At 66.1% G+C, this 56,296-nt stretch carries 51 protein-coding genes and 1 pseudogene (1 of these 52 cut by a window edge); 29 read left to right on the top strand and 23 right to left on the bottom strand.

What is annotated here, in order from left to right; translation table 11 throughout:
* The 3 genes from C7411_RS32285 to pdxH form a co-directional block, all read right to left on the bottom strand.
* On the bottom strand, positions 1-389 hold the start of the coding sequence (locus tag C7411_RS32285) for a DUF72 domain-containing protein (RefSeq protein WP_110388208.1). The gene continues 1,078 nt to the left of window position 1, outside the view; only the first 389 of its 1,467 coding nucleotides appear in the window; its start codon is at positions 387-389; its stop codon lies off the left edge, out of view.
* 119 nt (positions 390-508) lie between these two features.
* Positions 509-1,723, bottom strand: coding sequence for an SAM-dependent methyltransferase (locus tag C7411_RS32280; protein ID WP_110388185.1), 1,215 nt, complete (start codon positions 1,721-1,723; stop codon positions 509-511).
* A 185-nt stretch (positions 1,724-1,908) separates the two neighbouring features.
* Positions 1,909-2,550: a pyridoxamine 5'-phosphate oxidase gene (pdxH, locus tag C7411_RS32275; protein WP_110388184.1), complete on the bottom strand. Its 642-nt coding sequence runs from the start codon at positions 2,548-2,550 to the stop codon at positions 1,909-1,911.
* 183 nt (positions 2,551-2,733) lie between these two features.
* On the opposite strand from pdxH, the gene tcdA reads away from it, so the two are divergent.
* Entirely contained in the window at positions 2,734-3,606 is an 873-nt protein-coding gene (tcdA, locus tag C7411_RS32270) for a tRNA cyclic N6-threonylcarbamoyladenosine(37) synthase TcdA (RefSeq protein WP_221207260.1), read from the top strand.
* A gap of 90 nt (positions 3,607-3,696) precedes the next feature.
* Here the strand turns inward: tcdA and C7411_RS32265 are convergent, their stop codons facing one another.
* Positions 3,697-4,431, bottom strand: a complete 735-nt coding sequence (locus tag C7411_RS32265) for a Crp/Fnr family transcriptional regulator (RefSeq protein ID WP_110388183.1) — start codon at positions 4,429-4,431, stop codon at positions 3,697-3,699.
* A 740-nt stretch (positions 4,432-5,171) separates the two neighbouring features.
* Between C7411_RS32265 and C7411_RS32260 the strand changes: the two genes are divergently transcribed.
* On the top strand, positions 5,172-6,710 hold the full coding sequence (locus C7411_RS32260; RefSeq protein WP_110388182.1) for a mannose-1-phosphate guanylyltransferase/mannose-6-phosphate isomerase: 1,539 nt from the start codon (positions 5,172-5,174) through the stop codon (positions 6,708-6,710).
* Positions 6,711-6,773: 63 nt separating this feature from the next.
* Here the strand turns inward: C7411_RS32260 and trxA are convergent, their stop codons facing one another.
* Together trxA and C7411_RS32250 are read right to left on the bottom strand one after the other, a co-directional pair.
* On the bottom strand, positions 6,774-7,622 hold the full coding sequence (gene trxA / locus C7411_RS32255) for a thioredoxin (protein ID WP_110388181.1): 849 nt from the start codon (positions 7,620-7,622) through the stop codon (positions 6,774-6,776).
* Between the two features lie 84 nt (positions 7,623-7,706).
* On the bottom strand, positions 7,707-8,588 hold the full coding sequence (locus C7411_RS32250; RefSeq protein ID WP_110388180.1) for a pirin family protein: 882 nt from the start codon (positions 8,586-8,588) through the stop codon (positions 7,707-7,709).
* Between the two features lie 229 nt (positions 8,589-8,817).
* Between C7411_RS32250 and C7411_RS32245 the strand changes: the two genes are divergently transcribed.
* Positions 8,818-9,714, top strand: coding sequence for an EamA family transporter (locus C7411_RS32245; protein ID WP_110388179.1), 897 nt, complete (start codon positions 8,818-8,820; stop codon positions 9,712-9,714).
* An 84-nt stretch (positions 9,715-9,798) separates the two neighbouring features.
* Here C7411_RS32245 and C7411_RS32240 read toward each other — a convergent pair whose 3' ends face one another.
* Entirely contained in the window at positions 9,799-11,364 is a 1,566-nt protein-coding gene (locus tag C7411_RS32240; RefSeq protein WP_110388178.1) for an N-acetylmuramoyl-L-alanine amidase, read from the bottom strand.
* Positions 11,346-11,933, bottom strand: coding sequence for a tRNA (adenosine(37)-N6)-threonylcarbamoyltransferase complex ATPase subunit type 1 TsaE (gene tsaE / locus C7411_RS32235; RefSeq protein ID WP_110388206.1), 588 nt, complete (start codon positions 11,931-11,933; stop codon positions 11,346-11,348). Before tsaE ends, C7411_RS32240 begins: the two co-directional genes overlap by 19 nt.
* Positions 11,934-12,088: 155 nt before the next feature.
* On the opposite strand from tsaE, the gene queG reads away from it, so the two are divergent.
* The 6 genes from queG to C7411_RS32205 all read left to right on the top strand — a co-directional run bounded on the left by queG (position 12,089) and on the right by C7411_RS32205 (position 18,318).
* The gene (gene queG / locus C7411_RS32230; protein ID WP_110388177.1) at positions 12,089-13,348 is read left to right on the top strand and encodes a tRNA epoxyqueuosine(34) reductase QueG; all 1,260 of its coding nucleotides are present in this window, start codon (positions 12,089-12,091) and stop codon (positions 13,346-13,348) included.
* Positions 13,349-13,512: 164 nt separating this feature from the next.
* Positions 13,513-13,998, top strand: a complete 486-nt coding sequence (locus C7411_RS32225) for a methylated-DNA--[protein]-cysteine S-methyltransferase (protein WP_110388205.1) — start codon at positions 13,513-13,515, stop codon at positions 13,996-13,998.
* A 4-nt stretch (positions 13,999-14,002) separates the two neighbouring features.
* Positions 14,003-14,983, top strand: a complete 981-nt coding sequence (gene xerD / locus C7411_RS32220; protein ID WP_373682731.1) for a site-specific tyrosine recombinase XerD — start codon at positions 14,003-14,005, stop codon at positions 14,981-14,983.
* Positions 14,984-15,038: 55 nt separating this feature from the next.
* Positions 15,039-15,530: a Cys-tRNA(Pro) deacylase gene (ybaK, locus tag C7411_RS32215; protein ID WP_110388176.1), complete on the top strand. Its 492-nt coding sequence runs from the start codon at positions 15,039-15,041 to the stop codon at positions 15,528-15,530.
* A 166-nt stretch (positions 15,531-15,696) separates the two neighbouring features.
* Complete coding sequence (gene plsY, locus C7411_RS32210; RefSeq protein WP_110388175.1) at positions 15,697-16,317, top strand: glycerol-3-phosphate 1-O-acyltransferase PlsY; 621 nt, start codon at positions 15,697-15,699, stop codon at positions 16,315-16,317.
* A 201-nt stretch (positions 16,318-16,518) separates the two neighbouring features.
* Positions 16,519-18,318: a methyl-accepting chemotaxis protein gene (locus C7411_RS32205; protein WP_110388174.1), complete on the top strand. Its 1,800-nt coding sequence runs from the start codon at positions 16,519-16,521 to the stop codon at positions 18,316-18,318.
* A 121-nt stretch (positions 18,319-18,439) separates the two neighbouring features.
* Here the strand turns inward: C7411_RS32205 and C7411_RS32200 are convergent, their stop codons facing one another.
* Positions 18,440-19,558, bottom strand: a complete 1,119-nt coding sequence (locus C7411_RS32200) for an acyltransferase family protein (RefSeq protein WP_110388173.1) — start codon at positions 19,556-19,558, stop codon at positions 18,440-18,442.
* 244 nt (positions 19,559-19,802) lie between these two features.
* On the opposite strand from C7411_RS32200, the gene C7411_RS32195 reads away from it, so the two are divergent.
* Both C7411_RS32195 and C7411_RS32190 read left to right on the top strand, forming a co-directional pair.
* Entirely contained in the window at positions 19,803-20,126 is a 324-nt protein-coding gene (locus C7411_RS32195) for an ArsR/SmtB family transcription factor (protein WP_110388172.1), read from the top strand.
* Positions 20,119-20,607 carry an SRPBCC family protein gene (locus tag C7411_RS32190; protein WP_110388171.1) on the top strand — a complete coding sequence of 163 codons (489 nt, stop codon included), beginning with the start codon at positions 20,119-20,121 and terminating at the stop codon, positions 20,605-20,607. Before C7411_RS32195 ends, C7411_RS32190 begins: the two co-directional genes overlap by 8 nt.
* Before the next feature lie 75 nt (positions 20,608-20,682).
* Here C7411_RS32190 and C7411_RS32185 read toward each other — a convergent pair whose 3' ends face one another.
* Positions 20,683-21,168 carry a YajQ family cyclic di-GMP-binding protein gene (locus tag C7411_RS32185; RefSeq protein ID WP_028209548.1) on the bottom strand — a complete coding sequence of 162 codons (486 nt, stop codon included), beginning with the start codon at positions 21,166-21,168 and terminating at the stop codon, positions 20,683-20,685.
* 296 nt (positions 21,169-21,464) lie between these two features.
* Between C7411_RS32185 and murB the strand changes: the two genes are divergently transcribed.
* Positions 21,465-22,520 (top strand): UDP-N-acetylmuramate dehydrogenase, encoded by a 1,056-nt coding sequence (gene murB / locus C7411_RS32180; RefSeq protein WP_110388170.1) that lies wholly within the window; start codon positions 21,465-21,467, stop codon positions 22,518-22,520.
* A gap of 72 nt (positions 22,521-22,592) precedes the next feature.
* On the opposite strand, the gene C7411_RS32175 is transcribed toward murB, so the two are convergent.
* A complete protein-coding gene (locus tag C7411_RS32175) occupies positions 22,593-23,420 on the bottom strand; it encodes an EAL domain-containing protein (RefSeq protein ID WP_110388169.1) in 828 nt (275 codons plus the stop codon).
* Positions 23,421-23,664: 244 nt separating this feature from the next.
* On the opposite strand from C7411_RS32175, the gene hmgA reads away from it, so the two are divergent.
* Positions 23,665-25,017, top strand: a complete 1,353-nt coding sequence (gene hmgA / locus C7411_RS32170) for a homogentisate 1,2-dioxygenase (protein WP_110388168.1) — start codon at positions 23,665-23,667, stop codon at positions 25,015-25,017.
* Positions 25,014-26,327, top strand: a complete 1,314-nt coding sequence (fahA, locus tag C7411_RS32165; RefSeq protein ID WP_165822935.1) for a fumarylacetoacetase — start codon at positions 25,014-25,016, stop codon at positions 26,325-26,327. The genes hmgA and fahA overlap by 4 nt, the downstream gene beginning before the upstream one ends.
* Positions 26,328-26,411: 84 nt before the next feature.
* Here fahA and C7411_RS32160 read toward each other — a convergent pair whose 3' ends face one another.
* Positions 26,412-27,569: an MFS transporter gene (locus C7411_RS32160; RefSeq protein WP_110388166.1), complete on the bottom strand. Its 1,158-nt coding sequence runs from the start codon at positions 27,567-27,569 to the stop codon at positions 26,412-26,414.
* 127 nt (positions 27,570-27,696) lie between these two features.
* On the bottom strand, positions 27,697-28,881 hold the full coding sequence (locus C7411_RS32155) for an MFS transporter (RefSeq protein WP_110388165.1): 1,185 nt from the start codon (positions 28,879-28,881) through the stop codon (positions 27,697-27,699).
* Between the two features lie 339 nt (positions 28,882-29,220).
* Here C7411_RS32155 and C7411_RS32150 point away from each other — a divergent pair, with 339 nt between their 5' ends.
* Positions 29,221-29,490 (top strand): hypothetical protein, encoded by a 270-nt coding sequence (locus C7411_RS32150; protein WP_110388164.1) that lies wholly within the window; start codon positions 29,221-29,223, stop codon positions 29,488-29,490.
* Positions 29,491-29,555: 65 nt separating this feature from the next.
* Here C7411_RS32150 and C7411_RS32145 read toward each other — a convergent pair whose 3' ends face one another.
* The gene (locus C7411_RS32145; protein ID WP_243413419.1) at positions 29,556-31,373 is read right to left on the bottom strand and encodes a winged helix-turn-helix domain-containing protein; all 1,818 of its coding nucleotides are present in this window, start codon (positions 31,371-31,373) and stop codon (positions 29,556-29,558) included.
* Positions 31,374-31,624: 251 nt separating this feature from the next.
* On the bottom strand, positions 31,625-32,440 hold the full coding sequence (locus C7411_RS32140; RefSeq protein WP_110388203.1) for a crotonase/enoyl-CoA hydratase family protein: 816 nt from the start codon (positions 32,438-32,440) through the stop codon (positions 31,625-31,627).
* A gap of 118 nt (positions 32,441-32,558) precedes the next feature.
* On the opposite strand from C7411_RS32140, the gene C7411_RS32135 reads away from it, so the two are divergent.
* On the top strand, positions 32,559-33,089 hold the full coding sequence (locus C7411_RS32135; RefSeq protein ID WP_110388162.1) for a plasmid fertility inhibition factor family protein: 531 nt from the start codon (positions 32,559-32,561) through the stop codon (positions 33,087-33,089).
* Positions 33,090-33,171: 82 nt separating this feature from the next.
* Here the strand turns inward: C7411_RS32135 and C7411_RS32130 are convergent, their stop codons facing one another.
* On the bottom strand, positions 33,172-34,134 hold the full coding sequence (locus tag C7411_RS32130; RefSeq protein ID WP_110388161.1) for a LysR family transcriptional regulator: 963 nt from the start codon (positions 34,132-34,134) through the stop codon (positions 33,172-33,174).
* A 608-nt stretch (positions 34,135-34,742) separates the two neighbouring features.
* On the opposite strand from C7411_RS32130, the pseudogene C7411_RS32125 reads away from it, so the two are divergent.
* The 3 genes and pseudogenes from C7411_RS32125 to C7411_RS32115 all read left to right on the top strand — a co-directional run.
* Positions 34,743-35,158, top strand: a pseudogene (locus tag C7411_RS32125) (aspartate-alanine antiporter); the annotation flags it as partial.
* A gap of 205 nt (positions 35,159-35,363) precedes the next feature.
* Complete coding sequence (gene aspT, locus C7411_RS32120) at positions 35,364-37,049, top strand: aspartate-alanine antiporter (protein ID WP_110388160.1); 1,686 nt, start codon at positions 35,364-35,366, stop codon at positions 37,047-37,049.
* 70 nt (positions 37,050-37,119) lie between these two features.
* Positions 37,120-38,781: a bifunctional aspartate transaminase/aspartate 4-decarboxylase gene (locus C7411_RS32115; RefSeq protein ID WP_110388159.1), complete on the top strand. Its 1,662-nt coding sequence runs from the start codon at positions 37,120-37,122 to the stop codon at positions 38,779-38,781.
* Between the two features lie 217 nt (positions 38,782-38,998).
* Here the strand turns inward: C7411_RS32115 and C7411_RS32110 are convergent, their stop codons facing one another.
* On the bottom strand, positions 38,999-39,667 hold the full coding sequence (locus tag C7411_RS32110) for a YceI family protein (protein WP_243413418.1): 669 nt from the start codon (positions 39,665-39,667) through the stop codon (positions 38,999-39,001).
* A gap of 378 nt (positions 39,668-40,045) precedes the next feature.
* Here C7411_RS32110 and C7411_RS32105 point away from each other — a divergent pair, with 378 nt between their 5' ends.
* Genes C7411_RS32105 through C7411_RS32095 form a run of 3 tightly spaced genes read left to right on the top strand, consistent with a single transcriptional unit; the run spans position 40,046 to position 42,094 of the window.
* Complete coding sequence (locus tag C7411_RS32105; RefSeq protein WP_110388157.1) at positions 40,046-40,639, top strand: cytochrome b/b6 domain-containing protein; 594 nt, start codon at positions 40,046-40,048, stop codon at positions 40,637-40,639.
* Positions 40,640-40,645: 6 nt separating this feature from the next.
* Positions 40,646-41,431: a molybdopterin-dependent oxidoreductase gene (locus tag C7411_RS32100; protein ID WP_110388156.1), complete on the top strand. Its 786-nt coding sequence runs from the start codon at positions 40,646-40,648 to the stop codon at positions 41,429-41,431.
* Between the two features lie 48 nt (positions 41,432-41,479).
* Positions 41,480-42,094 (top strand): hypothetical protein, encoded by a 615-nt coding sequence (locus C7411_RS32095; RefSeq protein ID WP_110388155.1) that lies wholly within the window; start codon positions 41,480-41,482, stop codon positions 42,092-42,094.
* Positions 42,095-42,196: 102 nt separating this feature from the next.
* Here C7411_RS32095 and C7411_RS37705 read toward each other — a convergent pair whose 3' ends face one another.
* Together C7411_RS37705 and C7411_RS32090 are read right to left on the bottom strand one after the other, a co-directional pair.
* Entirely contained in the window at positions 42,197-42,343 is a 147-nt protein-coding gene (locus C7411_RS37705) for a hypothetical protein (protein WP_165822934.1), read from the bottom strand.
* A 170-nt stretch (positions 42,344-42,513) separates the two neighbouring features.
* A complete protein-coding gene (locus tag C7411_RS32090; protein ID WP_110388154.1) occupies positions 42,514-43,740 on the bottom strand; it encodes an MFS transporter in 1,227 nt (408 codons plus the stop codon).
* A 366-nt stretch (positions 43,741-44,106) separates the two neighbouring features.
* On the opposite strand from C7411_RS32090, the gene xdhA reads away from it, so the two are divergent.
* The 3 genes from xdhA to xdhC are packed head-to-tail and all read left to right on the top strand — an operon-like array spanning position 44,107 to position 48,651.
* The gene (gene xdhA, locus C7411_RS32085) at positions 44,107-45,645 is read left to right on the top strand and encodes a xanthine dehydrogenase small subunit (protein WP_110388153.1); all 1,539 of its coding nucleotides are present in this window, start codon (positions 44,107-44,109) and stop codon (positions 45,643-45,645) included.
* A 40-nt stretch (positions 45,646-45,685) separates the two neighbouring features.
* Positions 45,686-48,052, top strand: coding sequence for a xanthine dehydrogenase molybdopterin binding subunit (gene xdhB / locus C7411_RS32080; RefSeq protein ID WP_110388152.1), 2,367 nt, complete (start codon positions 45,686-45,688; stop codon positions 48,050-48,052).
* The gene (gene xdhC / locus C7411_RS32075) at positions 48,049-48,651 is read left to right on the top strand and encodes a xanthine dehydrogenase accessory protein XdhC (protein WP_181431403.1); all 603 of its coding nucleotides are present in this window, start codon (positions 48,049-48,051) and stop codon (positions 48,649-48,651) included. Before xdhB ends, xdhC begins: the two co-directional genes overlap by 4 nt.
* Positions 48,652-48,741: 90 nt before the next feature.
* Here xdhC and C7411_RS32070 read toward each other — a convergent pair whose 3' ends face one another.
* From C7411_RS32070 to C7411_RS32060, 3 genes are all read right to left on the bottom strand, one after another.
* Positions 48,742-49,752: a LysR family transcriptional regulator gene (locus tag C7411_RS32070; protein ID WP_110388150.1), complete on the bottom strand. Its 1,011-nt coding sequence runs from the start codon at positions 49,750-49,752 to the stop codon at positions 48,742-48,744.
* A 159-nt stretch (positions 49,753-49,911) separates the two neighbouring features.
* Positions 49,912-50,565: a 2-hydroxychromene-2-carboxylate isomerase gene (locus C7411_RS32065; protein ID WP_110388149.1), complete on the bottom strand. Its 654-nt coding sequence runs from the start codon at positions 50,563-50,565 to the stop codon at positions 49,912-49,914.
* A gap of 79 nt (positions 50,566-50,644) precedes the next feature.
* Positions 50,645-52,153, bottom strand: coding sequence for a TAXI family TRAP transporter solute-binding subunit (locus C7411_RS32060; protein WP_110388148.1), 1,509 nt, complete (start codon positions 52,151-52,153; stop codon positions 50,645-50,647).
* A 539-nt stretch (positions 52,154-52,692) separates the two neighbouring features.
* Here C7411_RS32060 and C7411_RS32055 point away from each other — a divergent pair.
* Together C7411_RS32055 and C7411_RS32050 are read left to right on the top strand one after the other, a co-directional pair.
* Positions 52,693-53,043, top strand: a complete 351-nt coding sequence (locus tag C7411_RS32055; protein ID WP_110388147.1) for a BON domain-containing protein — start codon at positions 52,693-52,695, stop codon at positions 53,041-53,043.
* A gap of 338 nt (positions 53,044-53,381) precedes the next feature.
* Positions 53,382-53,642, top strand: coding sequence for a hypothetical protein (locus tag C7411_RS32050; RefSeq protein ID WP_069267822.1), 261 nt, complete (start codon positions 53,382-53,384; stop codon positions 53,640-53,642).
* Between the two features lie 42 nt (positions 53,643-53,684).
* Here C7411_RS32050 and C7411_RS32045 read toward each other — a convergent pair whose 3' ends face one another.
* Positions 53,685-54,473, bottom strand: coding sequence for a sulfite exporter TauE/SafE family protein (locus C7411_RS32045; protein ID WP_110388146.1), 789 nt, complete (start codon positions 54,471-54,473; stop codon positions 53,685-53,687).
* Positions 54,474-54,745: 272 nt separating this feature from the next.
* Here C7411_RS32045 and rarD point away from each other — a divergent pair, with 272 nt between their 5' ends.
* Entirely contained in the window at positions 54,746-55,633 is an 888-nt protein-coding gene (rarD, locus tag C7411_RS32040) for an EamA family transporter RarD (RefSeq protein WP_110388145.1), read from the top strand.
* Between the two features lie 184 nt (positions 55,634-55,817).
* Positions 55,818-56,198 carry a DUF5594 family protein gene (locus tag C7411_RS32035; protein ID WP_110388144.1) on the top strand — a complete coding sequence of 127 codons (381 nt, stop codon included), beginning with the start codon at positions 55,818-55,820 and terminating at the stop codon, positions 56,196-56,198.
* Positions 56,199-56,296 lie beyond the last annotated feature (98 nt).

The following is a 56,296-nucleotide window of genomic DNA, read 5'->3' as shown; positions in this document are numbered from 1 at the left end:
TCGAGCGTGTCTTGCGCCGCCACCGCGGGCAGCACGCCGCGGCCGCGCCGTTTCGGGGCGACGGTGCCGGATGCGGGCTTCTTCGGCGTTTCGGGGCGCGGCGTGCCTTCGTCGCGCGCATCCACATCGGCGGCGTCGTCATGAGTGGCGCGAGCGGGGCGAGCGTGGAGCTGGGCCGCGGATTGAGTGGCGGGCTTCGTCACTGGCGTTGGCACCGGCGCCGCGAAGCCGAACAGGTCAGGCTGCGGCTCGGCGCGGGCTTCGGCTTTCGGCGCGTTGCGGCGCGCAGCCGGGCGTGCGCTCGGCGGGGTGGTGTCGGCGCCGGGGTCGTTGCCCGACCCCGGCCTCATGTCGCCAAACAGGTCGTGGCCGTCGTCGCGTTCGTTCATGCAGTGGCATCGCGCAGTTGTGTTGTGGTGGCGGTCGTGGGGCGAAGCCGCCTGGGCCGGGCGCAACTGCGCGAACAGTCGATACGCCGGCGGCGCGGCGAACCGCGCCGCCGCCTGCGTCAGAGCGGCTTCCCGTACATATACCGGCGCGACCACGGCAGCGTGGTCGCGCTGCGGCCGGCCTTGCGGCACACGATCTGGAAGATCGACACATCGTCGTGCTCGAACGCGTACGCGCAACCTGCCAGATAAACGCGCCAGATGCGGAACTTCTCGTCGTCGACGAGCTGTTTTGCTTCCTCGGCGCGCGCCTCGAAATTCTCCGCCCACAAATCGAGCGTGTGCGCATAGTGACGGCGCAGGCTTTCCACGTCAACCGCTTCGAGGCCGCCGCGCTGCGCCGCTTCGAGCGCGAGGCCGATGTGCGGCAGCTCGCCGTCGGGGAACACGTAGCGGTCGATGAACTCGCCGCCGCCGAGTGCCGTTTCGCCCGAGTCGGCGTCCGACGAAGTGATGCCGTGATTCATGGCGACGCCGTCGTCGGCGAGCAGGTCGTGGACCTTGCGGAAATAGCCCGGCAGATTCTTGCGCCCGACGTGCTCGAACATGCCCACGCTCGTGATGCGGTCGAACTGGCCCTGGACGTCGCGATAGTCCTGCAGGCGGATCTCGATGCGGTCTTCGAGGCCCGCCGCCTTCACGCGGGCGGTGGCGAGATCGAACTGGTTCTGCGAGAGCGTCACGCCCACGCTGCGCGCGCCGAACTTCTGCGCCGCGCGCAGCACGAGCGCGCCCCAGCCGCAGCCGATGTCGAGCAGCGTCTGGCCTTCCTTCACCTGGATCTTCGTGAGGATGTGGTCGATCTTCTTGAGCTGGGCGGTGGCGAGGTCTTCGTCGCCGTTTTCGAAGTAGGCGCACGAATAGACCATGTTCTCGTCGAGCCAGAGCTTGTAGAACGCGTTCGAGACGTCGTAGTGGTACTGGATGGCCCGCTTGTCCGTGGACTTCGAATGCGTGAAATAGCGGCGCACGCGTGCGAGCTTGCCGGCGCTCGTGACGGTGTTGCGCGCGAGCGAATAGCTGATGTTGATGATGTCGGCGAGCTTGCCTTCGATGTCGATCTTGCCCTTCACGTAGGCCTCGCCGAGATTGTCGAGGCTCGGCGTAAGCAGAAGCGGCAGCGCCGAGGCGCTATTGACCTTGAGCGTGACGGCAGGCGCGGCGAAGTGGCCGAAGTCGTATTGCTGCCCGCTCCAGAGCACGAGGCGGGCGGGCAAGTCGGCCTTGCTGCGCACTTCTTCGACCCACTGTGCGAGTTTTTTCTCCCAGAACATGCGTTTCTCTCCGTGTCAGATGAACGATTGAAGCCCGACGACAAAAGCGAATTGCGATGCAGGTTTTTTGGCGACAGCGTTATCGCAACAGCGAACGACTGAGCGACGTGCAACGAAAGCGGTGAGACGAAAACCCGGTGCGCGCGGCGCAAGTACGGTAAGCGTGTTACGCCGCGCGCATGCGCTCAGGGCGCGAGACGCTCGATGCGCCAGGCCGCGCCCGCGTGCTCACGCGTGTAGCGGATGCGGTCGTGCAGGCGCGACGGGCGGCCTTGCCAGAACTCGATGGCCTGCGGCACGAGCCGGTAGCCGCCCCAGTGCGGCGGGCGCGGGGGCGTTTCGCCATACTGCGCAACGATCTCGCGCTCGCGGGCTTCGAGCGTCTCGCGGTTCGCGATCACCGTGCTTTGCTCCGAGGCCCACGCGCCAATGCGCGAGCCGAGCGGGCGCGAGTTGAAGTAGGCGTCGCTTTCCTCGGCGCTCGTGAGTTCGACCTTGCCCTCGATGCGAACCTGACGCTCCAGTTCGATCCAGTGAAAGAGCAACGCCGCATGTGGATTCGCGCTCAGCTCGCGGCCCTTGCGGCTTTCGTAGTTCGTGAAGAACACGAAACCGCGCTCGTCCACGCCCTTGATGAGCAGGATGCGCGCGGCGGGGCGGCCTTGCGGGTCGACCGTGGCGACCGTCATGGCGTTGGGCTCGGGCAGCTTTGCGTCCAGCGCCTGGGCGAACCAGGTCTGGAACTGGCGGATCGGATCGGGATCGACGTCGGCGGCGTCGAGCGAGCCGAGCGAGTAGGTCTTGCGGAGATCGGCGAGGGAGGTCATCTTTTAGGCAGACGCTTCAATGCGGAGAAGTATATCGAACAGGCGAATGTCGAACAGGCGAGGAAGGCGCCCGGCGAGGGGCGCCCGGCCTCGTGCGGCGCGATCAGGCAAAATACGGGTCTTGCGAGGACCGTGACAGCAGCGTGTGAGCGGTCCGAGGTCCGCTTACGATTGCCTACCGTCATGTCCAGTACCCCGATTTCTCCTGCCGCCGGCTCCGTCGATCTTACCGCGAGCCCTGCCGACGATGTTGCCGACCGAGCCCGCCGATTCGGCGGAATCGCGCGGCTTTATGGCGCACCCGCGCTCGACGCGTTCGAGCGCGCCCACGTCGCCGTGATCGGCATTGGCGGCGTGGGCTCGTGGGCCGCGGAGGCGCTCGCGCGCAGCGCGATCGGCAAGCTCACGCTCATCGACCTCGACAACGTGGCCGAGAGCAACACCAACCGCCAGATCCACGCGCTCGACGGCAACTACGGCAAGCCCAAGGTCGAGGCCATGGCCGAGCGCATCAAGCTCATCGACCCGGGCTGCGACGTGCGTCTTGTCGAGGATTTCGTCGAGCCGTCGAACTTTGGTGCGTTGCTGGGCGGCGGCTTCGACTACGTGATCGACGCCATCGACAGCGTGCGCACCAAGACCGCCCTGATCGCCTGGTGCGTGAAGCATCGCGTGCCGCTCATCACGGTGGGCGGCGCGGGCGGCCAGCTCGACCCCACGCGGATTCGCATCGACGACCTCGCGCTCACGATCCAGGACCCGCTGCTCTCCAAGGTGCGCGGCCAGTTGCGCAAGCAGCACGGCTTTGCGCGCGGGCCGAAGGCCAGGTTCAAGGTGAGCGCGGTGTATTCGGACGAGCCGCTCATCTATCCCGAGGCGGCCGTGTGCGATATCGACGCCGAGGCCGAGCACGTCACCACGTCGCCGGGTCATCACGGTCCGGTGGGGCTGAACTGCGCGGGATTTGGTTCGAGCGTGTGCGTGACGGCGAGCTTTGGCTTCGCGGCGGCTTCGTACGTGCTGCGCGCGTTGGCGCATCAAGCCAGCGGGCATTGAGGCCGGGCGCAGAAACGCTGGAAAGCGTGCCTGATAAGGCACGCCTTCGTATCGCGCCGGAAAGCGAACGAACCGCGCGCGCCGGTCGCGTTATTCGACCGCTTCCGCTTCGTGCAGGCGCGGCAGCAGGCGATCGAACTCGCGGCGCACGAGACCGTAGCACTCGCATGCGCGCGCTTCGAGGCGCTTGCGGTCGAGTACGCGGATCTTGCCGCGGCTGTGATGGATCAGACCTTCGTCGTGCAGCTTGCCGGCGGCTTCCGTGACGCCTTCGCGGCGCACGCCGAGCATGTCGGCGATCAGTTGCTGCGTTACGCTCAGATCGTTGGAGTCCACGCGGTCCACTTCGATCAGCAGCCACCGGCACAGCTGCTTGCTCAGCGAGTGGTGACGGTTGCAGGCGGCCGTCTGCGCGATCTGCGTGAGCAGGGCATGCATGTAAAGCAGCGTAATGCGGCGCAGGAGGTCCGAGCGCGCAAACTGCTGCTTGAGCGCCTGCGCGCTGATGCGGTACGCGAAGCCCGAACTTTGCACCTGCACGCGGTTCGGCATCGTTTCGCCACCGGTCAGCACAGGCACGCCGGTCATGCCTTCCCGGCCCACCGCGGCAATTTCGACGGAACTGCCGTCTTCCATTGTCGTGAGCATCGAGATGACGGCAGTCGTCGGAAAGTACACGTGATGAATACGCTGGCCGCAATCGCAGAGCAGCTGCTCAGTGCGCAGCTGAACGAGTTCGAGATGCGGCGCCAATGCCTGCCACTCGTTTGACGGAAGTGCGCCAAGCAGATGATTGCCGTGCAGATCGGATTGAAGGGTCAACATGATCGGTCCTCGCGTAAAGCGGCGTGTGCCGCCTCCTGTTTTTCTGCTTCCGGCTACCGAATTTTTTGTTATCGCCGCTACCCGTACGGCTCTACGTTCGTTGCGCCGGCCCCATAAGCCCCGTTAGCGTTTTGCGATCTCGTTTGTCGGCATCGACGCCTGTGGCGAACTCTACTAAGCAGGGGTTGTGCCAGCCGCCGCGAAAGTGAGGGCGCTTGCGGTTCTGCGCGGCGTGGGCTATTTCCGCAGCGACATAAAGCCGCATTATTGTTTCAGTTCTGTACAACGCCAGCGCGGCGCCGTTTGCGAAGTCGCTAGAGTTTGATGCGGCCAACGCCTTGATTTATATAGCGACTTTCGCTGCTCACCCGGATGCGCGGAAATGAGTCCTTGCTGAAACATCGTTGGGCCATCGCCTTGAACGCGTCGTGCGCCTGCCTTTGACGCGACGCGGTTTTGATTCACTTCTGTTGGGGCGCTGCCGACACCGTCGCAAAAACGTTCGGATGTGAAACATCACCTTGCGCGGCCATCTCCGCGCTTCGTGCGTTGCCGCACATAGCGTCGACTGCGCGATGACCGCGCGAAGACCGCGGCCCCGTTCCGAAGAAAAATTTCCTGGCATGCCGTGCGATCAATGTGGCTGCGCGTACAGATTCGCGCGCTGCGTATTGTTCAAATCTCACCCGTACGCAAACCGGTAACGAGACCCGGTGCACGACTTCGGGGGAGGGACTCGCATGAACAACGATGTGACATCTGCCGGCCTGATAGCCGCGATCAGCGAAGGTGACGCCGAACTCGTCGTTCAGCCCGTTGTGCTGGCGGGCGGTTCCGGCACGCGGCTATGGCCGCTTTCGCGCGAACACTGCCCCAAGCAACTGATCGACCTGCTCGACGGCGAGTCGCTGCTCGAGGCGACTGTCCGGCGCCTCGACGGCGTGTTCCCGCACGCGGCCACCTCACTGCCGGAACCGCACACAGCGGTTCGCAAGGCTGCGCCATTCGTCGTGAGCAGTGAGGACTTGCGCCATCTGACCGCTGACCGTCTTGGCCGCAGCGGCATGGCTGCCCGCTTCGTGCTCGAACCGCTCGCGCGCAACACGGCGCCCGCGCTGACGGCGGTGGCGCTTGCCGCCAGCGGCGACGGCGATCCCGTGCTCGTTGCCATGCCCGCTGACCACCTGATCGCCGATAGCGCCGCGTTTGCTGCCGCGCTCGAAGAAGCCGTGACGCACGCGGCGCGCGGCGCCATCGTCACGCTTGGCGTGCCGCCGCAGCGCGCCGAAACGGGCTACGGCTACATCGGCGCGGGTTTGCCGCTTGGCAGCAGCGGCGCGCGCAGCATCGAGCATTTTGTGGAGAAGCCCGATGCCGGGCGCGCTGCCAGCTATGTTGCTTCGGGGAACTATCTTTGGAACAGCGGGATTTTCGTTGTGCGCGCCTCGGTCTGGCTCGCGGCGATCGCGCAAAGCCGGCCGCTCATCGCGGCGCAGTGCACGGCGGCCTTCGATAATGCCTGCGTCGACGCCGACGGCACCGTCCACTTGAACCGGGACGCGCTCGCCGCCTGTCCGTCCGATTCGATCGACTACGCGGTGATGGAGTCGGTTGGCGTGAATGCGCGGCTCGCGGGCGTGGTTGTGCCGCTTCGTTCGGGCTGGTCCGACGTCGGGGCGTGGGACGCCCTGTGGCAGGTCTCGGAGAAGGACGAGCATGGCAACGTCGCGCGCGGGCGCGTGCTGTTCGAGGATGCGACGGACACCTTCGTGCATTCGGACGGCCGCCTCGTTGCCTGCGTGGGCGTGCAGGGCATGGTGGTGGTCGAGACTGCGGATGCCGTGCTCGTTGTCGCGAAGGACCGCGTTCAGGACGTCAAGGCAGTGGTCACGAGGCTCAAGGCGCAGCACAGTGAGGTGGCGCGGCAGCACCGGCGCGTGGAGCGCCCATGGGGCTGGTACGACTCGGTCGATCAGGGCGAGCGCTTTCAGGTCAAGCGCATCGTGGTCAAGCCGGGCGGCCGGCTTTCGCTGCAGATGCATCACCACCGCGCGGAGCACTGGACCGTGGTGCGCGGCACGGCGCGCGTGACGCGCGGCGACGAGGTGCTCCTGCTTTCCGAAAACGAATCGACCTATATCCCGCTAGGCATGACGCACCGGCTCGAGAATCCGGGCAAGACGGCGCTCGAGATCATCGAGGTGCAGTCGGGCTGTTATCTCGGCGAGGACGATATCGTGCGCTTCGACGACCAGTACGGCCGGGTTCAGCAGGCGTAGCCGGCTGAACGCAAGGCGAGGGCGTTACGCGAGGACGCACGCCGCGTCCTCGCGCGCGCGAGTTCAGTTCAGCGTCGCGCTCAGCTTGCGCCGCCACTCGCTCACGAGCTGCGGCTGATGCGCCGCGAGATCGAACACGGAAAGCATGGTCTTGCGGCCCACGTCGTCGCGGAAGGCGCGGTCGCGCTTCACGATCTCCAGCAGATGCTCGAGCGCGCCCGCGTACTTGTGCCGCGCGATCAGCGCGTTCGCCAGATCGAAGCGCGCTTCGAGGTCGCCGGGGTTGGCGGCGACCTGGGCTTCGAGCGCGTCGGTGGGCGGCAGGTCGGCGGCGGCGTCGAGCGCGTCGAGGCGCGTCTTGAGTGCGTTAAAGCGCGCGTCGATGCCCTGCGTGGTCTTCGGCGAGAGCAGCTCGACTTCCTTTTGCGCGTCCTCGGCGCGGTTGTCGGCGAGCAGCATCTCGATCAGGTCCATGCGCACTTCGTCGTTGCCCGGATCGAACGCGAGCGCGGCCTGCAGCGCTTCATAGGCCTCGTCGCGGCGGCCTTCGGCCAGTGCTTCCTGCGCGGCGCGGCGCGCGGCGTCGACGCCGTCGGGGATCAGGCCGTCGAGGAACTGGCGCAGCTGGCCTTCGGGCAGCACGCCCACGAACTGATCGACCGCCTGGCGGTCCGCGAACGCCACGACGTGCGGGATGCTGCGCACGCCGAAGTGCGCGGCGAGCTCCTGATTCTCGTCGACGTTCACCTTCACGAGCTTCCATTTGCCCGCGTATTCGGCCTCGAGCTTTTCGAGCATCGGCCCCAGGCTCTTGCAAGGGCCGCACCAGGGCGCCCAGAAGTCGACCAGCACCGGCGCGAGCGCCGACGCTTCGATCACGTCTTTTTCAAAAGTGGCGAGAGTGGTGTCCATTGCGTCCTCGTTGGGAAATCCGTTGTTTCGCTAGTTGGGGACGAAACGCCCGGGTTTCAATCATCCGCCGAAAGCGGCGAGCCTTTAGCGCGGCTTCTTTTCCGGCAGCGGGATCCATTCCGTTTCGCCGGGAACATGCCCCATTTCCTGGCGCGTCCAGGCCTCCTTCGCGGCTTCGATCTTCTCGCGCGAGCTTGCCACGAAGTTCCATTCGATGAAGCGCTCGCCTTCGAGCTTTTCCCCGCCGAGCAGCATCACGCGTGCCCCGTTCGCGCTCGAGAGCGTGACGGTTTCGCCCGGCACCAGCACGGCCATCGTGTACTGCTCGAGCGGCGTGCCGTCGACCGCGAGATCGCCCTCCACGAGATAGACGCCGCGCTCTTCGTGCTCCGCGTCGAGCGCGAACGCGCTGCCCGGCGCGAAATCTGCGGCGACGTAGAGCGTGCCGGAAAAGGTCTCGACCGGCGAGGTCGCGCCGAATGCCGTGCCTGCGATCACGCGCATCGTGACGCCGTTGCGCTCGAGTTCGGGCAGCGTGGCGGCGGCGTGATGGAAGAACGACGGCTCGGTGTCTTCGTGATCGAGCGGCAGCGCCACCCACGTCTGGATGCCGTGCATGGTGAGGCCGGTGGCGCGGTCCTCGTCGGGCGTGCGCTCCGAGTGGACGATGCCGCGTCCGGCCGTCATCCAGTTCACGTCGCCGGGCACGATCTTCTGGCTGGAACCGATGCTGTCGCGATGCATGAGCGCGCCGTCGAAGAGATAGGTGACCGTGGCGAGCCCGATATGCGGATGCGGGCGCACGTCCACGCCCGAGCCGGGCGCGAGCGTGGCGGGGCCCATGTGGTCGAAGAAGATGAACGGACCGACGAGGCGTGCGGCGAGCGCGGGCAGCACGCGGCGCACATAGAGATTGCCGATGTCGCGTTGATGAGGCTTGAGAACCGCTTTGATCGATGAGGACATGATGCTTCCTGGATGAGTCGTAAGGCACGGACCTGGGGCCAGCTAGTGGGCGAAACCGGCGCGCAGGCAGGCCGTGCGCGAGGCTGGCGCTCATTCTAACGCCGGCTTTCCCGGCGTGCGGCCACGTAGGGGCCCGGTGCCGGCGGCACGGCGCGGGGCGTCGCGCAATGGCGCGAGGCGGTAAGATCGCCGCTTCGAAGAAGAGGTATGACGTAAAAAGGAGAAGGGGATGTCGCCGAAGGACTTGTTGCTCGCGCTCGTCGTGGTGCTCGCGTGGGGCGTGAATTTCGTCGTGATCAAGGTGGGACTGCACGGCGTGCCGCCGCTCCTGCTCGGCGCGCTGCGCTTCATGCTGGCGGCGTTCCCCGCGGTGCTGTTCGTGAAGCGCCCGCAAATGCCGCTGCGCTGGCTGCTCGCCTACGGCGCGACCATCTCGCTAGGCCAGTTCGCCTTCCTCTTCACGGCAATGTACGTGGGCATGCCCGCGGGCCTCGCTTCGGTCGTGCTGCAGGCGCAGGCGTTCTTCACGCTCGGCTTCGCGGCGGTGTTTCTTCGCGAGCGCTTTCACGCGCAGAACGTCATCGGCTTGCTGATCGCCGCGGGCGGTCTCGCGCTGATCGGCATGCAGTCGATGGGCGGCGGCGCGCAAGGCATGACCCTCGCCGGTTTCGTGCTCACGCTGTGCGCGGCCTGCATGTGGGCGCTCGGCAATATCGTCACGAAGAAGGTGGGCAAGGTGGATCTCGTCGGCCTCGTGGTATGGGCGAGCCTCGTGCCGCCGCTGCCGTTTCTCGTGCTCTCGTACTGGATGGAAGGTCCGCAGCGCATCGTGGCTGCGCTCTCGGGCCTCGGCGTGAGCTCGGTGGGCGCGATCGTCTATCTCGCGTTCGTGGCGACGCTCATCGGCTATAGCCTCTGGAGCCGCCTGCTCTCGAAGTATCCCGCCAGCCAGGTGGCGCCGTTCTCGCTGCTCGTGCCGATCGTCGGGCTCGCCTCGGCGGCGCTGCTGCTCGGCGAGCAGTTGAGCGCGGCCGAGATCGGCGGCGCCGTGCTCGTGATGGGCGGTCTGGCCGTCAACGTGTTCGGGGGCTGGGTCAAGCAGCGCCTCGGGGCCGTGCGCTCGTAACGCCTGCGCGCCGGAGGAAAAACGCCGCGCCAGCCCGAAGGCTTGCGCGGCGCTTGCGAAGCCGCCGGATGCCCCACGCGGCGCTCAGGTCATGCGGCTCTTCGCGAGCGGCGGATTGGCCGCGAAATAGCGCTTGATGCCCTTGAGAATCGCGTTCGCCATCTTGTCGCGATAGGCGTCGTCGTTGAGCTTGCTTTCTTCTTCTGGATTGCTGATGAAGGCCGTCTCCACGAGGATCGACGGAATGTCGGGCGCCTTGAGCACGGCAAAGCCCGCCTGCTCGACCGAGCCCTTGTGCAGCTTGTTGATTTCGCCCACCTCGTTGAGCACGAAGCCGCCGTAACGCAGCGAGTCGCGGATCTGCGCCGTCGTCGACATGTCGAAGAGCGCGCGGTTCACGGCGGCGTCGGCCGTCTGCACGCTGATGCCGCCGATCTGGTCCGACGCGTTCTCCTTGTTCGCCATCCAGCGCGCCGCGGCGCTCGAAGCACCGTGCTCGGAAAGCGCGAATACCGACGAGCCGCGCGCCTCGGGCGTGGTGAACGCGTCGGCGTGAATCGAGACGAACAGGTCCGCGCCCACGCGGCGCGCCTTCTGCACGCGCACGTTCAGCGGCACGAAGAAGTCGGCGTCGCGCGTCATCATCGCGCGCATGTTGGGCTGGGCGTCGATCTTCGCGCGCAGCTTCTTCGCGATGTCGAGCGCGACGTGCTTCTCGTAGGTGCCCGCGCTGCCGATCGCGCCCGGGTCTTCGCCGCCGTGGCCCGGATCGATCGCGACGGTCAACAGGCGCGTGGTGCCGCCCCGGGTGGACTTCGGCGCGGTGAAGCCGTAGTTGTCGCCGCCCGCGCTGTCGTCGTCATTGTTGTTGTTGCGCTGGGCGAGGACGGGCGGCTTCGGCGCGGCGGGCTTGCCCGGACGCGGCGCGAGCACCGCCGGAGGCGCGGGCGGCGTGGCGGGCGGCGCGCCCGGCAAGCCGCCCGCGTCGTTCTGCGCGTAGCGCTCGAAAAATGCGTCGCTGTTGTCGTGCGCGGGCGGGGTGTTCGGGCCCGTGAGCGTGGACGGCGTGGACGGCGGCGGCGCGCTGTCGTTCATCGCCTGGTGGGCGTCGAGCTGCTGCTGCTTGCGCTCGGTTTGCGCGAGCAGGTCCATGAGCGGGTCGGGCGCGACCGCCGGATAAAGGTCGAACACGAGCCGGTACCTGTACGAGCCGATCGGGGCAAGCGTGAACACCTGGGGCTTCACGCCGCCCTTGAGGTCGAACACCATGCGCACCACGTGCGGCTGATACTGGCCCACGCGCACGGCCTGGATCTGCGGATCGTTCGGCGTGATCTTGGAGACGAGGTTCCTGAGCGCGTCGTCGAGATCGAGCCCGGTGAGATCGACGACGAGACGATCGGGGCCCTGCAGCAGTTGCTGCGTGTTCTGCAGCGGCTGGTCCGATTCGATGGTGACGCGGGTGTAGTCTCGCGCGGGCCACACGCGCACGCCGACAACCGACGTGGCCCACGCGAGGCGCGGCACGGCAAGACCGAGCACGAGCGTGGAGGCGCCCGCCTTCAGAATCTGCCGGCGACGCCAGTTGTGCGTGGCGGTGGCGGCCGATTCGATCGAGCGGAACGGTTTGATTAACATCTTTCTAGACATGCCTTTCCTGATGCGCTGTATGCGTAGGCGGTGAGCACGCGGCCTGCGCCGCTTGCATCCGGCTCCAGCGAGAACACGAGATCGGGTACGCCAAGCAGGCCGCCCGCGCGTTGCGGCCATTCGACGAGGCATACCGCACCTTGCGCGAAGTATTCGCGAAAGCCCGAGTCGGCCCATTCGGCCGGATCGCTGAAACGGTACAGATCGAAGTGGTAAAGCTGGAGTTCCCCATTCGGCTTACCCGGCGTTGCGACCGTGTACGGTTCGACGAGCGTGTAGGTGGGGCTGCGCACGCGGCCCGTGTGGCCGAGCGCGCGCAACGTGGCGCGCACGAGCGAGGTCTTGCCCGCGCCGAGGTCGCCGTGCAGCTGCACGTGCAGGCCGTGAAAGGGCGGTGCGCCGTGGTCTTCCGCCTGACTCGCGCGCAGCGAATCGAGCGCGTGCGCAAAGCGTGCGCCGAAGGCGTCGGTGGCGTCGGCATCGGCGAGATCGAAACGGCGCTCGAGGAGAACGTCGGCGGAGGGATCAAGCGAAAGCGGCGCGTGGTCGTGACCGGGCGTGTCGGGCATTCTCGTAAAATGTCGTGATGAACCCCACGCATTCCCCTCCCAATTCCGCGCAGCATGCGCGCGCGTCTTCGGAGGCGCTCGACCCGACGTCCGCTCAGGCGCGTGTTCAGGCACAGGCGCCGCGAGATTCGTCTGCGCCTGCTGCCGGGCAGGCCATGCCGCTCGATGAGGCGGCGCTCGCCGCGCTCGCGGCGCGCATCCGGACGTGGGGGCGCGAGCTGGGGTTCGGTGCGATCGGTATCAGTGACACCGACCTTTCCCATGCCGAGGCGGGCCTCGCCGCGTGGCTCGAAGCAGGCTGCCACGGCGAGATGGATTATATGGCCAAACATGGGATGAAACGCGCGCGGCCAGCCGAGCTTGTGGCCGGCACGCGACGCGTGATCACCGCACGCATGGCCTATTTGCCCATCGATACGCTCGCGCCGAATGCAGTGGGAAAGACGCGCGAAAGTGTTTCGCAAGGCGGGCCTGATCGCAGCGGGAGCGCCGGCACCGAAGCCGGCACGAACGGTGCCCGCGAGCGCATTCACGCCGACTGGCGTCTGCGCGAGCACGCGCGTCTCGCCGACCCGCATGCCGCCGTCGTGTCGATCTACGCGCGCGGGCGCGACTATCACAAGGTGTTGCGCGCGCGTCTGCAGCAACTTGCCGAGCGTATCGAGGCCGAGATCGGCCAGTTCGGCTTTCGCGTGTTCACCGACTCCGCGCCGGTGCTCGAAGTCGAGCTTGCGCAGAAGGCGGGCGTGGGCTGGCGCGGCAAGCACACGCTGCTCCTGCAGCGCGACGCGGGCTCGCTCTTCTTTCTCGGCGAAATCTACGTGGACGTGCCGCTGCCCACCGACGCCGACGCGCACGAACGCGGTGCAGCCGGCGCCGCGCCCGAAACGCCGGGCGCGCATTGCGGCAGTTGCACGCGCTGCATCGACGCGTGCCCGACGGGCGCGATCACCGGGCCGTATCGCGTGGATGCGCGCCGCTGCATCTCCTATCTCACGATCGAGTTGAAGGGCAGTATTCCCCTGGAACTGCGCGAGCTGATCGGCAATCATGTGTATGGCTGCGATGACTGCCAGCTCGTGTGCCCATGGAACAAGTTCGCGAAGGCCGCGCCCGTGGCGGATTTCGACGTGCGTCACGGGCTCGATCGCGCGAGTCTCGTCGACCTGTTCGGCTGGAGCGCGGCGCAGTTCGACGAGCGCATGCAGGGCAGCGCGATACGGCGCATCGGCTATGAAAGCTGGTCGCGCAATATCGCGGTGGCGATGGGCAATGCGCTGCGCGCACCGCGTGAAGGCGCGGATAACGGGCGCGCCGCCGCGCGCGCCGCGATCGTGAAGGCGCTGCGCGAGCGCGAGCACGACGCGTCGGCCGTCGTGCGCGAGCACGTGCTTTGGGCCCTCGAAGCGGCGTGATGCGGATGAAGACGGCGCAGGCGGACATGGACCTGAAACCGAACGACGGCGCGCTGGCAATCGCGCGCACAACGCGGCAACATGGCGTGCAACGCTCGCGCACGGCTTTGCATGGGATCGCAGTCAGCGCTGAAGCGCTAACTCCGAATCGACAGGAGACGACGATGTTCAACGCAGTGATCGACGCGCCATTCGGCAAGGTAGGCATCCGCACGCTCGGACAAGCGCTGCGCGAGATCGTCTATCTGCCGGGACAGACGGCGAGTGTCGAGCCCGATTGCGAACTCGCCGCGCGCGCGGCCGGGCAGATCGGCCGGTATTTCGGGAACGCCGACGCCGGTTTCGACCTGCCGCTCGCACCGCTTGGCACCGGATTCCAGCGGCGCGTGTGGGACGGCATCTGCGCAATCGAAGCGGGCGAAGTCCTCACCTACGGCGAACTCGCGCAGCGCATTGGCGGGCTCAGCCCGCGCGCCGTGGGCCAGGCATGCGGCGACAATCCCTTTCCGCTCGTGATCCCGTGTCATCGCGTGGTGTCGGCGAGCGGCCTGGGCGGCTTCGCGCATCACGGCGGCGAAGGCTTCTTTCGCGACGTGAAGCGCTGGCTGCTCGCCCACGAATGCACGTCGAACCGGTTTGAGCTGCGATAACAGAATGACGATGACGACGAATCCGCCGCCGCTTGCCGCAAGCGATGCCGCCGACGAAGCGCAGCAGGCGCTCGACCCCGCCGCGGCCGAAGCGCTGGCATCGAGCCTGAGCGCCATCGACACGTTCTGCGACGCCATGTGGCTCGAGCACGGCCTCTCGCGCAACACGCTCGACGCCTACCGGCGCGATTTGCGCCTGTTCGCGCAGTGGCTCGCGCGCGAGCGCTCCAATTCGCTCGACACGACCCACGAAGACGATTTGCTCGCCTACAGCGCACGCCGCAAGGACGATAAATCCACTTCCGCGAACCGGCGCCTTTCGGTGTTTCGGCGCTACTACGGCTGGGCGCTGCGCGAGCAGCGCGTGCATTCGGACCCGACCGTGCGCATCCGCTCGGCGAAGCAGGCGCCGCGCTTTCCGTCCACCTTGAGCGAGGCGCAGGTCGAGGCGCTGCTGGGCGCCCCCGACGTCGAGACGCCGCTCGGCCTGCGCGATCGCACGATGCTGGAACTGATGTACGCAAGCGGCCTGCGCGTGACCGAACTCGTCACGCTCAAGACCGTCGAGGTGGGCCTGAACGAAGGCGTCGTGCGCGTGCTCGGCAAGGGCTCGAAGGAGCGGCTCATTCCGTTCGGCGAGGAGGCGCACGCGTGGATCGGGCGCTACCTGCGCGAGGCGCGGCCGGTGCTGCTCGGCGCGCGCACGGCCGACGCGCTCTTCGTGACCGCGCGCGCCGAAGGCATGACGCGCCAGCAGTTCTGGCACATCATCAAGCGCCACGCGGCGGCGGCGGGCGTCCATGCGCCGCTCTCGCCGCACACGATGCGCCACGCGTTCGCCACGCACCTGCTCAATCACGGCGCGGACCTGCGGGTCGTGCAGCTTCTGCTCGGCCACAGCGACATCTCCACGACGCAGATCTATACGCACGTCGCGCGCGAGCGGCTGCGTCTGCTGCACGAGAAGCATCATCCGCGCGGCTGACCCTGGCATACGCGTTTGACGCAGCCGTTGCAGGCCGTGCGATTACAATGCGCCGATGAGCAAAACGAAACATGTGTCCGAAACGCCCGCCACGCAGATGCTGCGCCGCGCGGGCGTCGCATTCGGCGAGCATCCCTACGAGTATGTCGAGCATGGCGGCACGGAAGAATCCGCGCGCCAGCTCGGCGTGGACGAGCATCGCGTCGTCAAGACGCTCGTGATGGAGGACGAGCACGCCAAGCCGCTCATCGTCCTCATGCATGGCGACCGCAAGGTGTCGACGAAGAATCTCGCGCGGCAAATCGGCGCGAAGCGCATCGAGCCTTGCAAGCCCGAAGTCGCGAACCGCCATTCGGGTTATCTGGTGGGCGGCACGTCGCCCTTCGGCACGAAGAAAGCCATGCCCGTGTATGTCGAGTCGACCATACTCGAACTCGACGAGATCTGGCTCAACGGCGGCCGTCGCGGCTATCTCGTGAGCCTTGCGCCCGCGGCGCTGACGACGCTTCTCAACGCCAAACCGGTGCAGTGCGCAAGCGTCGACTAGCGCGCGCATGGGCGCCGCCCGCTGCCGTTGGTTCCCTGATTAACCCTGGTGCGCGGGCAGGGCGCGCCCGCGCTTCGGTAGAATGAGCGCCGTCGCGCGTTGCCGGGCGGCGATGACCATCGCCACCGCCCGGCGCGCATCGTTCCACTTCATCCGGGTTTCGTGCATGTACAACCTGTTCGTCGCCGTTCTTGCCTATCTGATCGGCTCGGTTTCGTTCGCCGTGATCGTGAGCGCCTTCATGGGCCTCGACGATCCGCGCTCCTACGGCTCCGGCAATCCCGGCGCGACCAACGTGCTGCGCAGCGGCAACAGGAAGGCCGCGATCCTCACGCTGATCGGCGATGCGTTCAAGGGCTGGCTGGCCGTCTGGCTCGTCGTGCAGTTCGGCCCGCGTTACGGTCTGGGCGATGCCGCCGTCGCGCTCGCGGCGATCGCCGTGTTCCTCGGCCACCTGTATCCGGTGTTCTTCCGCTTCAAGGGCGGCAAGGGCGTCGCCACCGCGGCCGGCGTCCTGCTCGCCGTGAATCCGGTTCTCGGTATCGCCACGCTCGCCACCTGGCTCATCGTCGCGTTCTTCACGCGCTACTCGTCGCTCGCGGCGCTGGCGGCCGCCGTGTTCGCGCCGCTCTACTATGTGTTCATGTTCGGCCCGCGCATCGTCGCGCTCGCCATCCTCGCCATGAGCGTGCTGCTGTTCTGGCGGCATCGCGGGAACATCGCGAAGCTCATCGCGGGCAAGGAAAGCCGCATCGGCGAGAAGAAGGCGGTGGGCGCCGGCAAGTAGGCCGGCACGGCAGGCCAGGTGATTGCCATCTATTTGTCTGATAATTTCGCCTATCGTCCGTTATTTTCCCGCAGGTAAGCGATCCAGGTGCATCTTCTACGGATGCGCCCTCAAGAACATCGTGTGGCTTGCCGTAAACCCTGATAGTTCCAGATCGGGCTTTTGCGGCTTCCCTCCTCTTATCCCACACGGCATTCCCCCATGTTTTCCACCATCCGCGCGCGCATCGTCGCGCTATGTGTCGTCATTGTCGTGAGCGCGCTTGCCGCGAATACGGCGCTCGATTATTTCGTCGCCGACTCGCACAGCAAGGATTCGATCGACAGCACGCTCACGGCGCTCGAAGCGAGCCACGCCCAGGGCATTGCCGAGTGGGTCGCGACGCACGTGCGGATGATCGACTCGCTCCAGGACGCCGTGCTCGCGCCCGATCCCGTGCCGGCGCTCAAGCAGATTGCGGCAGCGGGCGGCTTCACGAACGTCTACGTGGGCTATGCCGACCGCACGGCGAAGTTCTCCGACCCGACCGGCATTCCGCCCGACTACGATCCGACCGGGCGCCCGTGGTACAGGCAGGCCGTCGCGGCGGGCAAGGCGGTCGTCACGCCGCCCTATGTGGACGTGGGCACGGGCAAGCTCGTGGTGGCGTTCGCGGTGCCGGTCATTCGCGACGGCGCCGTGAAGGGCGTCATCTCCGGCGACGTCGCGATGGACAACGTGATCGCCAACGTCCGCTCGATTCAACCTACGCCGGCGAGCTTCGGCATGCTCGTCGACGCGAGCGGCGCGATCGTCGCGCACCCCGACTCGCAGCTCACGCTCAAGCCCGTGGCGGAGCTCGCGCCCGAACTCGCCGGCGATCGCCTGAATGCGCTGTTCTCGGCGAGCGAGCCATTGAAGGTGGACGTGAAGGGCGACATCAAGCTCATGCGTGCGCAAACGATTCCGGGCACCGACTGGCGCCTGGTCGTCGCTTTCGACCGCGCCGATGCGACGGCGGCCATGCGCTCGCTGCTCACGGCGTCGCTCATCGCGCTCGTGGTGATCGCCGTGGCGGCGGCGGCGATCGCGGCTGCGACGACGGCTGTGTCGTTCCAGCGCCTTTCGCGCGTGCGCGACGCGATGGACGCGATCAGCGCCGGCGAGGGCGATCTGACGAAGCGCCTGCCCGCCACGGGCAACGATGAAGTCGCGCAGATCGCGCGCTCGTTCAACGCGTTCATGGACAAGGTGCGCGACGTCATGCGCCACATCCGCGATGCGAGCGAGTCGGTGCGTACCGCGAGCGACGAGATCGCGGCGGGCAACGTCGACCTGTCGGGGCGCACGGAGTCTGCTGCAGCGAGCCTGGAGGAGACCGCGGCCTCGATGGAGGAGATCACGGCGACGGTCGCGCAGTCGGCGAACGCGGCGCAGCAGGCCGACGTGACGGCGGCCACCGCTTCCCAGGCGGCCTCGCGCGGCGGCTCGGTGATCGGCGACGTCGTGCACACGATGGGCGACATCGAGAAGGCGTCCGTGAAGATCGCGGACATCATCGGCGTGATCGACGGCATCGCGTTCCAGACCAACATTCTCGCGTTGAACGCCGCCGTGGAAGCGGCGCGCGCGGGGGAGCAGGGCCGCGGCTTCGCGGTGGTGGCGGGCGAGGTGCGCAGCCTGGCCCAGCGCAGCGCGCAGGCGGCGCGCGAAATCAAGGCGCTGATCGAGTCGACCGTTTCCAGCGTGACTTCGGGCTCGCAGCTCGTACGCCGCGCTGGCTCGACGATGGACGAGATCGTGGCGAACGTCTCGAACGTGACGACCATCATCTCCGAGGTCACCCACGCCGCCGGTGAGCAGACGCGCGGCATCCAGGAAGTGAACCGCGCGGTCAGCCAGCTCGACGAGATGGTTCAGCAGAACGCGGCGCTCGTCGAGCAGTCGACGGCTGCCGCGGCGGCGCTGCGCGGCCAGGCAGCCAGTCTCGCGGATGCGGTGGGCCAGTTCAGGCTCGATTGAGGCGGGGAAGGCAAGGCAGACAGCGGCGATCAAGCGCGTGTTCCCGACTGCAGGAAAGCGCGCGGGCGTTGCGAGCCCGTTGTCACTGACCGCGCCTGCGCGCAGAGGCGCGGCGCGGGCCCTATCGGGGAACAGACGCGTCTGCAGCCGTGGCGCTTGCGCCATGCGTGGCGAACCAGTTTCGCGTGCTCGACGCCAGTGCCCGGCGCACGGGTGTGTCGTAGTACCGGTCCGCGAGCCACGTGAGCAGCAGGAGTGCGGGTGGCAAGACGAGGCCCGGATGGCGCAGGAGGCCGGTCATCGGCGCGAGGTCCTGCACAATGAACCCCAGCGGCACGTGCAAAACGTAAATGCCGTACGACACGGCACCTGAAAAGGCAAAGAACGGCAAGAGTCGCGGACCGGGCTCCACTTGCGACGCCACCCACACTGTCGCCGGAACAACGGCAAGCGCGACAGGCAACTCGAACAACCATTGCGCCGATTGCACCGACTTCGGCCACGGTACGGCGAATAGTCCGATTGCCAGCACCACCACGGCAATCGAAGCCGCATTGTGTTGCCTGCGTCCGGGGCGTTGGAAGCGGTAGAGCAGCAGTCCGGCAGTAAAAGCGTAGCCGACGCGCGCAAAGCCCACGTAGCAAGTTTCCCAGTAAGGCCCTTTGTCGACACCCACCGTGAGCGCCGCGACCGCAAGCGCTATAGCGCTTGCGCACATGACGGCGATGAGCGCCTTCGTCGTCAGAAAGCGAAAGAACAAACCATAGGCGATGCTTGCAAGCAACTCGAAGAATAGAGACCAGGCTGGAAAGTCCAGCGGATAGATAAATGGCTTTACCCCTGACCACGGGTAGTACGCGCGCACTGCTGCGTGCGTCGGCATCATCAATGCGTTTGCTGGAAGAGCAGAGACGATAAGCGGAGCATCGGATGCAGGAAGCCGGATCGAGAGAGCGACGACGCCAAGCAGGAGACCGGCGAAATAGAGCGGATACAGGCGGATCAGACGAAGCAGGACATATTGGCGCCAGTTCATGGCCCCAGATGCAAGTTTGTTGTCGTAGGCGCTCGCAATGACAAAGCCGCTCATCGCGAAGAACAGATCCACGGCGAGGTAAGCATGTGCGAGGGGGCGCAGATGGAAAAAAGAATGGAAATGAACGACGAGGACAAGAAGGGCGGCAGCGCCACGAAGCCCATCGAGCGTAGCGTACCTGGAACGGGCATCGACGTGGCGCATTGTGGCCTCGGTGTTCTTGATTCTTGAGCTAAGGAACGGCAAGCATTCTCGACGGGGAGGTTATTCGCCTTGCGGATGCGCGTTTGTGCGTCAGTAAACAAAGCGCGAGCATTGGGCAAATGGCGGATCTCGTGCGGATCGGGCGCAGCGGACACCTTCCCTCCGTCCGTTGAGCGCATTTTGACAGCGATATCTCCCTTTTTTGGCGCCTTGACATGCAACCGGGTGGTTGCATAATCAATGCATGAACGACGACACCGTATTTCGCGCGCTGGCGGACGCGAGCCGCCGTCAGCTGCTCGACCGCCTGCATGCGAAAAACGGCCAGACGCTGACCGATCTATGCGAGGGGCTGGCCATCTCGCGCCAGGCGGTCGCGAAGCATCTCGCGGTGCTGGAAGAGGCAAATCTCGTCGCGACGCAGCGGCATGGGCGCGAAAAGCGGCACTTCATCAATCCGGTGCCGATCGGCGAGATTGCCGCGCGCTGGATCGGCAAGTTCGAGCACGAGCGCGTGGGCGCGCTCGTCGACCTGAAGCGATCACTCGAAGGAGACAGCGATGAGTAGCGACAAGCACACGCAAGGCAGTGCCGCCGGCGCTTCGACGTTCGTCTACGTCACGTTCATCCGCACCACGCCGCAGGCGTTGTGGACGGCGCTCACGAGCCGCGGGTTCACCGAGCGCTACTGGTTCGGCATGCATCACGAATGCGACTGGCAAACGGGCTCGTCCTGGTCGCTGCGCTTTGCCGACGGACGGATCGCCGACTCGGGCGCGGTGGTCGAATCCGATCCCCCGCGCCGGCTCGTGCTGCGCTGGCGCAACATGTTCCTGGCCGAGCTCCATGCCGAGGGCGATTCGCTCTGCACGATCGACATCGAGCCCGTCGAGCACGCGGTCAAGCTCACGATCACGCACAGCGTGGCGCGGCCAGGATCGATCTTTATCGAGAAGGTGTCGGGCGGCTGGCCGCGCATCCTCTCGAATCTCAAGACACTGCTGGAAACCGGCGAAGTGCTCATGCCGCTCGTGGCGACGGCGGACTGAGCGCGAGAGAAGCGGGGACGGGCGAAACGAAACGGGGCGGCCCGAGCCGCCCCGCGATGCGCTGGACTTGCCGCCTTAATCGCGGAAGTTGTTGAAGTCGAGCGGCGTATCGGTCACGTCCTTGCGCAGCATGGCGATCACGCTTTGCAGGTCGTCGCGCTTGGCGCCCGTCACGCGCACGGCGTCGCCCTGGATGCTCGCCTGGACCTTGATCTTGCTGTCCTTCACGAGCCGCACGATCTTCTTCGCGAGGTCGCCCGACACCCCCTTCTTCACGGTGATGACCTGCTTGACCTTGTCGCCGCCGATCTTCTCGATCTTGCCGTAGTCGAGGAAGCGCACGTCCACATTGCGCTTGGCCATTTTCGACACGAGCACGTCCTTCACCTGGCCGAGCTTGAAGTCGTCGTCGGCGAACGCGGTCAGCTCGCGCTCCTTTTGCTCGACGCGCGAATCCGAGCCCTTGAAGTCGAAGCGGGTGGAGATCTCCTTGTTGGATTGCTCCACGGCGTTCTTTACTTCGATCATGTTGGCTTCGCTGACGACGTCAAACGATGGCATTGCTTTCTCCAAAAAGTACGGGTGCGCAAATGGCGGTGCAAAAGCTGCGCAAACCAGGTGCCCGCGGGCCGCAGCCGTATTCCGCAGGCCGCTGACGCATTTTGAGGCAGCGGTTCGCGCACTCGCTATAATCACGGACCGACGCCATTCTACCGGCGCCGTTGCGTTTGCCCAAGGCGGCTTGCCGCCGCCCGGAGGCGAGTGGGCGGTGCGCAGTTTCCCGCGGGTGCCCGCCGGCGGCTATTTCTGCCTTCGCGGCCATTTTTCGTCTGCTGTCTGTGTCCAGTTCTTCCTCGATGCCCGTCGTCCAAACGCCCGTCACTACGTCCCCAGTGTGGTTCGCCGCCGGCTTTGCGCTGCGCGCGCACAACACATTCGGCTTCGACGTGCGTGCGCGCTATGCGTGCCGGGTCGAAAGCGAGGCCGATCTCGCCGCCGCCGTGCGCGACCCGCGCGCCCAGGGCTTGCGCACGCTCGTGCTGGGCGGCGGCAGCAACGTGGTGCTCACGCGCGACTTCGACGGTCTCGTGCTGCTCATGGCGCTGGCCGGCAGGCGCGTTGCCCGTGAAGACGGCCACGCCTGGTACGTGGAAGCGGCCGCGGGCGAGAACTGGCACGATTTCGTGTCCTGGACGCTCGAAGCGGGTATGCCGGGCCTCGAGAATCTGGCGCTTATCCCGGGCACGGTGGGCGCGGCGCCCATTCAGAACATCGGCGCTTACGGGCTCGAGATGGCCGAGCGCTGCGTGTCGGTGCGGGCCATCGAGATGGCGACGGGCAAAGCCGTCGAGTTCGACGCCCCCGCCTGCCGCTTCGGCTATCGCGACAGCTTCTTCAAGCGCGAAGGGCGCGATCGCTTCGTCATTACCTCGGTTACGTTCCGCCTGCCGAAGGTCTGGCAGCCCAATGCGGGCTATGCCGATCTCGCGCGCGAACTGGCGCAGCACAACGCCGGCGAGGTGCCGCATGCGCGTGCCGTGTTCGACGCCGTGGTCGCGGTGCGGCGCGCGAAGCTGCCTGACCCGCTCGAACTCGGCAATGCGGGCAGTTTTTTCAAGAATCCCGTGATCGAAGCGCGGCAGTTCGATATGCTCATCGCGCGCGAGCCGCAGATCGTTTCGTACCAGCAGGCCGACGGGCGCGTGAAGCTCGCGGCGGGCTGGATGATCGACCGGTGCGGCTGGAAGGGCCGTGCGCTGCGCGCAGCGGCGGTGCATGAGCGTCAGGCGCTCGTGCTCGTCAATCGCGGCGGTGCGACCGGCGCGGACATTCTCGAACTCGCAATGGCGATCCAGTGCGACGTGCTCGCGCGCTTCGGCGTGGAGCTGGAGCAGGAACCTGTCAGCCTCTAAGGCCAGGAACGAGGCCTCTCAGGCGCGGACCCCGGGGCGCCGCGCCTGAACGATTAGCCCCCGCGCATCCCCTCAAACCACCTTGTCCTGGGCCGCGAACACCGGCCCCTGCACGAAGCGCACGTCGTATTGCTGCAACTGCTCGAACTGCGCCGCATCGGTCACGCGGTTGAAAATAAGCGGTATGCGCAGGCGCGCCGCATAGCTCACGAGCGGCTTCACCATCGAATCGCGCAGCGCGGACGCCGCGTCCATCTTCACGAAGTCGGGCCGAGGCGCATCCGCTACCGAAAGAATCTGCCCGGCATTGGGCAGATTGCCCGCCACCTTGAACCCGTAGCGCTGATAGCTCTTCGTGAGATAGCCGAGGAACGTGCGGTGCGCGACCGCCGCCGCCGGCAGTTCGATCACGATGCGCCCGGGGTTCAGCCCGAACGACACCAGCACGTTCGAGAAATGCCGTCCGTGGTCGTACTTCACGCTCTTCAGGAGCCGCTCGTGCACGCGCAGGAAGAGCAGCCCGTGCTGCTGGCCACCCAGAAAATTGATGGCGTGCAGCGCGCGCACCATGCGGTCGACCGCGACGAGGTCGGGGTCGTCGAGGGTGTCGCTGAATGCGTCGCAGGGCGCGAACTGGCCGTTCTGTTCGCGCAGCGTGACCGCCTGAAAGCCGAGCTCGTCGCCAAAGCGCGAGGCCATCGCGAGATCGGCGGTGAGCGATTGCGCCCCGCTGTGCACGCTGATGTCGTAAATCGGCTCGTAGGCGCTCAATAGCTCCACGCCGCGCCGCCGTGCCACGGCCTCCTTGGCGTGCGTTCCCGTGCCCATCGCCAGATGCTCGCCGAGAAATGGATGGTCGGCGGCGCGGGCAACGAGCTCGGGAATGGTGGGAGCAATCATGATGATCTGGCAGGAAGCGGGTCAAAAGCGCGAGCCCCGCACGGGGTCGCATGACCCGATGGTAGCAGCCCGCAGCCGCCGCGGATGGACTGTTTGGTCATAACGTTATCGACCGTTCGCCCCCGTTCTGGAGACTGCCAGCGATTCGTCAGGGTATACGCTTAATTTCACTAAACGTAATTCGTTTTACCATCCGTAAATCACATGGCGTCATGTCATGACCCGAGAACGTGGAGAGACAGCGATGAACGCACCCTTACGGCATCCAGCCGAAGTCCAGCACGGCTATATGAGCGGTTTCGCCAACGAATTCGCGACCGAGGCGCTGGCGGGCGCGCTGCCCGCAGGCCAGAACTCGCCGCAGCGCTGCGCCTATGGCCTGTACGCCGAGCAGCTCTCGGGCACCGCGTTCACCGCGCCGCGCTCGCACAACCGTCGCACATGGCTCTACCGGATCCGTCCGGGCGCCGTGCATCAGCCGTTTGCGCCGGTCACGTCGCGCCTCTCGGTGAACGGTGCGCCGCGCCTCGTCGCCGATTTCAACGAGGTGCCGCCCACGCCGCCCAACCAGCTGCGCTGGGACGCGCTACCCGTGCCCACGGCGCCCACCGATTTCATCGACGGCTGGGTGACGATGGCGGGCAACGGCTCGGCGGCCTCGATGAGCGGCTGCGCGATCCACCTGTACGCGGCAAACCGGCCGATGGTGGACCGCTTTTTCTACAACACCGACGGCGAACTGCTGATCGTCCCGCAGCAAGGGCGTCTTGCCATTCGCACGGAGATGGGCCGGCTCGACGTCGAGCCCTTCGAGATCGTTGTGATTCCGCGCGGCGTGCGCTTTACGGTGGATTTGCCCGATGGCGAAGCACGCGGCTATATCTGCGAGAACTTCGGCGCGCTCCTGCGTCTGCCGGATCTCGGCGTAATCGGCTCGAATGGACTCGCGAATCCGCGCGACTTCCTCACGCCGGTCGCCGCATATGAGGACCGCGAAGGCGAGTTCGAACTCGTCACGAAACTGGGCGGCCAGCTCTGGCGCGCCGACATCGGCCACTCGCCGCTCGACGTGGTGGCGTGGCACGGCAACTATGCACCCTGCAAGTACGATCTGCGCCGCTTCAATACCATCGGCTCGATCAGCTACGACCATCCCGACCCTTCGATCTTCCTCGTGCTGCACGCGCCCACGGACACGCCGGGCGTCGACTCGATCGACTTCGTGATCTTCCCGCCGCGCTGGCTCGCGGCCGAGAACACGTTCCGTCCGCCCTGGTATCACCGCAACGTGGCGAGCGAGTTCATGGGCCTCGTGCACGGCGTGTACGACGCCAAGGCCGAAGGCTTCGTGCCGGGCGGCGCGAGCCTGCACAACTGCATGTCGGGCCACGGCCCGGATGCCGAGACCTTCGAAAAAGCCTCGAATGCCGACACGACCCGACCGCACAAGGTCGGCGACACGATGGCCTTCATGTTCGAGACCCGCACGCTGATCCGCCCGACGCGCTACGCGCTCGAGGCGAGCCAGCTGCAGGCGCACTACTACGAGTGCTGGCAAGGCCTCAAGAAACACTTCAATCCGGAGCAGCAGTCATGAACAGCACCATGACGGACGAACTCAAGGCGACGCTCGACGCGAGCCGCAAGAGCTGGGTCGAGCGCGCGAACGACGCGCAGTGCGATTTCCCGATCCAGAACCTGCCGTTCGGCGTGTTCAGCGATACCCATAACGCAACGGCGCGCGTGGGCGTGGCGATCGGCGACCTCGTGGCCGACCTTGCGGTGCTGCACGAAGCGGGCCTGCTGCGTCTGCCCGCGAATGCGCAGCAGGACGTCTTTGCGCGTGCCGCGCTGAACGACTTCATCGCGCTTGGCCGCGAGACGTGGCGCAGCGTGCGCGTGCAGCTTGCGTCGCTGCTTGCGCGCGAAACGGCCACGCTGCGCGACGACGCGGCGTTGCGCCGGCGCGCCTTCGTGAAGCTCGCCGACGCGAAGCTGCATCTGCCCGTGCAGATTCCGGGCTACACCGACTTCTACTCGTCGAAGGAACACGCGACGAACGTCGGCTCGATGTTTCGCGATCCGAAGAATGCGCTTCTGCCGAACTGGTCCGAGATGCCGATCGGCTATAACGGCCGCGCGTCGTCGGTGGTGGTGAGCGGCACGCCGGTGCGCCGCCCGAGGGGCCAGCTGAAGCTGCCCGATCAGGAGCGTCCGGTGTTCGGGGCGTGCCGCAAGCTCGATATCGAGCTGGAAACGGGCTTCATCGTCGGGCGCGGCAATGCGCTCGGCGAACCGATCGCGTGCGAGGACGCCGAGGACCACATCTTCGGCATGGTGCTGCTCAACGACTGGAGCGCGCGAGACATCCAGCAATGGGAGTACGTGCCGCTCGGGCCGTTCAATTCCAAAGGATTCGCCACGACGATCTCGCCGTGGGTCGTCACGCTCGACGCGCTGGAGCCGTTCCGTGTCGCGCAGCCGGCGCAGGAGCCGCAGCCGCTCGAATACCTGCGTCACGAAGGCAACCATGCGTTCGATATTTCGCTCGAAGTGCGGATGCGTCCCGAGGGCGCTCAAGAGGCGACGACCATTGCGCGCACGAATTTCCGCCACATGTACTGGTCGATGGCGCAGCAGCTCGCGCATCACACCGTGGCAGGGTGCAACACGCGCGTGGGCGACCTGATGGGTTCGGGCACGATCTCGGGCCCGAAGCCGGACTCGTTCGGCAGCCTGCTCGAACTGACATGGAACGCAAAGCATCCGCTCGAACTGAAGAGCGGCGGCACGCGCGGCTTTATCGAAGACGGCGACGAACTCACGCTCGCGGGCTGGTGCCAGGGCGACGGCTATCGCGTGGGCTTCGGCGCCTGCGCCGGCAAGATCCTGCCGGCGCTGAAGTAACGGCGCATGAGTCTCAAAGCCTGAAAAGCACAACGGCCGATGCGCTTTGAAGGCGCATCGGCCGTTATTTCGTTCGTGCTCGCGTTATGCGCGCGCGTGCGCCAAACCTCGCGAGCGCTCCCAGCGCAGCGCGCCGAGAAACACCAGTGCGCCCGCGAACAACACCCACAGCATGGCGTCGCGGCCCGCGTGCTCCATCAGCGCGCCCGTGACGATCGGGCCGCCGAAGCTCGCCGCGCTCCACGCCGCGCTCACGAGCGCGCTCGCGGAAACGAGCGCGACGCCTTCGAAACGCTCGCCGCACGCCACGATGGCGAGCGTATAAATGGAGCCCGCCGCCGCGCCCAACACGAAGAGGAGCGGCCAGCGCAGCCAGGGCGTCTCGACGACGAAGGGCAACAGCGGCAGCAGCACCGCGACGATCACGCCCATGAGCGCATGCACGCGCTCGCGGCCGAGCCGGTCGGCGAGCCAGCCGATGGGGAATTGCATGGTTGTGTCGCCGAGCAGCACGACCGAGGCGAACAGCACGGCCACCTCGGCGTCGATGCCGTGACCCATCGCGAAGAGCGGCAACAGCGAGAGCGCGAGCGTATCGAACAGCGCGAAAAAGCCGGTGGCGACGATGAGCGCGGGCATTTTCGGCATCACGTGGCGCCAGCTTCCGTGCGGCTCGTGCATGTCGGTTTGCTGCGGATTCGAGCGGATCGCCGCGAGCATCGGCAGCGCGATGAGAAAGAGTGCGCCGCAGATCGCGAAGCGCCACGCCGTATAGCCCGCGATCTGGCTCACGAGCACCGGGCCCGACATCTGGAACAGCGTGAACGTGGTCGCATAGATGCCCACCACGCGGCCGCGGTTCGAGTCGTCGGCGAGTTCGTTGACCCAGGCCTCGCCGAGCGTGAAGAGCAGCATGAGCGCCGCGCCGCAGAGCATGCGCAGGAGCGCCCAGAGCCAAAGATTGCCGCTGGCCTGCATCAGCGCGGTCGCGACAGCGACGCTCAGCACCGAGCCGACGATCACCTGGCGCGAGCCGAAGCGTGTAGAGATCCATGCCGTGAACGGCACGACGGCGAGACCCCCCAGCGCCTGGGCGGCCGTGAGCAGGCCGACGATGGCGGTGCCGTAACCGGCGTCGGTGAGGGCGAGGGCGGTGAGCGGAAGCGTCGCGCCGGAGCCGAGGCCAACCACGGCCACACTGAGGATCAGCGCGAGAAAGTCGCGGGTGAGGACGGTTTTCATCGGGCGTGATGCTACTACGTGCGCACGAAAATCGCGGCGCAGGCGCGCGTCAGGTCGGGCACGCACGCCTCAACGCGATGCAACGCAACGCACGATGCGGCTGTCCATGCCCGCATCGAGAAAAACATCACGCGCAGGAAGTCGGCCCGGAAACCGCCACGCGGCGGCGCGCGCGCCGATCGATGTGCGCCGAAACCAGCGTGAGCGCGAGCGCAGCGAAAGCGGTGGCCACGCCCACCCACGGTAGCGCCGTGAGCGGAGCGCCCGCGCTGATCGCCACGCCCCCGATCCACGCACCGCCCGCATTGCCGAGATTGAACGCGCCCTGGTTGAGCGTGGAGGCGAGGTTGGGCGCATCGCTCGCGCGGTCGACGATCAGGATCTGCAACGGTGGCACGATCGCGAACGCGAGAATGCCCCACACGAAGATCGTCGCCATGGCGGCGATCTGGTTGTGCATGGTCAGCGAGAACGCGGCGAGCACCACGGCGATCATGGCGAGGAACGTGAGCAGCGAGCGCATGAGCTTCCAGTCGGCGAGCTTGCCGCCGAGCGTGCTGCCGACCGTGAGCCCGAGGCCGAACAGCAGCAGCACGAAGGTGACCTCATGCGGCGAGAAACCGGTCACGTCTTCGAGAATCGGCGTGATGTAGGTGAACACCGCGAAGAGGCTGGCCGAGGCCAGCACGCTCATGCCGAGCACCATGAGCACCTGCGGGTTCTTCAGCACACCGAACTCATGCACGAGGCTCGCCTTCTGCATGTCGATCTTCGCGGGCAGGCACACCTGCAGTGCCGCTGCCGCGAGAATGCCGATGGCCGTCACGGCCCAGAACGTCGTGCGCCAGCCGGCGATCTGGCCAAGCGCCGTGCCGAGCGGCACGCCCAGCACGTTGGCGAGCGTCAGGCCCGTGAACATCAGCGCGATGGCCTGGGCACGACGGTTCGGCGCGACGAGGCCGGCCGCGACCACCGAGCCGATGCCGAAGAACGCGCCGTGGCAGAACGCGGTGACGATGCGCGCGGCCATCAGGATCGAGTAGTTCGGGGCGAGCGCACACAACAGGTTGCCGACGATGAAGATGCCGATCAGGCGCATGAGGGCCTGCTTGCGCGGCACATTGGCAATGGCGATGGCGACGATGGGCGCGCCGATCGTCACGCCGAGCGCATAGGCGGACACGAGCATGCCCGCCGCCGGGATCGAGACCGAGAGGTCGCGCGCGACGTCGGGCAGCAGGCCCATGATGACGAATTCGGTGGTACCGATACCAAAAGCGGCAACGGCAAGGGCGAGAAGAGGCAAGGGCATGGCGTGGGGTCGGCGCAGGACGGCGGCGCGCGTTTAGCGCGAAGCCGCGTTATTTAAGTCAACGCGGAATTGTACTGAAAGCCGGCACAACGCATACGGCACGCATTTTCAATGCTGTTGGGAAAACAACAGCTTTTCCCGCCGCACGCCGTTCACCGTTCCTTCCTATTTCTTGACGATTTCTACAGGTTGCGTGCATGGCGCAACGCGCCCGCGGGCAGCACGATACCCACACGATCCAACGAGCGAAACACCCCGCCCGCCGGCAGGCGCCGCCCTCGCGTCGTCCGTCCCGCGCATGACGGAACCGAACATGCGCAACCCTCCTGGAGCGATGACATGAACACGATGACCACAGTACGCATCGCGGTGGCCGCAGCGGCCGCCTTATTCGCAGGCAGCGCGCTGGCGCAATCGCAGAGCGACGACCAGACACAACAGGCCAGCACGCCGCCGGCTGCGCAGGACGTGGGCGGCTCGCCGATGTCGACAAGCGCTTCGGGCGCGCCGATGGCGCTCACGCACGCTCAGGTCTATCAGGACCTGGTGCGCTCCGAGCAATCGGGCCAGCAGAAGGCGCTGAACCAGGGGCTCTATCACGGGAACTGAGTCGACACGCAGACCCGGGTATCGGGACGGCGACCCGACGCACTCTCACGATCTGCGCCAGGCGCTCAGCGTGTCGGGCCGCCGCCAATATGTTTTTCGATGAGCCGCATGCGCCCCGTCGGGCGCCAGGGCGCGAACCATGGATTCGTGCGCAACTCGCATAGCCGCGAACTGTGCTCGGCCAGCGCCGTTTCGAGCCAGCGGAACATGTCGTCGGGCTGCGCGAGACGCGCGTAGGCCTCGGCGATGAGCAGCGGCGAGGTATACCGGGCCCGCCGCCGCGCGAGCAGATCCTCCAGATACCAGCGCAGCACTGCGTCATAGCCGCCCGTTTCCCAGCGGGCGCGGATGATCGCCGCGCGCGCTTGCTGGTTGCAGCGTTCGAGCGCCTCCACGGTGGCGTCCACGGCCTGCGCGTACAGTTTTTTCACTTCGAACGCGGTAGCGAGCAACTGATAGACGAGCGGCGGATGGTCCATGTGCCCCGGCGCGAGATATTCGCTCACGACTTCCGCATGCCTGCCCGACATCACCATGCCGAACGCGCGCGAGCCCTGGAACGCCAGCGGATCGATGCGCTCGGCGCGCTCCATCGCGGCGTCGCCTTCCGCGCGGCGCCCCGCCGCCACGAGCATGCGCGCATAGAGCCGATGCGCCTCCGGGTAACCCGGATTGCGCCGCAGCGCATCCTTGAAGCCAGCTTCGGCGCGGTCCCAGTCCCAGTCGTAGAAGTAGTGCACGGCCGCGAGCGCGTGATGTGCCTCGGGCAGGTCCGGGTCGAGTTCGAGCGCGCTTTCGGCAAGCGAGCGCGCGACTGGCCAGCCATCGTCCGGCGCGACGAAGCCGTGCACGACCGTCGATCCGTAGTAGTTCGAAAGGCCCGTATAACCGAGCGCATAGCTCGGGTCGTGCTCGAGCGCGGCCTCGAAATAGGTCCGGCTGCGCACGAAGTCTTCGCCGTCGACGCCGTGATGCGCGCAAAAGCCCGCTTCGAAATGCACGCGGCGATACCAGAAGAAACGCCCGCGCACATACGCGTCGTGCGCGGCGGGATCGACAGGCAGGCGCCGCTCGAGACGCGTGCGCTGCTGCCCGGAAAGCGTGGACGCCAGGTTCTCGGCGAGCGCCGCGACCGCTTCCTTGAGGATGTCGAGCGCACCTTGCGTGGTGCTTTCGTGCGCGCGGCTCCAGATCTGCGCTTCGTCGGCGCAGCGGATCAGACGCGCGAGGATGCGGGTTTGTTGCCCCGCGCGCGTGAGCGAGCCTTCCAGCACGTAGTCGAGCTTCAACTCGCGCGCGATCTCGCCGATGCTTTTTTGCGTCGTGCGGTATCGCGCTGCCGTGGTGCGCGCGATCGTGAGCAGACGCTCCGGGTTGAGCGCGCCGAGCGTGACCGAGATCTCGTCGGCGAGCGCGCTGCACAGGCTGTCCTGGCTCGCGTCGTCCGTGTGGTTGGTGAACGGCAGCACCAGCATGCGTACGGCGGGCGGCGCGCACTCGCTCTCGCGCGGCGCATGCGCATCGCGCGTTGCGCCCGGCGCACCATCGAGCCCGGACGACTCGGGCAGGATGCCGTCGAACCGGTAGCCCTTGCCCTTCACCGTGATGAGGTGACGCGGATTGGCGGGGTCGTCGGCGAGCGCGATGCGGATCTTGCGGATCGCGGTGTTCAGGCCGTTGTCCGTGTCGCGAAAGGGGCTGCCGGCCCACAGCCGGTCGACGATGTCCGCGCGCGAGATCAGCTCGCCGCGGCGCGAGGCAAGCAGGATCAGGAGATCCATGGGCAACCGCTCCAGCTTGACCTCCGTACCTCCACGGCGCAACTGGTACCGCTCGACGTCGAGTTCGAAGTCCGCGAAGCGGATGATCCGATCCGTCGGCATGAGATCTCTCCCGTGATGCGGCATCAGGGAAGGGGGCGCCGGGGCGGTTCGTCTGAAGATTGCCGTTAGACGCAGGCGTACGCAGCGTCATGACACATGGCGGCGGCGGGGGGCAGCGGCGCGGATCAGTTTCAATGTAGCGGGTCGCGCGCGCGCCTTCAAGCGTCAAGCGCTGCACACGGCGGCCAGCGACACGCCAGGCGACTGTCGCGAGGTTCGGGAAATTCGCGAGGTTCGCGTGCGACGCCCGTTCAGCTCGACGGTTCGCGTGGATCGAGCGGTTCGCCATGACGGCCCGCGCCGGCCGCGAAGCGCGCCGCGAGCGCGAGCCCTTCGTCGAGCACCGCGCGGTAGCCGAGCGCGCCTTCGCGGCGCAACGCCTCGGCGGTGTCGGGCAGCATGCTGTGTTCGAGCGCCGAGCGGCGGTCCGCGAGCAACGCGGCCTGCGGTAGCGCCGCGAGTTGCGCCGCAAGCTGCCCGGCAGCCTCGCGCGCGCCGCCTTTCGCTACGACGCGATTGGCGAGGCCGAACGCGAGGGCTTCCTGCGCATCGACGGCGCGCCCCGTGAGGATCAGATCGAGCGCGCGCGACAGGCCGATCAGCCGCGGCAGGCGCACTGTGCCGCCGTCGATGAGCGGCACGCCCACGCGGCGGCAGAACACGCCGAGCACCGCGTCTTCTTCGACCACGCGCAGGTCGCACAGCAATGCGAGTTCGAGCCCGCCCGCAACGGCATAGCCCGAAATCGCTGCGATCACGGGCTTGCTGAGCGACATGCGCGTGGGGCCGAGGGGGCCTGGGCCGCTGCCGTCCGCGTGGATTTCATTGCGGCGTTCGGGGTCGGCGAGCGCGGTGAGGTCCGCACCTGCGCAGAACGTGCCGCCTGCGCCGTACAGCACGCCCGCGAGCCATGCGGGATTTGCTTCGAAGCGCGCAAAGGCGGCAGCGAGTGCATTCGCCACGGGCCTGTCGATGGCGTTGCGCTGCGCCGGGCGGTCGAGCACGAGAATTGCTACACGTGCCTGAGTTTCGATACGGACGTGCTCGCCGAAGGTTTCGATCGTCATCTGTGGCTCCTCGATGCACCCCGCATTCGTCATAAAAATTTCATGGTCCATCCGTAGCTTAGGCCGGTTTCATTTCCTGAACTGCGCTTTCCACACCGCACGCATGCAATCGACGTCCATGTCCAGCATCACTTCCGTTTCGGATTCCTCGCCGTATCCCGCTTGTGGACCGTTGTGGACCGTCCCGTTGCCCGACCACGATGCGTATGACCATGTGCGCTTCAAGCGCGTCTTCACGACCGACGGCACGCGCCACGTCGTCGTGATCGTCGATCTGCACGAGCTGCTGCTCTGCGCCAACCGCGACGACACCGACTACGTGCTCAAGCCCGTCGACGACTGGCATAGCGGCAAGATTCGCGGCATTCGCGAGTTTCTCGATCCGGACAACGAGCGCGTGCCGCAGATGCCCTACGTGACGATCAGCAAACGCCGCGTGCCGGGGTTGGCCGGATGGCTCGGACTCGCGCACGAGGGCGTGGTGGCGTTTCGCAATGGCCAGCATCGCGCGCGCTACCTCGCATGGGCGGGGGCATTGTGGTTACCCGTGGAAGTGCACGAGCGCGAAGCGGGATTGCTGCGTGAGATGTGCGGCGCGGGCGAGGGAGGCCTGCTGGTTCCGCTCGACGGCAGCTCGCCGCGGCTCTGACGCGAGGCCGCACGCGAGCGGCATGTTCGCTAACCGCATGTTCGCAAGCGGCATGGTCTCACTGCGCACGCCCGATGTGGTCTCACGCCACGCTTAGCGGCCGGCTGGGTGCGCCAGTCGAACTCGCCAGCATTGGCGCTGCATGACGCGCAAGCTCGAAATGCTCGACCGTGTAGTCGACGAAGCGGCGCGTCTTCGCGGGCAGATACTGGCGGCTCGGATAGACGATCGACATGCGCGCGTCGGGATCGTCGATGTCGTAGTCGGGCAGGAGCCGGCGCAAGGTGCCCGCGGTGAAGTCGTCGGCCACGAGCGGCGCGGGCACGATCGCCACGCCCATGCCGGCCAGCGCGGCGAGCCGCACCATCAGCATGTTGTTCACGGCGTAGCCGGGCTGCAGCGTGACCTGCTGCGCGCGCTCGCCGGGCTTCGCGAACTGCCACGTCGCGCTGCGCTCCTCGGGAGGCAGCGCGACCGCCGCGCACTGCGCGAGCTGCGCAGGCGTATGCGGCTCGCCGTGCTCCGCGAGCCAGGCGGGAGCCGCGCAGGGGACGAACGTCGTGGTGCCGAGCGCGCGCTCCACACACTCGCCGTTGCGTGCGGGCGTGGCGCCGACGATGCCCACGTCGAAGCCGTCTTCCACGAGATCCACGGGCCGCTCGGCGAGCGTGAGGCGCACGTTCACGCGCGGATACCGGCGCCGGTATCCGTCGATGAGCGGCGTAAGCGCAGCAAGCGAGAGCGCGCCCGCGGCCACCACGCGCAGCGTGCCGCTCGGCTCGCTTTCGGTTTGCGCCAGCGAGCGCTCCAGATGGTCGAGCTCCTCCAGCACGCAACGACAGCCTTCGAGGTAGCGCTGCCCTGCCTCGGTAAGCGCGAGATTGCGCGTGGTGCGATTGATGAGGCGTGTATTCAGGTGCGCCTCGAGCATCGCGACGGAGCGCGTGACGAGCGCGTTGGAGACGTCGAGCTGCTGCGCGGCGCGACGAAAGCTCCCGGTTTCCGCAACCCCGACGAAGACGCGCATGGCGTGTATCTGGTTCATGTGTAGCCTCGTATGCTCGATGCATGGACCGTTTGAGGGAGACTGCAACTGCTGGCGAAGTTGAGAAACGAAACGGCGTGCCGCGTTGTTATGGTTAATGCGCCTCGAATGGATGGCTGCAATGAACGACTGCAATGAACGACTGCGGGAATCTGACAAAATAATATTGACAGTCGGTGAAAATTACAATATCTATCTCAACGCGCTGCAGTATTTCCAGCCTGTAAAAGATTCAATACGCAATCGGCATCTATCGAGCGGGGAATGCATTGTGCGTTTTTGTCACTGGCTAATCTTTGTGCATTGCGGATAACCTGCTTGCGGGTCTCGCGCAAGCTGCGGGTTCCCTGTCGCGTCGGTCGTTATAATGTCTGATTCATGTCTGATTCACCTTTGCCTGCAGTGAACTGTGTGGCGTTACGGTCTGTGAATTCGCGGTAATTCACAAGCCGGTAATTGACGCGAATTGACTTTTCTGCTGCGCGAAAGAATCGGCGCGCATGTGGGGGATAACCCTCTGCATTCGCTTTGCATGTTATTTAATGTCTGTTCAGTCTCATTTTGAGCATGTTTTCGGGCTAACTAAAACGTAAATCGGCACACCAGACATGATCGTCGAATTGCTGAAGTCGCAACCCGGGATTGCCCTGATCGTGAGCCTCGCGCTCGTGCTCGGGCAAACCGGCGCGCGCATCTCGCCGGACCCCAAGAACATTGCTTTCGCATTCTTCATCTTCGCGCTCGCCTTCACGGGCGGTCCGCAGTTTTTTGCGAACGTCGGGCGCGGCTGGCGCTGCGGACTACTCTCGATCGTCGAGATCGTCTCGGTCATGGCGCTCGTCATGATCGCGGCCGTCGTGATGAAGCTCGATGCGGGCACCGCGGCGGTGAGCGATCTCTTTGGCCTCATCACCATCGTGCTCTTCGCGAGCTAGATTGCCCCGCCGATCCAGCGCGCGAATCTGCGCGAAGAGCCGCGCGCCTGTATCGCGAGCTCGGCTGCGACGGCGCGCTCGACGAAGGGCACTCCACTTCCGTGATCGGCTACACGATCGCCTACGCGCTGTCGAACATCCTCCTGCCACTCATGGGCTCCGTGGTAGTGGGGCCCGCAGCGAAGTTTGGCTGACGAATTCTGGCCGGTGTTTTCGGCTCGATCTGACCGGCCGGCGTTCGATTGCCGGTCATCCCCAGCAGCAACGGGGGCTTCTTTCCAAAGCGAGGGTACGATGCAATGGTTGCATGACATCTTTCACAAATCACCGGAAATCGCGTTATTTCTCTCTCTGGCCGTTGGCTACTGGATCGGCCAGATCAACTTCGGCAAGTTCCAGCTAGGCGGCGTGGGCGGCTCGCTGCTCGCGGCCGTCGTCGTGAGCCAGGTGGGCGTGACCGTCGACAACGGCGTGAAGGCGGTGATGTTCGCCGTCTTCATCTACGCCGTGGGCTACGACTCCGGTCCGGGCTTCTTCAACTCGCTCAACCGCAAGACGCTGCGCGAAATCGCCATGGCGGTGTTCATGGCGTTGGCGGGTCTCGCCACCGTGCTGGTTTGCGCGAAGCTCTTTCACCTCAACAAGGGCCTTGCCGCGGGTCTGGCGGCGGGCGGCATGACGCAGTCGGCCATCATCGGCACGGCTGGTGACGCGATTGCGCGCCTCGGTCTGCCGCCCGACCAGGTGAAGGCCATGCAGGCCGACGTCGCGATCGGCTATGCCGTCACGTACGTGTTCGGCTCGCTCGGCGCGATCATCGTTTGCGTGAACATCCTGCCGAAGTTCATGGGCCGCAGCCTCAAGGACGCCTCCGCGGACGCCGAGCGCGAGATGTCGGGCGGCAACGCCGCCGCGGGGCCGGGCCAGATCACGGCGCTGCCCGAGTTGTTCGGGCGCGTGTTCCGCGTCGGGAACGCCGCGGGCAAGACCGTCAAGCAGATCGAGCTGGCCGAGGGCGACTTCGTGGCGGTCGAGAAGATTCGCCGCGCCGGCAAGATGCTCGACGCCGCCCCCGACTTCGTGCTGAGCCGCGACGACGTCGTGCTGGTGGTGGGCCGCCGCGAGCAGATGGTCGAAGTGGGCGCGCTGATCGGGCCGGAAGTGCCGGACTCGGGCGGTATGAGCCTCGTGATGCAAACGCGCCAGCTCGTCTTCACGAAGAAGGGCATGAACCACACGACGATTGCCGAAGTGCGCAAGAACGTGGACCGCGATCTGCGTCATGGCGTGTACATCGAGAAGATCGAGCGTGTGGGCCAGCCCGTGCCGCTCCTGCCCGAAACGAAGCTCGAGCACGGCGACGTGGTGACGATCTACGGCACCGCGACGGATACGAAACGCGCCGTGCAGGCCGCCGGCTATGAACTCGCGTACAGCAACAAGACCGACTTCATCTACATGGGCGTGGGCCTCGTGCTCGGCTTGCTGGTGGGCCTGATCGTGGTGAACGTCGCCGGCATTCCGCTCACGCTCGGCTCCGGCGGCGGCTGCCTGCTCGCGGGTCTCGTGTTCGGATGGATGCGCGGCAAGCATCCCATGTACGGCGTGATGCCGCCTGCGGCGTCGCAACTGCTCAAGGACTTCGGTCTCGCTGCATTCGTCGCGGTGGTGGGGCTGAACTCGGGCCTGCAGGCCGTCGTGACGATCAAGCAGAGCGGCCTCACCATCTTCCTGCTCGGCGTCGTGGTGACGATCGTGCCGCTGATTCTCACGATGCTGTTTGGCCGCTACGTGCTCAGGTACAACAACGCCGCCATTCTGGCGGGCGCGCTGTCCGGCGCGCGCAGTGCGAACCCGGCTTTCGGCGGCGTTCTCGACAAGGCGGAAAGCGCGGTGCCCACTGTGCCGTTCGCCATTACCTACGCGATCGCGAACGTGTTGCTCACGCTGCTCGGGCCGCTCGTGGTCGGTCTTGCATGACATGCACCCAACGTGTGCTGCGCGAGGAAAAAAGCCCGCGGCATGCGCAACGTCTTCCAATGGAGAACACATGGCAACGAAATCGAAGGGCAACGGCGCGAAAGAAAAGTCAGGTCTCGAGGCATTGAGCCCGTTCGAACTGAAGGACGAACTCATCAAGGCGGCCGGCGGCGGCGCGAGCGCGCGCCCGGCCAATCTCGCGATGCTCAACGCGGGCCGCGGCAACCCCAACTTCCTCGCCACGATTCCGCGCCACGGCTTCTGGCAGCTCGGCCTCTTCGCCATGCGCGAGTCGGAGCGCTCGTTTGCCTACATGCCCGAGGGCGTGGGCGGCTTCCCGCAGCGCGACGGCATCGTCGAGCGCTTCGATCTCTTCGTGCGCGAGAACAAGGGGCAGCCCGGCATCAGGTTCCTCGCGGGCGCGGTGTCGTACGTGCGCGACCAGCTGGGACTTTCGGCGGGCGACTTCCTCTATGAGATGTGCGAAGGCATTCTCGCCTGCAACTACCCGGTGCCGGACCGCATGCTCAAGCTTTCGGAGATCATCGTCGGGCAGTACCTGCGCCGCGAGATGATCGGCAAGCATCCGTTCGTCGGCGAGTTCGACGTGTTCGCGGTGGAGGGCGGCACGGCGGCCATGACGTACATCTTCAACACGTTGCGCGAGAACTTCCTGATCAAGGCGGGCGACACCATCGCGCTCGGCATGCCGATCTTCACGCCGTACATCGAGATTCCGGAACTCAACGACTACCGGCTCAACGTGGTGCATCTGAACGCCACGGTGGAAAACAACTGGCAGTACTCGAAGAAGGAACTCGACAAGCTGCGCGACCCGAAGGTCAAGGCGTTCTTCCTCGTGAACCCGAGCAACCCGCCTTCAGTGAAGATCGACGACGCGAGCCTCGAATACGTCGCCGAGATCGTGAAGGAGCGTCCGGATCTCATCATCCTGACCGACGACGTGTACGGCACCTTCGCCGACAACTTCGTCTCGCTCTTCGCGCTCGCGCCGAAGAACACGATTCTCGTGTACTCATATTCGAAGTACTTCGGCGCGACGGGCTGGCGTCTGGGTGCAATCGCCACGCATCGCGACAACGTGCTCGACCGCGCGCTCGCGAAGCTGCCGAAGGACGAGAAGAAGGAACTGCACAAGCGCTACGAGTCGATCACCACCGAGCCGGACAAGCTCAAGTTCATCGACCGGCTGGTGGCCGACAGCCGCACTGTCGCGCTGAACCACACGGCCGGTCTTTCGACGCCGCAGCAGGTGCAGATGGTGCTGTTCTCGCTGTTCTCGCTCATGGATACGCCCGACGCGTACAAGAGCGCGCTCAAGCGTCTCATTCGCCACCGCAAGCGCGCGCTCTTCGAGGAAATGGGCGTGCCCTACGGCGAGGGCGATCCGAACCAGGTCGACTACTACACGATCCTCGACATGGAATACATGGGCGAGAAGCGCTTCGGGCGCGAGTTCGTCGACTGGCTGCTCAAGCAGGTCAAGCCCAACGAACTGCTGTTCCGCCTCGCGGAGGAAGCGCGCGTCGTGCTGCTGCCGGGCAAGGGCTTCGGCACGCCGCATCCGTCGGGCCGCGTGTCGCTCGCGAACCTCAACGAGTCGGACTATCGCAAGATCGGCCGCGCGGTGCGCAAGCTCACCGAGGAATATGTGCAGCGTTATAACGAGGCCACGGGCAAGAACCTCGATCCGGCTGCGGTGAACAAGTAAGCGCGGGCGGCGCGCAGCCGCCTCGAATCGCAATACGTTTGAAGTCCGGGCCGCATCCGGCGTGGTTTGCCGGGTGCGGTTTTTTTTATGATTCCTGGCAGACTCCGGGGCAGGTCCTTGTTCGACCGGTAAGCCACCTTCGGCTTGCTCGACAGCAGCCGCCCAATTTCCGGCAGACGATGCGCGTATGCCCGCGCGTGAGACGGCAAACGCCGATTCACGGATCGGCACGCAGCCTGACGAATTCGGCACGGATCCTCATGTGCACGTCGTCCCCGACAGCGGAGGACCATTTCGTCAGCCCGAACGCTGCCCGGCTGAAATGGCCGTCGGCGGTGAAGGCCAGCGTCTGCCGGGCGCCCGGCGGATCGTGCGGGTCTGTGTCGAAGGTGACATCGAGCGTGACGGGGCGTGTCGTCGTGCGGATCGTCAGATCGCCTGTCAAAAGGCCATTGAGCGGACCAAGCCGGACAAGGCGGGTGCTGACGAAGCGAATGGCCGGATAATGCGCCACGTCCAGCATGCCGCCGCCTTCGGCGATTCCGGCGACAAACGGCGCGTTCGCTTCGAGGCTCGCCGCGTCGATCGTTACCGTGACGCGGCCCGAAGCCAGGCCCTCGAGTCCATCGAGCTCGGCGCCTATACGGCTGAAGCGCATCGTGAGATTCGAGTGCCAGACGTTCGCGACGTCGAATGTCACACCCGAACGGGCGGGATCGAGTCGATATTGTGCCAGCGGTGCGGGCGTATCGACCGGATCGGCCGGATCGCCACTGGCCACGGCAGCTGCGCAGGCAGTGCAGGCAAACATCGCGATTGCGGCCGCGTGGGGTTTGAGACGAACCAAGGTCACGCCGCGCCGACGGATGGGGTTGCGATCCAGCACGCTTTTACCTCCACTTATCGGGATGTCCGCGAGACTCGCCGCAGACGTCGACAGCGATCCCGGACGCGTGACGTACTGAAGACACCGGGAAAACGTCCCGCATGCGCCCTTTATTCCGCTGCGCCTGAAAGCAGGATTCGCTCGGGCGATTTGGGCATTCGTGCCGGGCGACTCGAGCGCCTGTTGCCGTTTGCCCCAACGGGATTTGACTGGAGTCTTCGGAAATCGATGCGTTCCGTTGGAAAACTGAAAGAAAAATATTTTCAGCAGCCGTGGAATAGGGACGTACATGCGAGGTTTACCCAGCAACAAGGAGCCGGCCACGGAACGATCGGGCCAGATCCGAGCGCAAACGGACAACTTCCACGAAGCCTGCACATGAGCCGAACGAACATTCAGCCTCTCTGGGTTCGCACGACACACTGGATCAACGCCTTGGCGGTCGTGTTGATGGTGACAAGCGGCTGGCAGATCTACGATGCCTCGCCTGTCTTTGCCGGCCTGAAATTTCCGGCGAGCATGACCCTGGGCGGCTGGCTTGGCGGCGCATTGCAGTGGCATTTCGCGTTCATGTGGCTGCTGGTCGCGAATTATCTCGTCTACGTGGTCCTCAATATCGTTTCAAGGCGCCTGTGGAGAAGGCTTCTCCCGATCCGTCCGGGTTCGCTATGCCGGGATCTCGCCGCCGCGCTGCGCGGCAAGCTGGCACACGAAGATCCGGCGCGCTACAACGCCGTTCAAAAACTGGCGTATGTCGTTGTTATCGTCGACATCGCAGTCGTGATCCTTTCGGGCCTGGCGGTCTGGAAACCGGTTCAGTTTCCCCTGTTGCGAACGCTCATGGGCGGATACGACAACGCACGGGTCGTCCACTTCTTCGCCATGAGCGTTCTCGTCGCGTTTTTCGTCGTGCACGTCGTCATGGTCGCGCTTGTGCCGCGCTCGCTGCTCCTGATGATTCGCGGACGGTAATCGAACATGCATCCTCGCAAAAAGCCACTCAATGCGTTTCTCGTTTCAAACGCGGATTCGATCATCAAGGACGCGCGCAGCGAGTTGAAGAGTCCCGCTCGCAGACTGCTCGGCAGACAGATCCTCACGCTCGGCGGCATTGCGATGCTCTCGGGTTGCGACCTCTCGAACGACAAGTCGGTGAACACCATGCTGCGCAAGATGTCGTTCTTCAATGACCGCGTGCAGGCGCTGCTGTTCGATCCGCACAGGATGGCGCCGACGTATCCGGAGTCGATGATCACGCGGCCTTTCCCTTTCAACGCGTTCTATGACATCGACGACGTACCGGAAGTCGATCCCGCGAGCTATCGGCTGCAGGTAGGAGGGCGCGCGAACGGCAAACGCACATGGACCCTCGACGAACTCCGCGCGCTGCCGCAGGAAAGCCAGATCACGCGCCATATCTGCATCGAGGGCTGGAGCGCCATTGGGCACTGGGGCGGCGTGCGTTTCTCCGATTTTCTCCGCCGTGCGGGCGCCGACACGACAGCGAAGTACGTCGCGCTCCATTGCGCCGATAACTACTGGACCAGCATCGATATGCCAACAGCGTTGCACGCGCAAACGTTGCTTACGCTGACCTATGACGGGGACGTGCTGCCGCCGAAATACGGCTTTCCGATGAAGCTGCGCATGCCGACCAAGCTCGGCTACAAGAATCCGAAGCATATCGTCGCCATCACGGTGACGAACGAGTATCCCGGCGGTTACTGGGAGAACCAGGGCTATAACTGGTTCGGCGGTTCCTGAAGTGCAATCGACTTTTTCCTCAATGCCTGTCCGTTACATGGAGCATTCATGACCATTCGACTCAAAGCTGGAGCGGCCCTTGCCGCAATGGCGCTTGCCGGCAGTGCGCTCGCGCAGACGCCTGACGCGAAGCCCGTGCGTATCCGCGGCAATATCGTTTCTCTCGATGGCGATGTTCTCAAGGTCCATCGACGCAGCGGCGATACGGTCGCGATCGACCTCGCGGCCAACGTTCCCATCTCGTCCGTCAAGTCGATGCCGCTATCCGACATCAAGCCGGGTACGTTCGTCGGCACGGCCGCGACGACCGGTACGGACGGCAAGCTGACGGCGACCGAAGTCGTGGTCTTCCCGGAGGCCGCGCGCGGTACGGGGGAGGGGCACTACGCGTGGGACCTCGGCCCCAACAGCACGATGACCAATGCGAATGTCGATACCGTCGTGCAGGGCACGGACGGCCGCAATCTGAAGCTGTCGTACAAGGGCGGCAGCAATGAGGTCACGGTGCCGCCGAATGTGCCGGTCGTCACCTTCGTGCCGGCTGCGCGCCCCGATCTGGCGCCAGGCAGGCAGGTCTTCGTGGTCGCGAAATCCGCGTCACAGGGTACGTATGCCGCGCAGCGCGTGGTGGTCGAAAAGAACGGTGTCGTTCCGCCGATGTAAGAGAACGCGTTCGGGTCGCGCAGAAGTTGCTGGGCAATCACAATTCACGCGCCGGACCAGAACGCAAAACCACTTCCCAGTCCGGCGCGCCTTGCGCGCCGCTCAATAGCCACCGCCTGAGGAATTGGTCGAACTGCTCGACGCGCCGTTGCCGCCTTGATTCATGTCGCCGCTCGCGGCAACGGATCCGGAAGCCGCGGCCATGCCGAGGCAAACGAAACACGCAAGCACCATCCTGAATCGCTTCATGATGATTTCCTCCTGGGGAAGCTCGCAGGAAGTCCCGCGCAGGGCTGTCCGGCGAGGCATTAGCCGCGCTATGACCGACGACGCCGACCTGCGGGTGCATTGCGGACGCGTCGCGCGGCTCATCGCGAACGCAGGCATCGACATAGTGACTAACGCGGCGCGCCTGCCGCTTATTCCCCGCGCGCGTTTTGCGCGCTATGTGCGCCATGCGCGCGCACGCTCTTGCGATGGAGCGATACCGAAAGCGCCACGGCGCAAGCCGCCGCGATGGCGGCGAAGAGAAACACCGACCGATAGCCGAACAGATTCGCCACATAGCCGGCGAGCGGGCCGGTAATGCCCAGCGAGAGATCGAGGAACACCGAGTAGGCCGAGAGCGCCGCGCCGCGGCTGGCGGGCGGCACGAGCCCGACCGCCTCGACGCCGAGCGCCGGGAACACGAGCGCGAAGCCAAAACCGGTGAGCGCCGCGCCCGCGAGCGCGACTTGCGGCGTGGGCGCGAGCCACAGCAGCAAGAGGCCCGCGCATTCGCACGAGAACGAGACGATGGCGACGCGAAAGCCGCCGAAGCGCTTGATGGTGTTGGCGAACAACAGGCGCGCGCCGATGAACATCAGACCGAATACCGTGAGCGTGAAAGCGGCGTTGGGCCAATGGCGCGCGGCGTAGAACAGCGTGATGAAGGTCGCGATGGAGCCGAAGCCCGCCGAGCCGAGCGCGAGGCCGATGCCATGCGGCAGCACGCGCGTGAACACGCTGCGGTACGACATGCGCTCGCCGTGCACGATCGGCACGGGCGCGATGGGGCGCGCGAGCCAGAAGCCGAGCGCGGCCAACGCGATGACCGAAATGCCAAGTATCCAGTAGCCGAGGGCGTGCGCCATCACCACGCCCAGCGGTGCGCCGATCGCGAGCGCGCCGTAGGTGGCGATGCCGTTCCAGGAGATTACCTTCGCGTTGTGCGCGGTGCCCACGCGGCCGATGCCCCAGAGGATCGCACCGGTGCCGCACAGGCTTTCGCCGCAGCCGAGCAACAGGCGGCTCACCACCAGCAGCGCGAGCGAGAGGCCCGGCCAGTGATCGACGAGCGTGCCGAGCAGCAGCAGCAGCCCGCTTGCGCCGCAGATCGTCAGGCCGATCGTCACGGTTTTCTTGGGGCCGAGCGTATCCGCCGAGCGGCCCGCGAGCGCGCGCGAGCACAGCGTGGCGATGTACTGCACGCTGATCGCGGCGCCCGCCACCACGGTGCTGAAACCGAGGTCGTTGTGCACATAGCCGGGCAGCACGGCGAGCGGAATGCCGATCGTCAGGTAGCAGAGGAAGGTGAAAAAGACGACCGGAATGATCTGCAGGGTCGTCGACGCGGCTTTGCGCGGGGGCGCCAAATCAGCGGACATGGGGGAAATGCGGATGGAAAACGGCGGGAAAGGCGTGATTCTCCCATGGAACCGGTTTTTATGCAGAAATTGAAAAGCTGTTCCGGCTGGCGGAACACGCATTTTTCTGCGCAGATATCGGCGTTCGAACGGGTAAACGGTCAGCCGAATATGTCCGATATTCGCAAATCAGCCTTGAAACCGTGCAATCGAGACACCTCGACATAAGCGCATCCGCACTGGAGCGCGCCGATTTATCGATCCGGCGATATATTCCCCATGCTCCTGCCGCTATGGGTTGCCAATATTGGCAGTGATAGTTTTCGAATCGTCCACTCGAGCGGCATACGCCTTTTGCGAGCCGCAGCCAACGACGAGCCAGAAACCATGAGCCAGCCGATCCGCTTTTACCACCGCAACGCGATTCGCGAAGTCAGCGACACGGGCGTCACCCGCACCGTTCTGCAGTACCTGCGCGAAGACGCGCGCTGCACCGGCACCAAGGAAGGCTGCGCCGAAGGCGACTGCGGCGCCTGTACGGTCGTGGTGGGCGAGCGCAACGAGGCGGGCGGCGTGAGCTTCAAGGCCGTCAACGCCTGCATCCAGTTCCTGCCGACGCTCGACGGCCGTGCACTGTTCACTGTCGAAGACCTGCGCCAGCCCGACGGCTCGCTGCACCCCGTGCAGCAGGCCATGGTCGACTGCCACGGCTCGCAGTGCGGTTTCTGCACGCCGGGCTTCGTGATGTCGATGTGGGCGCTCTACGAGAAGCATGGTCACGAGCACGCGGGCCAGTCCAATCACGCTTGTGGCGCCAGGGGCGCGTGCAGCGTGCCTTCGCGCGACGAGATCGCCAACGCGCTCACGGGCAACCTGTGCCGCTGCACGGGCTACCGGCCGATCCTCGACGCCGCCGAGCAGATGTTCCAGTCCGGCGCGCCGAAGCAGCCAATCGACGTGAAGGCGCTCGCGCAGACGCTCGCCACGCTTGAGCGCGAGGACACCTTCCACTACGAGAGCGGCGGCCAGCAGTACGACGCGCCGCGCACCGTCGAAGCGCTCGCCGCGATCAAGGCCGCGCGCCCCGACACGCGTATTCTCGCGGGCAGCACCGACATCGGCCTGTGGGTCACGAAGCAGATGCGCGAACTCGGCGACATCGTCTACGTGGGGCAGGTCGACGCGATGCGCCGCATCGACGTGAGCGACGCATGGATCGAGATCGGCGCGGGCGTGAGTGTCGAGCGTGGTTACGCGGAACTCGCCAGGCACTATCCGGAACTCGAAGAGATGTGGCAGCGCTTCGCCTCGCTGCCCATCCGCAACGCGGGGACGATCGGCGGCAACGTCGCAAACGGTTCGCCCATCGGCGACTCGATGCCGGGGCTCATCGCGCTGGGCGCGCGCGTGGTGCTGCGCGGCGGCGACGTCGAGCGCGACATGCCGCTCGAAGACCTCTACCTCGCTTATCAGAAGAAGGACATGGCCGGGCACGAGTTCGTGCTCGCGCTCAAGGTGCCCACGCGCACCGGCGTGCGCGCGAACCTGCGCTTTCGCACCTACAAGATCTCGAAGCGCTTCGACTCGGACATCTCGGCCGTGTGCGCCGCCTTCGCCTATATCGCTGATGGCGACGTGATCCGCGAGCCGCGCATTGCCTTTGGCGGCATGGCGGCCACACCGAAGCGCGCGACCCACGCGGAAGGCGTGCTCGCCGGCGCGCAATGGCACGAAGCCACGGCGCAGGCCGCGATGATCGCGCTCGGCAACGACTACGCGCCGCTGTCCGACATGCGCGCGACGAGCGACTACCGCCTCGAGGCCGCGAAGAACACGCTGTACCGCTTCTGGCTCGAAACGCGTCCGCACAATCCGCTTGCGCCGCAAGCGCTCAATGTGCGCAACGTCGCGGCAGAAACGGCTTGAGACATTCAGGAACCGGAAAAGACATACGGAGAACGAAACAATGAACCAGCAAGCCGAACCGTTCCTGGACGAACTCAAGGCTCGCGAGCCCTTCGCGCAGGTGCACGTCTCGCGCCCGCACGAGTCCGCGCATCTGCACGTGAGCGGCCGCGCCACCTATACCGACGACATTCCGGTCGTGGCCGGCACGCTGCAAGCCGCGCTCGGGCTGTCGCAGAAGCCGCACGCCCGCATCGTTTCGATGAACCTCGCAAAAGTGCGCGCGACGCCCGGTGTCGTGGCCGTGCTCACGGCCGAGGACATTCCCGGCGTGAACGACTGCGGCCCGATCGTCCATGACGATCCGGTGCTTGCCGACGGCGTCGTGCAGTACGTGGGCCAGCCCATGTTCATCGTCGTGGCGACGTCGCACGACACGGCGCGCCTTGCCGCCCGCCGCGCCGAGGTGCAGTACGAAGAATTGCCCGCCGTGCTCACGGCGCAGCAGGCGCGCGCCGCGCAGCAGTCGGTGCTGCCGCCGATGAAGCTTGCGCGCGGCGAGGCGTCCACGCGAGCCGCGCGCGCCGCGCATCGCCATGAAGGCGAGATGCTGCTGGGCGGCCAGGAACAGTTCTACCTCGAAGGCCAGATTGCCTATGCGGTGCCGAAGGACGACGACGGCATGCACGTGTGGTGCTCCACGCAGCACCCGAGCGAAATGCAGCACCTCGTCGCGCACGTGCTGGGCGTCGCCTCGCACAACGTGCTCGTGGAGTGCCGCCGCATGGGCGGCGGCTTCGGCGGCAAGGAATCGCAGTCGGGCCTCTTTGCCTGCTGCGCAGCGCTCGCCGCGTGGAAGCTGCTGTGCCCCGTGAAGCTGCGCCCCGACCGCGACGACGACATGATGGTCACGGGCAAGCGGCACGATTTCCACTACACGTACGAAGTGGGCTACGACGACCAGGGCACGATCGAAGGCGTGTCGGTCGACATGACCTCGCGCTGCGGCTTTTCCGCGGACCTTTCCGGCCCGGTGATGACGCGCGCCGTTTGCCACTTCGACAACGCCTACTGGCTGCCCGACGTGTCGATCGCCGGCTTCTGCGGCAAGACCAACACGCAGTCGAACACGGCGTTTCGCGGCTTCGGCGGCCCGCAGGGCGCGTTCGCGATCGAATACATCATGGACGACGTGGCGCGCACGCTCGGCCTCGATTCGCTCGACGTGCGCCGCCGCAATCTCTACGGCAAGACGCAGAACAACGAGACGCCCTATGGCCAGATCGTGGAAGACAACGTCATTCACGAGCTGATCGACGAGCTGGTGCAAACGAGCGGTTATCGCGCGCGGCGCGCCGCGATTCGCGAATTCAACGCGAACAACGCCGTGCTCAGGAAGGGCATCGCGCTTACGCCGGTCAAGTTCGGCATTGCGTTCAACGTCACGCATTTCAACCAGGCGGGCGCGCTCGTCCACATCTACACCGACGGCTCGGTGCTCGTGAACCACGGCGGCACCGAAATGGGCCAGGGCCTGAACACGAAGGTTGCGCAGGTGGTCGCGCACGAACTGGGCATCGAGTTCGGCCGCGTGCGCGTGAGCGCCACGGACACGAGCAAGGTCGCGAACACGTCCGCCACCGCGGCCTCGACCGGCACCGACCTGAACGGCAAGGCGGCGCAGGACGCCGCACGCCAGCTGCGCGAGCGTCTCGCCGCGCTCGCAGCGGCGACGTACGGCAAGGGCGAAGTCAGCGCCGCCGACGTGCGCTTTGCCAACGACTCCGTGATCGTGGGCGAGACGATCGTGCCGTTCGAAACGGTGGTTTCGAAGGCCTATCTCGCGCGCGTCCAGCTCTGGTCCGACGGTTTCTACACCACGCCCAAGCTGTACTGGGATCAGGCGACGCTGCGCGGGCGGCCGTTCTACTATTACTCATATGGCGCGGCGGTCTCGGAAGTCGTGATCGACACGCTTACGGGCGAAATGCGCGTGCTGCGCGCCGATGCGCTGCACGACGTGGGCGCATCGCTGAACCCGGCGCTCGACGTGGGGCAGGTGGAAGGCGGCTTCATTCAGGGCATGGGCTGGCTCACCACGGAAGAGCTGTGGTGGAAGCCGGACGGCACGCTCATGACGCATGCGCCGTCCACCTACAAGATTCCGACCGTGAACGACACGCCCGCCGAATTCAACGTGCGGCTCTTCGAGAACCGCAACGCGGAGGACAGCATCCATCGCTCGAAGGCCGTGGGCGAGCCGCCGCTGTTGCTGCCGTTCTCGGTGTTCTTCGCGATTCGCGACGCCGTGGCGAGCGTGGCCGACTACCGTTTCAATCCGCCGATGAATGCGCCCGCTACCGCCGAGGAAATCCTCAAGGGCGTGCGCGCGGTGCGGGCGATGGCGCGCGCGGGGGCTGCGAAATGAATCGACGTCCTGACCATTACATGCGTGTCGACGCGCATCTGGACAATGCGGGGCGCGTGATCGTCGGCCGCCGCAGCACGCCGGTGCCGCACTACGGGCCGATGCATATCGTCCTGTTCGGCGCGGGCCACGTGGGGCACGCGCTCGTCACGCTGCTCGGCATGCTGCCGTGCGTCGTGCAGTGGGTGGACGAGCGCGACGAGCTGTTCCCCGACGAGGTGCCGGCCAACGTGCAGATCGAGGCGACGGACACGCCGGCGGCCATCGTCGATGAAGCGCCGGCGGACGCGTACTTCCTCGTGATGACGCACAATCACGCGCTCGACTTCGAGCTGACCGAGCGCATCATGCGGCGGCGCGATTTCGCGTGGTTCGGCCTCATCGGCTCGAAAACGAAGCGCGTGAAGTTCGAGCGGCGGCTCATGGAGCGCGGCGTGGAGGCCGGGCGCATGGACGAGATGACGTGCCCGATCGGCGTGGCCGGGATCGTCGACAAGGCGCCTTCGTCGATTGCGGTCGCGGTCGCCGCGCAACTCATGCAGATGCGGGTGGCACAGCGCCCGGCGGTAGTGAAAACGGCCGCGCTCGAGCGCGCCTGATTGCATGGGCTGCACTAGGCGAAACGGGCGCCTCGGTGATGAGGGCGCCCGTTTGCGTTGGCTCAGGCAGCTTTGTTCAGGCTGCTTCGTTCACGCAGCTTCGAGCGGCGGCGTGGGCGCCGCTTCGCCGCTCGCGCTCGCGGCCTTCCTCGCCCCGGCGCGCTTCGTGCCGCGCCCGGCGGTCAACGATCCCGACACCGCTTCGATCAACCCGCGCATCCATCCCACATCGCTGGGTCTGTCCGGCTGCGGATGCCACATCTGATAGCAGTGAATGCGCGGAAACGCGAACGGCGTCTCGACGACGGCAAGGGGCATGAGCTTCGCGTAGTGCTGCGCGAAGCGCCGTGTCGTCGTGAAGATCAGGTCCGACTGCAGCAGGACCTGCGGCACGAGCCCGAAGTAGGGCAGCGTCGCGACGATGCGGCGCCCGGCCTTCGCCTTCGCAAACCCCAGATCGATCGCACTGGCATGCGAGCCCGTGTAGGGCGTGGGCGCAAGGTGGGGCGCGGCGAGATACGCCTCGCGCGTGAGTTCGCGGCGCGCGAGCGGATGATCCGCGCGCATCATGCAGACGACCGTGTCGGAGAACAGGTCGCTGCGCGCGAAACGCGCCTCTGGCTTCGGCCAGTTGCCGATCACGATGTCGAGCTCGCCGGCGTCCAGCGCGCCGTGATGGTCGAGCGTGGGCGAGAGCGAGAGGATTTCCAGCCGCGCCGCCGGCGCTGCTTCGCGAAAGCGCGCGATCAGCGTCGGCATGAAAAAGTCGTTGAGGTAGTCGGGGGCGGCGAGGCGAAACGTGCGCTTCGAGCGCTCGGGGTCGAAGTCGCCGTGCGGCGTGGCCACGAACTCCACGTCGCGCAGCACGCGCTGCGCGTGCTGCAACAGCGACTCGCCATACTCGGTCGGCACCATGCCGGCCTTGCCGCGCACGAGGATCGGATCGCCCAGGATCTCGCGCAGCCGGCGCAGCGCCGTGCTGATGGCGGGCTGGGTCTGGTTCAGGCGCAGCGCGGCCTGCGTGACGCTGCGCTCGACCAGCAGCGTGCGCAATACGCGCACCAGCCAGATGTCGAGGGTGAGGGCGTGATCGTCGTCCATGGGGTGTGGCGGGCAAGGGCGCGTGCGCGACGACGCACAGCGTTGCGCGCACGCATTCAGCCATAACCATATGCCTGCTCGCGCGCCGCCGCCATAGGGCGCACGGCATGACCGGCATCAGAAGACTGCGCGCCGGATGGTTCTGCGGCGCGCTGCCCGTCACCCGGCAACCGGCTTCGCGAGCCCGGAAGGCAGCGCGCTGATGCGCTTGACCTCGCGCGAGTCGAGCCAGTTCGGGCTGCGCGCGCAGTAGAGCACCATCGGCAAGGCGTCCTCGCCCCAGAAGAGCTGCTGGTTCATCCAGAACGTCGGCACGCCGAACACGCCCATGGCGATCGCGTCGTTGGTGTTGCGGCGCAACTGCGCGCGCACGACTTCTTCCTCGACCAGCGACTCGCCGTGGGGAATGCCCACGCGCTCGCAAAGCTGCTCGAAGCCCTCGTCGCTCGACGGATCGCGCCCCTCGCGCCAGATGAAGCGGAAGATCTCACGCACGCACGCGAAGTCGCCGCCCGCCGCGATGGCGAGCAGCATCGGCCTGATCGAGTCGAACGGGTGAGCGGGCGGCATCTTGAACGGAATGCCGAGTTGCTCGGCGCGAAAGAGCGCGTGCCGGTACGTGAAGACGCGCTTGGCCGGTATCGCGGCGCTCTGCGGCTGGCCCCAATGGCGATATAGCTCGGACAGCAGCACGGGCGTCGGCACGAAGTCGAAGCCGGGCCACTTGTCGTGCTGTTCCAGCAACAGATACGAAAACGGCGACACGAAATCGTAGAACCAGGCTGGCTTGCTGGCGTCGATGCCGTCGATCATGCTGTTCCTCCGCTCCAGGGCGATATCCGGGCCATTGCCTGCATGGCCCATTGTTCGGTTCAAGATGCGTGCAGCTGCGCTAATGCGTGCGCTCGCCTGTTTCATTGCTGCCGCTTTCGTTTGCATGGCTCGCCTCTGTACCTGCCGTACCCGCTGTGCCTGCGTCGTTGCTCCCGCCTTGCGGCGCCTTAGCATTGCCGGCGCTTGCTTCTGCCTGCTCCCCTTCGGCACCAACGTCTGCGTCCGGCGCTTCGCGCGTCCCGCTAAGCCGTGCGCGCACGAAGCCGATATGCTCGCGCAGCACGTAGAACTGTTCCGCATAAGCTAGCGGCATTTTCATGCCGTTTACCGATTCCTCGATCTTGTCGAGCTGGCGGATCAGCGCGCGGCGCTCGGTGGGCGAGTTGTCGGCCATCGCGGCGCGCTCGAGTGCGATGAGCGAGCCGTACCAGCGGTAGATGCGTGATTTTACCCGCCAGGCGTAAAGCGAAGGCACGATCCGCAGGCCCGGAATCAGCACGACGATGATCGGCACGAGCAGCACCACGAGCCGGTCGGCGAGGCTCGCCACCCAGAAGGGCAGCACGCGGTAGAGGAAGCTCTTGCCCGACTTGTAGTAGCGCGCGGCGTCGGCGCTGATCGGGAAGTCCTGGGCGCGCGGCGCCGGGAATTCGCCGGCGCGCTGCAGCAGCGTGGAGCGGCCGTGCACTTCCTTGGCCGCTTCGATCAGGAGGTCGGAGAGCGCGGGATGCAGCGAGTCGCGCGCGACTAGCTCGGCCGTGGGCGCAATGAAATGCAGGGGCGCTGCCGGCAGGTTGCGCCCGAAGTCGAACGCGCCCATCGGGATCGTGATGGCCGTGAGGTAAGGAAAGCGGCGCGCGTAGGCGTCGGCCTGGACGAAGTCGAAGAAGCGTATGCCCGGCATGCGCGAGAGGCGGCCCATGACGGGCGGCTGCGCGGAGTCGCCCGCGAGAATGGCGACGTCGATCTTGCCTGCCACGAGTTCGCGCGCGGCGTCCTCGCCGGAAAGCGGCAGGAGCTTCGTCGCGCCGCCGGGCTCGATACCGTTCGCCTTGAGCAGCGTGAGCGCAAGTTCGCGCGTGCCGCTGCCCTCGGCGCCGATGGCGATGCGCTGGCCTTCGAACTGCGAGAGGCGGCTCGCGACGGGGCCGTGATAGAACACGACGAGCGGCACGTACGCCACGCTGCCGAGCGAGACGAGGCCGCCCGGCACCTTGCTCGCGAGGCCGTCCTGCACGAAAGCGACGTCGACGTTCGACTTCGGGTCGGCGAGACGCTGCAGGTTCTGCGCCGAGCCCTCCGATTCGAGCACGTTCAGCGTGATGTTGTTGCGCGCGAGGATGGCCTTGTACTTTTCCGCGGCGTTCCAGAAGGTGCTGCCCCTGGGGCCCGCGCTCATGGTGAGCGTGCTGGGCGGCGCGGGCTGGATGAGGCGCACCGCGAGCCAGATGGCCGCCGCGCTCACGAGCAGGATGGGACCGAACGTGACGGCCAGGTCGCGCCACGAGATCGCCACGAAGCGCGCGACGAGACGGGGAGGAGGTTTGCGGCCGGTGCGGGACTTCATCGGGGTGGGGCGGGCCTCGGATAGTTCGGATCGTTCGGGGAGTGCGGGGCGGGTCCGCGCCGGGCCCGCCCTGGCGCCGGGTTGGACCAGGCGCCAGGGCGGGCTCTGTGGGGCCGATGGTACATGAGAATCGGCGTTGCGGCGGCATGCCCGCGGCCTCGCGGACACCTTGAGCGCATGCCGTATGCGTCTACGCTAAACTCTTTGCGCTTGCGCCACAGCCAGGCTAAATTGTGATTCGCCTGCTGCGCTTTGCAAGGCGCATCACAACAGCAAACAGGCACAGACCTGTCCGGGCGGACCTGACAAGCAACGTAATTCGAAGCTACGTAATTCGACGTCCTTTCATCCTTGCCTCTCGCATCGCGTCCAGACGCTGGCCGTGTACGCGCGCATTGCGCGCCGTGCGCGGCCATCGGTAGTGGTAACAAAGCCGTCAGGCCGTAGCCGACGGGCGGCCTTCGAGCCGTCCGCCAGCAAGGCAGGCGGTCCTATTCCAGACAACAACCCGCAACAACGCGAAGACACAAGGAGAAAACATGAAATCGGTCGCTATTCTGAAGACGCTGGGCGCGGCACTGTGCCTGTCGGTGGCTTGCAGCGCGTCGTACGCGCAGGACAACTCGGCGAGCGCACCCGCGGCTGCGATGGCTGCTCCGGCGACGTCGGCCAAGAAGGCCGACCGCAAGCTGGGCTACACGGTGCGCAAGGCGCTTTCGAAGGCCCAGGGCGTCGACGTTTCGAACATCACCGTGCGCTCGCATGGAGGCGCAGTGACGCTGACCGGCACGGTGCCTGACGAGGGTCAGATCGATAAGGCTGGCGAAGTTGCGAAGGGCGTATCTGGCGTGACGTCGGTGACGAACAAGCTGACGGTCATGCAGCAATAAGTGCCGCAATAAGCGCTGCGATGCGTCCCGCAAACGGGACGCCTGCGGCCACGCATCACCAGAAAGCCCGGCTTTCCCAGGCCGGGCTTTTCTTATGCGCCTACGCCTGGCAGACGTACGGTTAATGTACATTGGACGCGGGTTGCCGCTCGATGCCGTCAGCTTGTGCGCGTAGTGCACCAACCCGCCCAGCCGGCATGCGATTTCGTCATGTTGCACTGCGGCCGCCAAAGTGTAGCTTGACACACAGTCTTCCCGCAGTTGGGGGTATACCGTGGATATCGCGCGTCTTTCCCGAGGTCGAGCGCGGCCTCATCGCTGGAAAGCAGGAAATCGCCATGACCATTCATACGTACACCGACTTGCCGCTCGTCGACCGGGCGGCCTTCGAGCTGGCCTGTGCGCGGCACGGCTTTGCGCCCATGCAGTTCGACATTCGCGGCGAAGCCGATCCCAACGACCCGGAGCACGGCGACATGCTGATCGTACGGCGCGGCGCCTGGGCGCAGGCTTACCGCATCGACGCCCGCGGCCAATGGCTGCGCCAGTTCGAGGTCGATCTCAACGGTCGATTTTTCCGCCAGGCGCCCCACGCCTGAGTGCCTGCGCCGCGCGCGGGATGCAGGCGACGTGCGCCGCGTTCAGGAGAGCACGAGCCGTACGCCCACGAGCGTGAGCGTCGCGGCGAGCAGCACGCGCAGCAGCTTTTCCGGCGCCTTCGACGAAAGCAGGCTGCCGATCGCGATGCCAGGCAGCGAGCCGCACAGGAGCGACAGCAGCATGTGCCAGTCGATCGAGCCGAGCAGCCAGTGGCCCGCGCCCGCGAGGAGCGTGAGCGGCACGGCGTGCGCGACATCGGAGCCGACGATGCGCACCGTGGGCAGCGCCGGGTAAAGCAGCAGCAATACGGTCACGCCGATCGCGCCCGCGCCCACCGAGGTGAGCGAGACGAGCGCGCCGAGCACCGCGCCCGTGAGGATCGTGAAAAAGAGCGTGCGCGCTTCGCCCGGCGCGTGGCGGTGGCGCGAGGCGAACGCCGCGAGCTGCGGTCGGAAGATGAGCGCGACGGCCGTAATGAGCAGCGCCGCGCCCAGCACGGCCTGGATCAGATGCCCGGCGCGCGGCGTGTCCATGCCGTAGCGGTGCAGCAGGATCAGCGTGATCGTCGCCGCGGGCACGCTGCCGGCCGCGAGCCGCAGTGTCACGCGCCAGTCCACCGAACCCTTGAGCCCGTGCACGAGCGTGCCCGCGGATTTGGTCGCGGCTGCGTAGAGCAGGTCGGTGCCGACCGCCGTCGCGGGGTGGACGTTAAAGAGCAGGACGAGGATCGGCGTCATCAGCGAGCCGCCACCCACGCCGGTCAGGCCGACCAGAAATCCGACGAACAGGCCGGAGAGCGAATACAGCAGATCGATATGGGGGAAGGACATCGCGCGCGAAGAGGCCGGTTCAGGGGGCTACGCCATCGCCCGACGCGTCGAGAACAGCGCGCGCCGTAAGCGGCGCGTCAGGCTGGACAACGGCCAGGGCTGGCGGCGAAAATCCGCTATTGTCGCAAAACCGGCGGCCTGGCGCAGGGTGAAGCGAAATCGGGCGCGTTCCGCCTGGCTTTCAATTACCTTCGCATGAGCCCCGGTCTCTCTCGCCGGCACGCGCCGAACAGCGCCGCACAGGACTGGCGCCGCCACAATCAGAATCGAACATGAATCCCGGCATCCTCTACGCGTTCGCTGCATTCGTTCTCTGGGGGCTCTTCCCCGTCTACTTCAAGACACTGCACCAGATCCCCGCGCTCGAAATGCTCGCGCACCGCATGGCGTGGTCGCTCGTGTTCGTGGTCGCCGTGCTCGTCGTGCGCCGCCACTGGCGCTGGCTTGGGCCCACGCTGCGCGAGCGCCGCCTGCTCGGGCGCTTCGTGGCGAGCGCCGTGCTGCTCTCGGCCAACTGGGGCATCTATATCTGGGCCGTCAATGCCGGGCACATCGTCGAGGCGAGCCTCGGCTACTTCATCAATCCGCTCATCAACGTGCTGTTCGGCTATGCGTTCCTGCGCGAGCGCCTGCGTGCGCTGCAGTGGGCGGCCGTGGCGCTGGCCGCCGCGGGCGTCGTGTGGCTCACCTGGCAGAACGGCGCGCCGCCCTGGATCAGCCTCGCGCTCGCCGTGACCTTCGGCGGCTACGGGCTCCTGCGCAAGACTGCGCAGCTCGGTGCGCTCGAGGGCCTCGCGCTCGAAACCGTGCTGCTCTTTCCCGTGGCGATCGTTTATCTGACGATCGTGGGCCTCGCGGGGGCTAGCCACTTCACGCATGCCTCGCGCGGGCTGCAGCTGCTGCTCGCGGCCTCCGGCCCGATCACGGCGGTTCCGCTGCTCCTCTTCGGCGCGGCTGCGCGGCGCATTCCGCTGTCGATGCTCGGCCTGATCCAGTACGTCACGCCCACGCTGCAGCTGCTCACCGGCGTGCTCATCTACGGGGAGCCGTTCGGCGCGGTGCAGGCCGTTGGTTACGGCGCGATCTGGGTCGCGCTCGGCCTGTATTCGCTCGAAGGCGTGCGCAGCCTCGTGGCCGCGCGCGAGCGCCGCGCGGCGTGAGGGGGCTTGAGCGGCGGTGCGCTGCCGGGCATTGGCTGACCTGCCGGCGGCGCGGTAGGATGCCGGGAGGACGTGCTGCACGGTTGCGGCGAATCGCGTGCCGGTTGCGCGATGCAGCCGCGTGAATCAGCCGCGGCCCGCAGTGCCTTAACGTTCAGTCAGTTCTCCGTGGAGTGTTCCGCGCATGAGTATCGAAGCCGTTCGCCGGTTCGAGGAAGAATTCGCACCACGCATCGCGGCGAAGCTGGCGAAACAATTCGGTCCCTCGGTGCACGTCGATGTCGTGCCCAGCGCCGGGCATGGCCATCCCACGCGCGTGCGGCTGCGGGGCGTCGCGAACGGGCACTGGCATCCGTATGTCTATCCGCTGAACGTCGCGCTGACCTGGGACACCGAGGAGATCGAGCGCCTCATGGAGCCCGGCGGCGAAGCGCGCTTCGAGCACTACCTCGAAGCGACCGGGCGCAAGCTCGCGTCATGGGAGTCGGCGCGCTCCGTCGATTTCGCTTCACGCACGCAAGGCGAGCCGGAGGTGCTGCTAGGCGGGCTCGATTTCGAGGGCTAAGCGCCAGCCCTTTCAAGGTCTTGATCAAGATGTCCCGCCTTTAGCGCGTTTAAGCAGGCGAGCGGTACTGTGATGGGCACGGGCTACCGCGCCTTCGA

Source organism: Paraburkholderia silvatlantica, from assembly GCF_003096715.1.
Lineage (GTDB): Bacteria > Pseudomonadota > Gammaproteobacteria > Burkholderiales > Burkholderiaceae > Paraburkholderia > Paraburkholderia silvatlantica.
This window is presented reverse-complemented; position numbering and strand designations above follow the sequence as displayed.

Coding starts and splice junctions, on each gene's coding strand:
- C7411_RS32135 (WP_110388162.1), top strand. CDS start 32,559: ATGTCCAGCATCACTTCCGTTTCGGATTCCTCGCCGTATCCCGCTTGT.
- C7411_RS32130 (WP_110388161.1), bottom strand. CDS start 34,134: ATGAACCAGATACACGCCATGCGCGTCTTCGTCGGGGTTGCGGAAACC.
- C7411_RS32050 (WP_069267822.1), top strand. CDS start 53,382: ATGACCATTCATACGTACACCGACTTGCCGCTCGTCGACCGGGCGGCC.
- C7411_RS32250 (WP_110388180.1), bottom strand. CDS start 8,588: ATGTCCTCATCGATCAAAGCGGTTCTCAAGCCTCATCAACGCGACATC.
- hmgA (WP_110388168.1), top strand. CDS start 23,665: ATGAACGCACCCTTACGGCATCCAGCCGAAGTCCAGCACGGCTATATG.
- C7411_RS32035 (WP_110388144.1), top strand. CDS start 55,818: ATGAGTATCGAAGCCGTTCGCCGGTTCGAGGAAGAATTCGCACCACGC.
- C7411_RS37705 (WP_165822934.1), bottom strand. CDS start 42,343: ATGAAGCGATTCAGGATGGTGCTTGCGTGTTTCGTTTGCCTCGGCATG.
- C7411_RS32280 (WP_110388185.1), bottom strand. CDS start 1,723: ATGTTCTGGGAGAAAAAACTCGCACAGTGGGTCGAAGAAGTGCGCAGC.
- C7411_RS32195 (WP_110388172.1), top strand. CDS start 19,803: ATGAACGACGACACCGTATTTCGCGCGCTGGCGGACGCGAGCCGCCGT.
- C7411_RS32225 (WP_110388205.1), top strand. CDS start 13,513: ATGTTCAACGCAGTGATCGACGCGCCATTCGGCAAGGTAGGCATCCGC.
- C7411_RS32205 (WP_110388174.1), top strand. CDS start 16,519: ATGTTTTCCACCATCCGCGCGCGCATCGTCGCGCTATGTGTCGTCATT.
- C7411_RS32060 (WP_110388148.1), bottom strand. CDS start 52,153: ATGAAGTCCCGCACCGGCCGCAAACCTCCTCCCCGTCTCGTCGCGCGC.
- C7411_RS32185 (WP_028209548.1), bottom strand. CDS start 21,168: ATGCCATCGTTTGACGTCGTCAGCGAAGCCAACATGATCGAAGTAAAG.
- tsaE (WP_110388206.1), bottom strand. CDS start 11,933: ATGCCCGACACGCCCGGTCACGACCACGCGCCGCTTTCGCTTGATCCC.
- xerD (WP_373682731.1), top strand. CDS start 14,003: ATGACGATGACGACGAATCCGCCGCCGCTTGCCGCAAGCGATGCCGCC.
- pdxH (WP_110388184.1), bottom strand. CDS start 2,550: ATGACCTCCCTCGCCGATCTCCGCAAGACCTACTCGCTCGGCTCGCTC.
- C7411_RS32065 (WP_110388149.1), bottom strand. CDS start 50,565: ATGATCGACGGCATCGACGCCAGCAAGCCAGCCTGGTTCTACGATTTC.
- C7411_RS32115 (WP_110388159.1), top strand. CDS start 37,120: ATGGCAACGAAATCGAAGGGCAACGGCGCGAAAGAAAAGTCAGGTCTC.
- plsY (WP_110388175.1), top strand. CDS start 15,697: ATGTACAACCTGTTCGTCGCCGTTCTTGCCTATCTGATCGGCTCGGTT.
- C7411_RS32240 (WP_110388178.1), bottom strand. CDS start 11,364: ATGTCTAGAAAGATGTTAATCAAACCGTTCCGCTCGATCGAATCGGCC.
- queG (WP_110388177.1), top strand. CDS start 12,089: ATGCCGCTCGATGAGGCGGCGCTCGCCGCGCTCGCGGCGCGCATCCGG.
- C7411_RS32070 (WP_110388150.1), bottom strand. CDS start 49,752: ATGGACGACGATCACGCCCTCACCCTCGACATCTGGCTGGTGCGCGTA.
- C7411_RS32045 (WP_110388146.1), bottom strand. CDS start 54,473: ATGTCCTTCCCCCATATCGATCTGCTGTATTCGCTCTCCGGCCTGTTC.
- fahA (WP_165822935.1), top strand. CDS start 25,014: ATGAACAGCACCATGACGGACGAACTCAAGGCGACGCTCGACGCGAGC.
- C7411_RS32260 (WP_110388182.1), top strand. CDS start 5,172: ATGAACAACGATGTGACATCTGCCGGCCTGATAGCCGCGATCAGCGAA.
- C7411_RS32150 (WP_110388164.1), top strand. CDS start 29,221: ATGAACACGATGACCACAGTACGCATCGCGGTGGCCGCAGCGGCCGCC.
- murB (WP_110388170.1), top strand. CDS start 21,465: ATGCCCGTCGTCCAAACGCCCGTCACTACGTCCCCAGTGTGGTTCGCC.
- C7411_RS32160 (WP_110388166.1), bottom strand. CDS start 27,569: ATGAAAACCGTCCTCACCCGCGACTTTCTCGCGCTGATCCTCAGTGTG.
- C7411_RS32100 (WP_110388156.1), top strand. CDS start 40,646: ATGCATCCTCGCAAAAAGCCACTCAATGCGTTTCTCGTTTCAAACGCG.
- trxA (WP_110388181.1), bottom strand. CDS start 7,622: ATGGACACCACTCTCGCCACTTTTGAAAAAGACGTGATCGAAGCGTCG.
- C7411_RS32265 (WP_110388183.1), bottom strand. CDS start 4,431: ATGTTGACCCTTCAATCCGATCTGCACGGCAATCATCTGCTTGGCGCA.
- aspT (WP_110388160.1), top strand. CDS start 35,364: ATGCAATGGTTGCATGACATCTTTCACAAATCACCGGAAATCGCGTTA.
- rarD (WP_110388145.1), top strand. CDS start 54,746: ATGAATCCCGGCATCCTCTACGCGTTCGCTGCATTCGTTCTCTGGGGG.
- xdhA (WP_110388153.1), top strand. CDS start 44,107: ATGAGCCAGCCGATCCGCTTTTACCACCGCAACGCGATTCGCGAAGTC.
- C7411_RS32090 (WP_110388154.1), bottom strand. CDS start 43,740: ATGTCCGCTGATTTGGCGCCCCCGCGCAAAGCCGCGTCGACGACCCTG.
- C7411_RS32095 (WP_110388155.1), top strand. CDS start 41,480: ATGACCATTCGACTCAAAGCTGGAGCGGCCCTTGCCGCAATGGCGCTT.
- ybaK (WP_110388176.1), top strand. CDS start 15,039: ATGAGCAAAACGAAACATGTGTCCGAAACGCCCGCCACGCAGATGCTG.
- C7411_RS32145 (WP_243413419.1), bottom strand. CDS start 31,373: ATGCCGACGGATCGGATCATCCGCTTCGCGGACTTCGAACTCGACGTC.
- C7411_RS32055 (WP_110388147.1), top strand. CDS start 52,693: ATGAAATCGGTCGCTATTCTGAAGACGCTGGGCGCGGCACTGTGCCTG.
- tcdA (WP_221207260.1), top strand. CDS start 2,734: ATGTCCAGTACCCCGATTTCTCCTGCCGCCGGCTCCGTCGATCTTACC.
- xdhB (WP_110388152.1), top strand. CDS start 45,686: ATGAACCAGCAAGCCGAACCGTTCCTGGACGAACTCAAGGCTCGCGAG.
- C7411_RS32105 (WP_110388157.1), top strand. CDS start 40,046: ATGAGCCGAACGAACATTCAGCCTCTCTGGGTTCGCACGACACACTGG.
- C7411_RS32155 (WP_110388165.1), bottom strand. CDS start 28,881: ATGCCCTTGCCTCTTCTCGCCCTTGCCGTTGCCGCTTTTGGTATCGGT.
- xdhC (WP_181431403.1), top strand. CDS start 48,049: ATGAATCGACGTCCTGACCATTACATGCGTGTCGACGCGCATCTGGAC.
- C7411_RS32245 (WP_110388179.1), top strand. CDS start 8,818: ATGTCGCCGAAGGACTTGTTGCTCGCGCTCGTCGTGGTGCTCGCGTGG.
- C7411_RS32190 (WP_110388171.1), top strand. CDS start 20,119: ATGAGTAGCGACAAGCACACGCAAGGCAGTGCCGCCGGCGCTTCGACG.
- C7411_RS32140 (WP_110388203.1), bottom strand. CDS start 32,440: ATGACGATCGAAACCTTCGGCGAGCACGTCCGTATCGAAACTCAGGCA.
- C7411_RS32200 (WP_110388173.1), bottom strand. CDS start 19,558: ATGCGCCACGTCGATGCCCGTTCCAGGTACGCTACGCTCGATGGGCTT.
- C7411_RS32175 (WP_110388169.1), bottom strand. CDS start 23,420: ATGATTGCTCCCACCATTCCCGAGCTCGTTGCCCGCGCCGCCGACCAT.